Source organism: Micromonospora sp. CA-248260 (assembly GCF_050942205.1).
Lineage (GTDB): Bacteria > Actinomycetota > Actinomycetes > Mycobacteriales > Micromonosporaceae > Micromonospora > Micromonospora antibiotica.
Map to the genome: position 1 here is coordinate 2796616 of NZ_CP192021.1, position 55795 is coordinate 2852410.

The 55795-nt window shown below is 73.6% G+C and carries 55 protein-coding genes and 2 pseudogenes (1 of these 57 cut by a window edge); 40 read left to right on the forward strand and 17 right to left on the reverse strand.

Features of this window, described 5'->3' with window-relative positions; genetic code table 11:
• Positions 1–99 precede the first annotated feature (99 nt).
• Positions 100–1473 carry a PQQ-binding-like beta-propeller repeat protein gene (locus ACQP2H_RS12315; protein ID WP_357537204.1) on the forward strand — a complete coding sequence of 458 codons (1374 nt, stop codon included), beginning with the start codon at positions 100–102 and terminating at the stop codon, positions 1471–1473.
• Positions 1474–1593: 120 nt separating this feature from the next.
• Here ACQP2H_RS12315 and ACQP2H_RS12320 read toward each other — a convergent pair whose 3' ends face one another.
• A complete protein-coding gene (locus tag ACQP2H_RS12320) occupies positions 1594–2094 on the reverse strand; it encodes a PepSY domain-containing protein (RefSeq protein WP_357534012.1) in 501 nt (166 codons plus the stop codon).
• A 76-nt stretch (positions 2095–2170) separates the two neighbouring features.
• A complete protein-coding gene (locus tag ACQP2H_RS12325; protein WP_433232818.1) occupies positions 2171–3472 on the reverse strand; it encodes an ATP-binding protein in 1302 nt (433 codons plus the stop codon).
• A 196-nt stretch (positions 3473–3668) separates the two neighbouring features.
• Between ACQP2H_RS12325 and ACQP2H_RS12330 the strand changes: the two genes are divergently transcribed.
• The gene (locus ACQP2H_RS12330) at positions 3669–4139 is read left to right on the forward strand and encodes a septum formation initiator (RefSeq protein WP_219460588.1); all 471 of its coding nucleotides are present in this window, start codon (positions 3669–3671) and stop codon (positions 4137–4139) included.
• A 477-nt stretch (positions 4140–4616) separates the two neighbouring features.
• Entirely contained in the window at positions 4617–6158 is a 1542-nt protein-coding gene (locus ACQP2H_RS12335; RefSeq protein WP_308290682.1) for an RICIN domain-containing protein, read from the forward strand.
• A 36-nt stretch (positions 6159–6194) separates the two neighbouring features.
• Here ACQP2H_RS12335 and ACQP2H_RS12340 read toward each other — a convergent pair whose 3' ends face one another.
• The gene (locus ACQP2H_RS12340) at positions 6195–7310 is read right to left on the reverse strand and encodes a sensor histidine kinase (protein ID WP_219460593.1); all 1116 of its coding nucleotides are present in this window, start codon (positions 7308–7310) and stop codon (positions 6195–6197) included.
• Positions 7307–7966, reverse strand: a complete 660-nt coding sequence (locus tag ACQP2H_RS12345; RefSeq protein ID WP_219460596.1) for a response regulator transcription factor — start codon at positions 7964–7966, stop codon at positions 7307–7309. Before ACQP2H_RS12345 ends, ACQP2H_RS12340 begins: the two co-directional genes overlap by 4 nt.
• Before the next feature lie 185 nt (positions 7967–8151).
• On the opposite strand from ACQP2H_RS12345, the gene ACQP2H_RS12350 reads away from it, so the two are divergent.
• The 12 genes from ACQP2H_RS12350 (at position 8152) to ACQP2H_RS12405 (ending at position 20135) form a co-directional block, all read left to right on the forward strand.
• Entirely contained in the window at positions 8152–9036 is an 885-nt protein-coding gene (locus tag ACQP2H_RS12350; protein WP_433232823.1) for a S1 family peptidase, read from the forward strand.
• 187 nt (positions 9037–9223) lie between these two features.
• Complete coding sequence (locus tag ACQP2H_RS12355) at positions 9224–10216, forward strand: Gfo/Idh/MocA family protein (protein WP_433232826.1); 993 nt, start codon at positions 9224–9226, stop codon at positions 10214–10216.
• 9 nt (positions 10217–10225) lie between these two features.
• Complete coding sequence (locus tag ACQP2H_RS12360) at positions 10226–11149, forward strand: ABC transporter permease (protein ID WP_219460605.1); 924 nt, start codon at positions 10226–10228, stop codon at positions 11147–11149.
• Between the two features lie 3 nt (positions 11150–11152).
• Positions 11153–12100, forward strand: a complete 948-nt coding sequence (locus ACQP2H_RS12365) for an ABC transporter permease (RefSeq protein WP_363823630.1) — start codon at positions 11153–11155, stop codon at positions 12098–12100.
• 21 nt (positions 12101–12121) lie between these two features.
• Positions 12122–13639, forward strand: a complete 1518-nt coding sequence (locus tag ACQP2H_RS12370; RefSeq protein ID WP_433232830.1) for an ABC transporter substrate-binding protein — start codon at positions 12122–12124, stop codon at positions 13637–13639.
• Positions 13640–13665: 26 nt separating this feature from the next.
• Positions 13666–14688: an ABC transporter ATP-binding protein gene (locus ACQP2H_RS12375; RefSeq protein WP_208570568.1), complete on the forward strand. Its 1023-nt coding sequence runs from the start codon at positions 13666–13668 to the stop codon at positions 14686–14688.
• Positions 14663–15685: an ABC transporter ATP-binding protein gene (locus ACQP2H_RS12380; protein WP_219460613.1), complete on the forward strand. Its 1023-nt coding sequence runs from the start codon at positions 14663–14665 to the stop codon at positions 15683–15685. Before ACQP2H_RS12375 ends, ACQP2H_RS12380 begins: the two co-directional genes overlap by 26 nt.
• Positions 15682–16647 carry an N-acetylglucosamine kinase gene (locus ACQP2H_RS12385; RefSeq protein WP_433232834.1) on the forward strand — a complete coding sequence of 322 codons (966 nt, stop codon included), beginning with the start codon at positions 15682–15684 and terminating at the stop codon, positions 16645–16647. Before ACQP2H_RS12380 ends, ACQP2H_RS12385 begins: the two co-directional genes overlap by 4 nt.
• Complete coding sequence (locus ACQP2H_RS12390) at positions 16644–17327, forward strand: N-acetylmannosamine-6-phosphate 2-epimerase (RefSeq protein WP_208570571.1); 684 nt, start codon at positions 16644–16646, stop codon at positions 17325–17327. The genes ACQP2H_RS12385 and ACQP2H_RS12390 overlap by 4 nt, the downstream gene beginning before the upstream one ends.
• Positions 17327–18034, forward strand: coding sequence for a GntR family transcriptional regulator (locus ACQP2H_RS12395; RefSeq protein WP_141723122.1), 708 nt, complete (start codon positions 17327–17329; stop codon positions 18032–18034). Before ACQP2H_RS12390 ends, ACQP2H_RS12395 begins: the two co-directional genes overlap by 1 nt.
• Positions 18034–19668, forward strand: a complete 1635-nt coding sequence (locus ACQP2H_RS12400) for an FAD-dependent oxidoreductase (protein WP_433232838.1) — start codon at positions 18034–18036, stop codon at positions 19666–19668. Before ACQP2H_RS12395 ends, ACQP2H_RS12400 begins: the two co-directional genes overlap by 1 nt.
• A gap of 296 nt (positions 19669–19964) precedes the next feature.
• A complete protein-coding gene (locus ACQP2H_RS12405) occupies positions 19965–20135 on the forward strand; it encodes a hypothetical protein (RefSeq protein ID WP_433232841.1) in 171 nt (56 codons plus the stop codon).
• Between the two features lie 405 nt (positions 20136–20540).
• Here the strand turns inward: ACQP2H_RS12405 and ACQP2H_RS12410 are convergent, their stop codons facing one another.
• A complete protein-coding gene (locus ACQP2H_RS12410) occupies positions 20541–22031 on the reverse strand; it encodes an endo-1,4-beta-xylanase (RefSeq protein WP_433233524.1) in 1491 nt (496 codons plus the stop codon).
• A gap of 559 nt (positions 22032–22590) precedes the next feature.
• On the opposite strand from ACQP2H_RS12410, the pseudogene ACQP2H_RS12415 reads away from it, so the two are divergent.
• From ACQP2H_RS12415 to ACQP2H_RS12450, 8 genes and pseudogenes are all read left to right on the forward strand, one after another.
• Positions 22591–22860 (forward strand): annotated as a pseudogene (locus ACQP2H_RS12415) (monooxygenase); the annotation flags it as partial.
• Positions 22861–23026: 166 nt separating this feature from the next.
• Positions 23027–24607, forward strand: a complete 1581-nt coding sequence (locus tag ACQP2H_RS12420) for a phenylacetate--CoA ligase family protein (protein WP_433232843.1) — start codon at positions 23027–23029, stop codon at positions 24605–24607.
• 2 nt (positions 24608–24609) lie between these two features.
• Positions 24610–25050, forward strand: coding sequence for a DUF4188 domain-containing protein (locus ACQP2H_RS12425; protein ID WP_204926595.1), 441 nt, complete (start codon positions 24610–24612; stop codon positions 25048–25050).
• Positions 25047–26135 carry a GNAT family N-acetyltransferase gene (locus ACQP2H_RS12430; RefSeq protein WP_219460650.1) on the forward strand — a complete coding sequence of 363 codons (1089 nt, stop codon included), beginning with the start codon at positions 25047–25049 and terminating at the stop codon, positions 26133–26135. Before ACQP2H_RS12425 ends, ACQP2H_RS12430 begins: the two co-directional genes overlap by 4 nt.
• Positions 26136–27110 (forward strand): nitroreductase, encoded by a 975-nt coding sequence (locus ACQP2H_RS12435; protein ID WP_363823612.1) that lies wholly within the window; start codon positions 26136–26138, stop codon positions 27108–27110.
• Between the two features lie 115 nt (positions 27111–27225).
• Positions 27226–27792: a hypothetical protein gene (locus ACQP2H_RS12440; RefSeq protein WP_208570580.1), complete on the forward strand. Its 567-nt coding sequence runs from the start codon at positions 27226–27228 to the stop codon at positions 27790–27792.
• A 346-nt stretch (positions 27793–28138) separates the two neighbouring features.
• Positions 28139–28579, forward strand: a pseudogene (locus ACQP2H_RS12445) (hypothetical protein); the annotation flags it as partial.
• A 128-nt stretch (positions 28580–28707) separates the two neighbouring features.
• Complete coding sequence (locus ACQP2H_RS12450; RefSeq protein WP_433233790.1) at positions 28708–30519, forward strand: hypothetical protein; 1812 nt, start codon at positions 28708–28710, stop codon at positions 30517–30519.
• A gap of 72 nt (positions 30520–30591) precedes the next feature.
• On the opposite strand, the gene ACQP2H_RS12455 is transcribed toward ACQP2H_RS12450, so the two are convergent.
• Positions 30592–31386 carry a class I SAM-dependent methyltransferase gene (locus tag ACQP2H_RS12455; RefSeq protein WP_219460664.1) on the reverse strand — a complete coding sequence of 265 codons (795 nt, stop codon included), beginning with the start codon at positions 31384–31386 and terminating at the stop codon, positions 30592–30594.
• Positions 31387–31665: 279 nt separating this feature from the next.
• Here ACQP2H_RS12455 and ACQP2H_RS12460 point away from each other — a divergent pair, with 279 nt between their 5' ends.
• From ACQP2H_RS12460 to ACQP2H_RS12475, 4 genes are read left to right on the forward strand one after another with little or no spacing between them, the layout of a single operon-like run.
• Complete coding sequence (locus ACQP2H_RS12460; RefSeq protein WP_219460667.1) at positions 31666–32709, forward strand: aromatic ring-hydroxylating dioxygenase subunit alpha; 1044 nt, start codon at positions 31666–31668, stop codon at positions 32707–32709.
• Positions 32706–32912 (forward strand): hypothetical protein, encoded by a 207-nt coding sequence (locus ACQP2H_RS12465; RefSeq protein ID WP_219460673.1) that lies wholly within the window; start codon positions 32706–32708, stop codon positions 32910–32912. Before ACQP2H_RS12460 ends, ACQP2H_RS12465 begins: the two co-directional genes overlap by 4 nt.
• A complete protein-coding gene (locus ACQP2H_RS12470; RefSeq protein ID WP_363823605.1) occupies positions 32909–33907 on the forward strand; it encodes a PDR/VanB family oxidoreductase in 999 nt (332 codons plus the stop codon). Before ACQP2H_RS12465 ends, ACQP2H_RS12470 begins: the two co-directional genes overlap by 4 nt.
• A 54-nt stretch (positions 33908–33961) precedes the next feature.
• On the forward strand, positions 33962–34690 hold the full coding sequence (locus tag ACQP2H_RS12475; protein WP_308290685.1) for an IclR family transcriptional regulator: 729 nt from the start codon (positions 33962–33964) through the stop codon (positions 34688–34690).
• Positions 34691–34708: 18 nt separating this feature from the next.
• Here ACQP2H_RS12475 and ACQP2H_RS12480 read toward each other — a convergent pair whose 3' ends face one another.
• A complete protein-coding gene (locus tag ACQP2H_RS12480) occupies positions 34709–35176 on the reverse strand; it encodes a MarR family winged helix-turn-helix transcriptional regulator (RefSeq protein ID WP_208570586.1) in 468 nt (155 codons plus the stop codon).
• Positions 35177–35258: 82 nt separating this feature from the next.
• Here ACQP2H_RS12480 and ACQP2H_RS12485 point away from each other — a divergent pair, with 82 nt between their 5' ends.
• The 4 genes from ACQP2H_RS12485 to ACQP2H_RS12500 all read left to right on the forward strand — a co-directional run bounded on the left by ACQP2H_RS12485 (position 35259) and on the right by ACQP2H_RS12500 (position 39200).
• Positions 35259–36185: an SDR family oxidoreductase gene (locus tag ACQP2H_RS12485; protein ID WP_433232852.1), complete on the forward strand. Its 927-nt coding sequence runs from the start codon at positions 35259–35261 to the stop codon at positions 36183–36185.
• A 78-nt stretch (positions 36186–36263) separates the two neighbouring features.
• Positions 36264–37166 (forward strand): amidohydrolase family protein, encoded by a 903-nt coding sequence (locus tag ACQP2H_RS12490; RefSeq protein ID WP_433232855.1) that lies wholly within the window; start codon positions 36264–36266, stop codon positions 37164–37166.
• Positions 37163–37615, forward strand: coding sequence for a MaoC family dehydratase (locus tag ACQP2H_RS12495; protein WP_219460685.1), 453 nt, complete (start codon positions 37163–37165; stop codon positions 37613–37615). The genes ACQP2H_RS12490 and ACQP2H_RS12495 overlap by 4 nt, the downstream gene beginning before the upstream one ends.
• A 58-nt stretch (positions 37616–37673) precedes the next feature.
• Positions 37674–39200, forward strand: coding sequence for an acyl-CoA synthetase (locus ACQP2H_RS12500; protein ID WP_433232859.1), 1527 nt, complete (start codon positions 37674–37676; stop codon positions 39198–39200).
• Here ACQP2H_RS12500 and ACQP2H_RS12505 read toward each other — a convergent pair.
• The 6 genes from ACQP2H_RS12505 to ACQP2H_RS12530 all read right to left on the reverse strand — a co-directional run bounded on the left by ACQP2H_RS12505 (position 39124) and on the right by ACQP2H_RS12530 (position 44964).
• On the reverse strand, positions 39124–40017 hold the full coding sequence (locus tag ACQP2H_RS12505) for a PaaX family transcriptional regulator (RefSeq protein WP_244253535.1): 894 nt from the start codon (positions 40015–40017) through the stop codon (positions 39124–39126). The two genes, ACQP2H_RS12500 and ACQP2H_RS12505, sit on opposite strands and share 77 nt — an antisense overlap.
• A 28-nt stretch (positions 40018–40045) precedes the next feature.
• Positions 40046–40858: an ABC transporter ATP-binding protein gene (locus tag ACQP2H_RS12510; RefSeq protein WP_433232863.1), complete on the reverse strand. Its 813-nt coding sequence runs from the start codon at positions 40856–40858 to the stop codon at positions 40046–40048.
• Positions 40851–41675 (reverse strand): ABC transporter permease, encoded by an 825-nt coding sequence (locus ACQP2H_RS12515; RefSeq protein WP_433232865.1) that lies wholly within the window; start codon positions 41673–41675, stop codon positions 40851–40853. The genes ACQP2H_RS12510 and ACQP2H_RS12515 overlap by 8 nt, the downstream gene beginning before the upstream one ends.
• Complete coding sequence (locus tag ACQP2H_RS12520) at positions 41672–42472, reverse strand: ABC transporter permease (RefSeq protein WP_219460695.1); 801 nt, start codon at positions 42470–42472, stop codon at positions 41672–41674. The genes ACQP2H_RS12515 and ACQP2H_RS12520 overlap by 4 nt, the downstream gene beginning before the upstream one ends.
• Positions 42473–42547: 75 nt before the next feature.
• The gene (locus ACQP2H_RS12525) at positions 42548–43522 is read right to left on the reverse strand and encodes an ABC transporter substrate-binding protein (RefSeq protein WP_219460699.1); all 975 of its coding nucleotides are present in this window, start codon (positions 43520–43522) and stop codon (positions 42548–42550) included.
• A 269-nt stretch (positions 43523–43791) separates the two neighbouring features.
• Entirely contained in the window at positions 43792–44964 is a 1173-nt protein-coding gene (locus tag ACQP2H_RS12530) for a 4-hydroxybenzoate 3-monooxygenase (protein ID WP_219460702.1), read from the reverse strand.
• 258 nt (positions 44965–45222) lie between these two features.
• Here ACQP2H_RS12530 and ACQP2H_RS12535 point away from each other — a divergent pair, with 258 nt between their 5' ends.
• The 8 genes from ACQP2H_RS12535 to ACQP2H_RS12570 are packed head-to-tail and all read left to right on the forward strand — an operon-like array spanning position 45223 to position 51476.
• Complete coding sequence (locus ACQP2H_RS12535; protein ID WP_357533978.1) at positions 45223–46041, forward strand: CoA transferase subunit A; 819 nt, start codon at positions 45223–45225, stop codon at positions 46039–46041.
• Positions 46042–46087: 46 nt separating this feature from the next.
• Positions 46088–46900: a CoA-transferase subunit beta gene (locus ACQP2H_RS12540; protein ID WP_433232870.1), complete on the forward strand. Its 813-nt coding sequence runs from the start codon at positions 46088–46090 to the stop codon at positions 46898–46900.
• Between the two features lie 12 nt (positions 46901–46912).
• Positions 46913–47665 (forward strand): protocatechuate 3,4-dioxygenase subunit beta, encoded by a 753-nt coding sequence (gene pcaH / locus ACQP2H_RS12545; protein WP_219460705.1) that lies wholly within the window; start codon positions 46913–46915, stop codon positions 47663–47665.
• A complete protein-coding gene (gene pcaG, locus ACQP2H_RS12550; RefSeq protein ID WP_219460707.1) occupies positions 47658–48230 on the forward strand; it encodes a protocatechuate 3,4-dioxygenase subunit alpha in 573 nt (190 codons plus the stop codon). The genes pcaH and pcaG overlap by 8 nt, the downstream gene beginning before the upstream one ends.
• Entirely contained in the window at positions 48205–49545 is a 1341-nt protein-coding gene (gene pcaB, locus ACQP2H_RS12555; RefSeq protein WP_433232875.1) for a 3-carboxy-cis,cis-muconate cycloisomerase, read from the forward strand. Before pcaG ends, pcaB begins: the two co-directional genes overlap by 26 nt.
• Positions 49542–50315 carry a 3-oxoadipate enol-lactonase gene (pcaD, locus tag ACQP2H_RS12560; protein WP_357533973.1) on the forward strand — a complete coding sequence of 258 codons (774 nt, stop codon included), beginning with the start codon at positions 49542–49544 and terminating at the stop codon, positions 50313–50315. Before pcaB ends, pcaD begins: the two co-directional genes overlap by 4 nt.
• On the forward strand, positions 50312–50695 hold the full coding sequence (gene pcaC, locus ACQP2H_RS12565) for a 4-carboxymuconolactone decarboxylase (RefSeq protein ID WP_255597543.1): 384 nt from the start codon (positions 50312–50314) through the stop codon (positions 50693–50695). Before pcaD ends, pcaC begins: the two co-directional genes overlap by 4 nt.
• A gap of 1 nt (position 50696) precedes the next feature.
• On the forward strand, positions 50697–51476 hold the full coding sequence (locus ACQP2H_RS12570) for an IclR family transcriptional regulator (protein WP_433232879.1): 780 nt from the start codon (positions 50697–50699) through the stop codon (positions 51474–51476).
• A 45-nt stretch (positions 51477–51521) separates the two neighbouring features.
• Here the strand turns inward: ACQP2H_RS12570 and ACQP2H_RS12575 are convergent, their stop codons facing one another.
• The 4 genes from ACQP2H_RS12575 to ACQP2H_RS12590 all read right to left on the reverse strand — a co-directional run bounded on the left by ACQP2H_RS12575 (position 51522) and on the right by ACQP2H_RS12590 (position 54900).
• A complete protein-coding gene (locus ACQP2H_RS12575) occupies positions 51522–51704 on the reverse strand; it encodes a hypothetical protein (protein ID WP_433232882.1) in 183 nt (60 codons plus the stop codon).
• Positions 51705–51871: 167 nt separating this feature from the next.
• The gene (locus ACQP2H_RS12580) at positions 51872–53116 is read right to left on the reverse strand and encodes a cellulose binding domain-containing protein (RefSeq protein ID WP_357533967.1); all 1245 of its coding nucleotides are present in this window, start codon (positions 53114–53116) and stop codon (positions 51872–51874) included.
• 256 nt (positions 53117–53372) lie between these two features.
• Positions 53373–54344, reverse strand: a complete 972-nt coding sequence (locus ACQP2H_RS12585; RefSeq protein ID WP_219460721.1) for a PaaX family transcriptional regulator — start codon at positions 54342–54344, stop codon at positions 53373–53375.
• A gap of 118 nt (positions 54345–54462) precedes the next feature.
• Entirely contained in the window at positions 54463–54900 is a 438-nt protein-coding gene (locus ACQP2H_RS12590; RefSeq protein ID WP_357533964.1) for a DUF6223 family protein, read from the reverse strand.
• A 220-nt stretch (positions 54901–55120) separates the two neighbouring features.
• Between ACQP2H_RS12590 and ACQP2H_RS12595 the strand changes: the two genes are divergently transcribed.
• Positions 55121–55795 carry the 5' portion of a sensor histidine kinase gene (locus ACQP2H_RS12595; RefSeq protein ID WP_219460727.1) on the forward strand. The gene runs 444 nt beyond the window's last position, so the window shows 675 of its 1119 coding nt (coding positions 1–675); its start codon is at positions 55121–55123; its stop codon lies off the right edge, out of view.

A 55795-nucleotide genomic window follows, 5' to 3' on the forward strand; every position in this document is an offset into this window, starting at 1 on the left:
CTATCCGACGGCCGTGCCTGGTCACCGGCGATCGACGGGCGGGGTGTGCGTCGAGGCCCTAGGGTGGCGGCTCTGGCCGGCCGATCGAGGGAGAGACCGTTGTCGCCGTCGTACCACCCCGCCCGTCGGCGCAGCGCCGTCGTCGCCCTGAGTCTGGTCGTCGGGCTCGTCGGCTGCGCCGCGCCCCGGGCCGAACGGGCGCAGCCGCCACCCGTGCGGGTCGAGGAGACCCAGGAGAGCCTGCGCGACGGCAGCGCCTCGCCCGCCCCGGCCGGCCCCCGGCCGGCCTGGTCGGCACCGGTGCGGCGGCTGGACCAGGAGTTGGCCGAGGTCGGGCAGCTCATCGTCGTGCCCGACGAGCGGGAACTGCGCGCCGTGGACCGCGCCACCGGGCAGGACCGGTGGCGGCACCCGTTCACCACCGGCTACCGCTACGTGGTCGTCGGCGGGTCGATCGTGGCCGGCGACAACGACGACGGCGGTGTGGAGGTGCTCGACGCGGCCACCGGCGTCACCCGGTGGCGGGCGGCGGAGACCCAGGACGTCGTCGTCGACGACCGGGCCGTCTACGCCCGGGAATGTGCCGGCACCGGCAGGTCGGCGACCTGCGCGATCATCGGCCGGGACGTGCAGACCGGTCGCCAACTGTGGAAACTGCCCTCCGACCGGTTCGCTCGGGTGAGCGACGTGACCCTCGGCGCGCGCACGCCGTACGCGCCGGCTGCCGGCCGGTACGTGGCGGTACGGCTGAGCACGTCCGACCGCCCGGCCACCTACACCCCCGTCGCCCCGACCACCGGCCGGACCGGTGCCGGGCGGCTGCCGAACCGGGCCTGGTACGGGTTCGTCGCCGGTGACCTGCTGGTGAGCACCGACAACGATCCGCCCAAGGGTGACCAGCGTTGCACGGTCAGCATCACCAGCGTCCAGGCGGCCAGTGGAGGCCGGGGCTGGTCCGGGGTGGTCTACAGCGGGCGCCGGGAGAACGGCGAGTGCGCCAAGCGGTTGGTCCACGACCGCAGCGGGCAGACCCTGATCGGCAGCGGCACCCGGCTCGTCGCGGTCACCGCCGACGAGCGACCGCAACTGGTGGACCTGCGCACCGGCGCGACGGTCTGGAAGGGGGCCGCCGCCGGCGTACCGATCGATGGTGACGACCGGTCGGTGCTGGTGCGCGACAAGGCCGACACGGGCGGGTTGGCGTTGCTCGACCTGGCCACCGGCGCGTCCCGGTGGACCGTGCCGGATCCGGCGCTGCCCGGCACGTCGGCGAGCTGGCGGTCGGCGGTCACCGGGGGACTGGTGGCGGTCAGCGGGGCCGAGGACGGCCGACCGCAGGTGCTGGTGTACGACGTCGGCACCGGTCGTGAGCTCGGCCGCTACCCCGGCTGGCTCGCCGGGGCGGGGCGGGACTGGGTCGCGGTCAGCCATTCCGGCACCGGCGGTCTCGCGGTGGACCTGCACACCTTCTGAACCTGACGACCGGGCACCGGCGGCGACGTGCCCCGGCGGAATCCGCCGGGGCACTCAGCTCACCGCCGTCGGCGGCCAGGGTGGCGTCGGGGCAGTGCGGTCGGCGCGGTCGCCGACCGGTCAGTCGTCGTCACCGTCGTCCGAGTCGTCATCGTCGTCGTCGTCCTTGCCGGACCTGTCGTCGTCGTCCGCCTTCTCCTGCTCGGACTTGACGACGGCGCCGTTCTCCCGGTCGACCTCGACTTCGTGCTCGGTGTCGCCGTTGATGATCTCCACGCTCCACACCGGGCGGCCCTCCTCCTGCTCCCGCTCGATCTCGGTGATCTGACCAGCGCCCACCTTGGCCAGGGCGATCTCGCCGGCACGCTGCTGGCTGACCGCGTCGTCGGTGGTCGGGGCGGTGCTGCCACCGGGAGCCGGCGAACCGGTCGTCGGCGTGCCACCGGGCGTGCCGGGCGTGGAGGCGGTGGCACTCGGGTCGACCGGGGCGGGAGCGGTCGTCTCGGCGGTGGGCGTGGCGACCGGTGCCCGTTCCGCGGCGGACACGCCGAGCGCCGTGCCGGTGACGGCGAGGACGACGGCGCCGCCCGCGGCCGCCAGGAGCAGGGATGTGCGCTTCATGGTGCGTACCTCCGGGGTTTCTCGGTTGTTGCAGTGAGCGTGCCCCGGCGGTGGATAGCGGCGCGCTGTGCCGACCCTAAGCTCCGGTTAAGGACGACCCGGGCGGTCCGAGCCGGAGTGTCACGACCGCGCCGCCCGCCGCGCCACCACCCAGGTCGAGCTGTCCGCCGCTGGCCTGCGCGGCGCGGCGGGCGATGTCCAGCCCGAGACCGGTCGACCCGGCCCGGCTGGCACCCCGCTCGATCAAGCCGGCCGGGATCCCCGGTCCCGCGTCGGCGACGGTCAGGGCGGCGCCGGCGGCCTCCCGGGTCAACCGGACGGTGAACCCGTTGCCGTCCGGGGTGTGCGCGAAGACGTTGCCCAGCAGGGCGTCCACGGCTGCGGCCAGCTCGTCGGCGGGCACCCCGACCGGCAACGGTCCGGCCGCCAGGTCGAGGGTGACCGTGCGGCCGGTGTCCTCGGCGAGCACCGACCAGAAGGCGACCCGTTCGCCCACGATCGCGGCGGCGTCGGCGGTGACCGTGCCGGGGCCGGTGTCGTCGGGGACGCTGCGCCAGCGGGCCTGCCGGATCAGGCCGGTGACCGCCCGCTCCAACCCGTCCACGGCCGCCGCCACCCGGGCCGCGTCGTCCGGGTCGCGCAGCGACTCCGCCTCCAGCCGGAGCGCGGTCAGCGGCGTACGCAACCGGTGCGACAGGTCGGCCACCTGCTCGCGTTCCTCGCGCAGCAGCACCTGGATCCGGGCGGCCAGGTGGTTGAGCGCACCGGCGACCTCGCGCAGTTCCGGTGGGCCGGCCGGTTCGGCGCGGGCGGTCAGCTCGGCGTTGGCCAGCCGGTGCGAGACCGAGGAGAGTTCGGTGATCGGCCGGACCAGGGTGCGGGCCAGCCGGTCGGCGACGGCGAGGCCGAGCAGCACGAGCACGATGCCGAGCGCGGCCAGCACCAGCCAGGCGCGGGCCACCCCGGCAGTGACGTCGGCCCGGGGCACCACGGTGCGGATCACCCCGGTGCCGTCGGGTCGGCCCTGCACCGCGATCACGATCTCCCGACCGCCGTCCAGCTCCGCGGTGAGGCTCTGGCCCCGGGCGGCGAGGGCCACCGCGGGGGTACGCGGTTCCTGCGCGCCGAGCACCGTGCCGTCGGGCAGGTAGACGCTGACCGGTCGACCCGACTCGGCGGTGAGCTGCTCGACGGTCAACCGGATCGTCGCGGTGTCGGCGGTGCCGACCACCGGCACCAGCCCCTGCACGTCGGCGGTGGCCCGGACGGTGGCCCGGTCCTCGGCGACCGTGCGCACCAGCAGGGCCAGCGGCACCAGGAAGGCGACCAGGGTCAGACAGGTGGTCGCCGCGACCAGGAGCGCCAACCGCCGTCTCATCCGTCCTCCTGTCCGGCCGCACCCCGGCGGCCCCGCCGCAGGGGCGGGCGAGCCTGCTCACGGCCACCGCGCCGGGTGGGGCAGGTGCACCACAGCTTGGCAGGCTAGCCGGTCCGCCGGCGGCCGGGTCACCCGTTAACCCTCGTTTATCCTCGCGCCGTGCGGGGCTTGGCGGCCGATCCGGCATAGTCGGGGCATGGGTCGTCGCGCGTTCCTCGCCACCGCCGGCTGGCTGGCCGCCGCCGTGCTCGCCACCCTGATCGGGGTGGCCGCGATCCGGTTGGTCGGCGAGAGCATCACCGGCACGCCCGGTGGGGTGCGCAGCCAGGCCGAGGTCGAGCGGGCGTTGGCGGCGCCGGCCCCGGCGACGCCGGCCACCGCGTCGCCGGGCCCGGCGGGTCCCGGGCCGTCGTCGGCCGCGGCCTCCTCGACGCCCGGCCTGCGCCGCAGCTTCTCCACCCCGGGGGGTACGGCGGTCGCCGAGTGCGTGGGGGCCGACGTGCGGCTGGTCTCCTGGGCGCCGGCCCAGGACTACCGGGTCAAGGACGTGGACCGGGGGCCGGACGACGACGCGGAGGTGACCTTCGCCGGCCCGGCTGGGGAGTTCGAGGTGAAGGTCGGCTGCATCGGCGGCGAGCCGGTGGCCCGCCCGGGGGGCGGTGACTGACGGCCCTGCGGGCCGGGCAGGCGCACGGTCAGGTCGGTTCGACCCGTCGACACGGCGAGCATCGTCGATGCCTTGACACTCCTGATGCGATCGCTAACACTTGTCTGCAACGCGCACGTAACAACCAGGATGCTTCGGCGGCACTCCCGCGAAGTGCTCTGGAACTGCTCGTTCGGCACGTCACCCAGACCGGGGTCGGGAGTTCCCGGGACGGACCCGCCCGCCGCTATGTTAACGCTAACATGCGGGCGACTCGTAACGGCGGTGTCCGGCCCCGGCGGCAACCGTGGGCCCGGTCGACCACCGCGGGCGGCCCCGGTGTGGGGCGGCCCGGGGAGCGGGGGTGGTCGGTCGCACCGGTGTCGTGCCACGGGTGGGGGCGACCGTCGGCCCGACCGGAGGTCTCCCGTCGTTGTCCGTTGCCGAGGCCACCCGGACGACCCCGTCCGTGGTCCGACCCCAGAGAGGCCAGGTCACGTGATCGACCAATTCCTGCCCCGGACCCCGGCGCGTGCCGGCGACGTCCCGGCACCGTCCCGCCGTGTCCGGTCGCCACGTCGGCTGCTGGTCGCGCTGCTGGCCGCGGCGACCGCGCTGGTCGGCGGGGTGGTGGTCGCGTCGTCGCCGGCCACCGCCGCCACCAGTGCGTTCCGGGGCATGAACTGGGCCGTGCTGGGGGACAACTTCAGCACCGGCCCGCTCGTCGTGCAGGGTCTCAGCGCATCCGACAGCAACGCGACGGTACGCGCCAAGGCCAACGCCCTCTACGACGACATGGCCGCCACCATGGGGATCAACACCGTGCGGCTGCCCGTCAACACCCACACGGTGGGAACGGCGTGGTGGGAGGCGTACCGGGGGGCCATCGACGCGGCCACCGCCCGGGGGTTCAAGGTCATCCTGGCCTACTGGGAGGACGGCGCGGCCTCTGGCGGCCGGATCACCAACCTCGCCGCGTGGAACGCGATGTGGACCACGGTGACCAACACCTACGGCACCAACCCCAACGTCTACTTCGAGCCGATGAACGAACCGCACGGTTACAGCTCGGCGGACTGGCGCAACGTCGCGGCGAACTGGCTCAGCTCCCACCCCTCGGCACCGCCCGGCCGGGTGCTGATCGGTGGCACCGGCTTCAGCCAGGACCTGCGGGACATCTGCAACGACAGCCGCTTCAACGCCACGCTGCTCTCCTTCCACTACTACGCCTTCTTCTACGGCGCGATGACCTACGACGCCTTCCTCGGTCACATTCAGGCCCGCCTGGGCAACTGCGCCTCCCGCGCGGTCGCGACCGAGTACGGCGCGCCGATGAACGACGGCCGCAACTACGCCGACGCGAACAGCACCGACAACTTCGTGCGCTACATCCGGGCGATGGCCCAGGTGATGCGGGACAACCAGATGGGCGGCACCTACTGGCCCGCCCTCGGTGGCAAGCCCGGCACCATCGGCTACGACTGGTACTCGATGTACGCGCTCACCGGCACCGGCACCGACCTCAACCTGACCGTCCGCAACCCCTCCGGCGCCGACCGGGTCCGCTACGGGTGGGGTGACGCCGTCGGCGGTGGCCCCACGACGCCGCCCCCGAGCACCGGGACGTACTACCGGGTCACCGTGCGGCACAGCGGCAAGGCCATGGACGTGCAGCAGCCCAACACCGACAACGGCGCGCGGGTCGGCCAGTACACCTACGCCGGCAACGCCTGGCAGCAGTGGCAGTTCGTCGACGCGGGCAGCGGCTGGTGGCGGCTGGTCAGCCGGCACAGCGGAAAGTGCCTCGACGTGACCAGCGCCTCCACGGCCGACGGTGCCGAACTCATCCAGTACACCTGCGGCAGTGGCACCAACCAGCAGTTCCAGATGGTCACCAACGGCAGCTACTTCCAGCTCCGGGCCCGGCACAGCAACAAGTGCGTGGACGTGCCGGCCTCGTCGACCGCCGACGGCCAGGTGCTCAAGCAGTACACCTGCAACACCGGCGCCAACCAGCAGTGGTCCCGCACCACCGTCTGACGACGTGACGCCGGGGGTCGGAACCGGGCGGGCGGCTCAGCCGTCGGCCGGTCCGGCCCCCGGGCCGTCGTCCACCGTGGGGAACGAGACCTGCACCCGCAGCCCGTCCCCGCCACGGGCGGACGCGGTGATGATGCCCTCGTGGGCCCGGGTGATCGAGCGGGCGATCGACAGGCCGAGGCCCGCGCCGCCGCTGTGGTCGATGCGGACACCGGACCTGCGCCGGAACGGCTCGAACAGGGCGGCGACCTCGTCCGGTGGCACGTCGTCGCCGGTGTTCTCGACGACCAGCGCGGGCTCCGTGCCCACCCGGACCTCCAGGGTCCCGCCGGGCCGGTTGTACTTCACGCCGTTCTGCACCAGGTTGGCGACCAGCCGCTCCAGCAGCACCTGCTCGCCCACGACCAGCCGTGGGCTCAGTTGGCTGGTGATCGTGACGTCGGCCCCGTCGGCCCGGGCCCGGTGGGCGTCGAGCACCGTGGTGACGATCCGGTCGAGCCGCAACGGGGTACGGGTCAGCAGGCCACGGTCGCTCTCGCTGAGCACCAGCAGCCCCTCGATCAGGCGTTCGTTGCGTTCGTTGGTCTCCAGCAGTTGCGCGGTGAGCAGCGCGAGCTGGTCGTCGTTGAGGCTGCGGGCCATGCCGACCTCGATCAGGGTGCGCTGGACGGCGAGCGGGGTCCGCAACTCGTGTGACGCGTCGGCGGCGAACCGGCGCTGGGCCTCGTAACCCACCGCGATCCGGTCCATCATCTCGTCGATGGTGCGGCCCAGGACGGCCAGTTCGTCGCGGCCCGGGCCGGGCTTCAGCCGGTGCCCCAGATTCTGCGGGCCGACGTTGGCGATCACCGGGACCAGGTCCCGCAGCGGACGCAGGCACCAGCGGGCGGCCGGGTAGCAGGCCGCCAGCATGCTCAGCAGCACGACCGTCAGGGCGATCGCCTGGGGAATGCGGGGCCGCCGGAACACCTGCACGCAGGCGAACGAGGCGTCACCGTCCGGCGCCTGCCACGCGGGCCTGGCGCACCAGGACGGGCCGAACTCCCGCCACAGTGACAGCAGCAGGTCGGCGGCCGGCGTGACCAACGGGGCGGCGAGCAGGAGCACCCCGAAGGCCAGGAGCATCCGCCGGGCCGGGGAGGGGAACCTCATGCGCCGAGCCGGTAGCCGACGCGGGGGATGGTGTGGATCACCGGCGGGTCGCCGAGCTTGCGGCGCAGCGTCATCACGGTGGTCCGTACCGTGTTGGTGAACGGGTCGGTGTGCTCGTCCCAGGCCTGCTCCAGCAGGTCCTCGGCGCTGACCACCCGGCCAGCGGCGCGCATCAGCACGTGCAGCACGGCGTACTCCTTGGGGGACAGCGAGAGCGGCAGCCCGTCGCGGGAGGCGGTGTGCCGGGTGACGTCCAGCACGATGCCGTCCTGCTCCAGCACCGGGGGCAGCGCCGGCGTCGAGCGTCGCGACAGCGCCTGCAACCGGGCGGCGAGTTCGGCGAAGGCGAACGGTTTGGTCAGGTAGTCGTCCGCGCCCAGGCCGAGACCCTCGACCCGCTGGCGGATGCCGGCCGCGGCGGTCAGCAGCAGCACCCGGGTCCCGGTGCCGGAGCCGGCGATCCACCGGCACACGTCGTCACCGGTATGGCCGGGCATGTCCCGGTCGAGCACGGCCACGTCGTAGCGGTTGACCGCGAGCCGTTCCAGGGCGCTGTCGCCGTCGTAGACCACGTCGACGGCCATGGACAACCGGCGTAGCCCTTCGGCCACCATGTCGGCCAGCACCCGCTCGTCGTCAGCCATCAGCACCCGCACTACGTCTCCCGCCGCTCGTTCCAGGGTGTCCGGGACCGTCGGCAAGGCTGACACCCGCCGGATAAAGAACCGATAAGGGTGCCGCTGACGCGGCACCCACGGCTGGCCCCTCAGCATCGGAGCAGTTCCTGCTCCCGATCGCACAGGTTGGTGACACCTTGCTCCGACTCGCCACGAATTGTGTCATGGTCGCGCTGGCCGCCACCGCGCTCACCCTCGCCCCCGTCGGTGTCCGGCCGGCGGCGGCGATCGCCCACGGTGAGGACGCGGCCGACGGCGCGTACCGGTTCTCGGTGCGGCTGACCATGGTCGACCTGCCGGTTGCCGGTGGCGGCACCCGGGACAGTTGGTGCTCCGGCGCGTTGGTCGCGCCCCGCTGGGTGATCACCGCCGGGCACTGCTTCCGCAGCCCCGGCGGGCAACGCGTCAGCCGGGTCGTGGCCCGCCGGACCCTGGTCACGGTCGGCCGGACGACCCTCGACAGTCGGGCCGGCCACCAGGCCGAGGCCATCGCGGTCCGCCAGTCGGACGCCGCCGACGTGGCCCTCGTCGAGTTGGGCACCCCGATCACCGGCGTCGCGCCGCTGCGGATCGGTGACACGCCGCCGGTGCCGGGTGAGGTCGTCCGGCTGACCGGCTACGGCCTGACCACGGCAGACGGGCCGGCCCCGGCGGACCGGCTCCAGACCGGGCAGTTCACCGTCGGCCGGGTGGGTGCCGACGTCATCGAGACCTCCGGCCGGCGGCCCCGGGCGGACACCAGCCCGTGCCCGCACGATTCCGGTGGACCCTACTTCCGGGAGCGGGCGGACGGCACTGCCGTCCTGGTGGCGGTGGTCAGCACCGGCCCGGGATGCCCGCATCCGGGACCCGACTTCAGCGCCCGTACCGACACTCTCCGGGACTGGATCACCGACACGACCGACCCGGCCAACCGGCCTTCCCGCTGGGTGCCGGTGGGTGTCGGCGCGGTCCTGGCGCTCCTGCTGCTCCCGGTGGCGCTGGTGACGCGCCGCCGTCGCCGGACGGCACCGGTGCCGGCGCGGGCCGGGCGCGGCGTCGACGGGTAGGGCGGCGGCCCGGCCGGGTGCGGTAGTCGTCGACCTCGATGCGGTACGGGCGGATTCCGCAATCCCGCAGGTCGGAGCCGAGTGCAGGGGCGAATTCGAGCCTTGCGCGGCCTGCCCCGCAGGTGTACAACTATCGCAGCTAGGTACACACCTAGCTTTCGGTGGTATGTAACAGTGGGAGCCGGGTGTGGACCGCTTAAAGATCGGTGTCGTCGGGATCGGGGTCCAGGGGCAGTTGCACGCCCGCGCGTTGCGCGACGTGCCGCAGGCCGAACTGGTCGCGGTCGCCGACATCTCGCCGCGCAACCGGGACTGGGCCGAGACGCACCTCGGCGTCCGGGCCGTCCCCGAACTCGGCGACCTCCTCGACGCGGTCGACGCGGTCAGCATCTGCACGCCGGACCACCTGCACGAGGACGCGACCCTCGCCGCGCTCGCGGCGGGCAAGCGGGTGCTGCTGGAGAAGCCGATGGCGCTGTCCAGCGCCGGTTGTGACCGGATCATCGCCGGCCGGCCCGACCCCGACGCGCTGATGATCGGTCAGGTGCTGCGCTTCGACCCCCGGGTGCTGCGGCTGCGGGAGGTGGTGCGGTCCGGCGAACTCGGCGACATCTGGCACGTCAAGGTGTGGCGGTGCACCTCGCAGGCGGTCGGCGAGGGGATCTGGGACCGTACCTCGGTCGCCTGGTTCCTCGGCATCCACGACGCCGACCTGCTCTGCTTCGTGACCGGCCGGGAGGTCGAGGTCACCGGAGCCGTCGGCCGCAAGGTGCTGTCGCCCAGCCACGACGTCGTGCACGCCACGATCCGATTCGACGACGGCGCCATCGGCACGATGGAGAACAACTGGACGCTGCCGCACTCCCGGCCGTCGCGGGCCGACGCCGGCCTGCGGATCGTGGGCGAGCACGGCATCCTGGAGATGAACCTATCCCACAACGACCTGATGTACGCCCGCCGCGACGGTGTGGCCAGCTTCATGGACACGTACTTCTGGCCCAGTCGCGACGGCGGCGGCGCCTACAACCTGCGTACCGAGTTGGCGGCCTTCGTCGACGCCGCGCTGAGCGGCGGACCGACGCCGGTCAGCGGTGAGGAGGGCCGGGCCGCCGTCGCCGTCGTCGAGGACATCGAGGCGGCCCTGGCCGGCGGCCCGGTGTCGCCGCCGCCCGGCAGCTGAGAGGTCGGGATGCTGCATTACGCGCTACGTCGCCTCGCGATCTCGGTACTGGTGCTGTTCGGCGCGGCGACGGTGGTCTTCTTCGCGATGCGGGCGGTCTCCGGCGACCCGGCGACCGCGGTGCTCGGGCCGGACGCCGACCAGGCGGCCGTCGAGGCGCTGCGCCGGGAGTACGGACTGGACGCCCCACTACCCATCCAGTACGTCCAGTTCCTCCGCCGTGCCGTCACCCTCGACTTCGGTGAGTCGTTCCGGCTCCACGACGCCGCGACGAACCTGGTGCTCACCCACCTGTCGGCGACGGCCGCCCTGGCGCTGACCGCCTTCGCCATCGCCCTGGTCCTCGGGTTCGCGCTGGGCACCCTGGCGGCGACCCGGCCCAACGGTGTGCTGGACCGGGTGGTCTCGGTGCTGTCGATGCTCACCCAGTCCCTGCCGACGTTCTGGGTCGGCATCATGCTGATCCTGGTCTTCTCCCGGTTCCTGCACCTGCTGCCCAGCTCCGGTGCGGCCTCCCCGGCCGCGATGATCATGCCGGCGGTGACGCTGGCCCTGCCACTGCTCAGCGTGGTGCTCCGGTTGGTCCGGTCCGGACTGCTCGACGTGCTGCACGAGGACTACGTGGTCACCGCCCGGGCCAAGGGTCTGTCCGAGACCCGGGTCGTCGGCTGGCACGCGATGCGCAACATGCTGATCCCCGTCGTCACCGTGGCCGGCCTGGAGTTCGGCAGCCTGCTGGGTGGGGCGGTGATCGTCGAGACCGTCTTCGCCTGGCCCGGGGTGGGTCGGCTGATGACCGACGCCATCGCCGCCCGCGACTACTCGGTCGTGCAGGCGTGCGTGATCACGGTCGCGGTGATCTTCATCGTCATCAATCTCATAGTCGACCTGCTGTACGTCCGGCTGGACCCCCGGGTCCGCGAGAGCGTCTGAGAGGTGACCAAGGTGTCTGACGGCGTACCCGGCTCGGCCGTGCTCGGCACACCGGTCGTGCCCACCGGCGACGGCCGCCCCGACGGGTCTGACGCCCCACCGGTCGTCGTGCCCCGCCGCCGGCGTCGTCGGCTGCGACTGTGGATCCCCCTCGGGGTGATCGCCGGCTATCTGGTGGCCGGGGTGATCGGGCCGCTGATCGCCCGGTACGACCCGATCGCGACCTCCGTCGCCGACCGGCTGCTCCCGCCGGGCAGCCGGATGTCCGACGGCGGCCTGGCCCTGCTCGGCACCGACCAGGTCGGCCGCGACCTGCTGCCCCAGATCATGCAGGGCGCCCGGATCTCGTTGCTGGTCGGCGCGGCGACCCTGCTGCTGGCCGGCACGGTGGGCGCCGCCCTCGGCATCCTCTGCGGCTACCTCGGCGGGGTGGTGGACGCGACCGTCATGCGGCTGGCCGACATCCAACTGGCCTTCCCGTCGATCCTGCTCGCCGTCTTCGTCGCCGGCGTGCTCGGTTCCAGCGTCACCAACGTCGTGCTCACCCTGTCCATCACCACCTGGCCGATCTTCGCGCGGGTGGCCCGGGCGCAGACCCTGGCCACCAGGTCCCGGGACTTCGCCAACGCGGCGCGCACCCTCGGCGCGGGGCCGTGGCACGTCGTACGGCACTGCGTGCTGCCCGCGGTGGCCAGCCCGCTGCTGGTCATCGCCACCGTCCAGCTGGGCTTCGTCATCGTCGCCGAGGCGTCGCTGAGCTTCCTGTCCCTGGGCATCCCGGCCGGCACGCCGAGCTGGGGGACCACCATCGCCAACGGCCGCGACTACCTGGCCAGCGCCTGGTGGATCGCCACCCTGCCAGGCCTGGCCCTGGCCGTCTTCGTGGTCTGCGTCGGCGTGCTCGGCGACGAACTGCGGGACCGCTCCGATCCGAACCTCTCCACCCGTTAACCGTCAGCGAAATGGGAAGACATGAGATCTCCGACCACCCGAATCGGTGCGCTGGCCCTCGCCGGCGTACTCGGACTGACCGCCTGTTCCTTCGGCACCGACGACCGGGCCGGTAGCGGCGGCGACGGCGCCACCACCCTGCGGGTAGCCAACCCGACCCCGGTGGTCTCGCTGAACCCGTTCGCCGCGAACTCGGCCGACCAGCCCACCCTGACCGTCGTCCAGGAGGTCTTCGAGACCCTGGTGGTGCGCGCCGACGGGAAGATCGCCCCGAAGCTCGCCGAGAGCTGGACCAATCCCGACCCGCTGACCTGGCAGTTCGTGCTGCGAAGCGATGTGACGTTCGCCGACGGGACGCCGCTGACCAGCGCCGACGCCAAGGCGTCCCTCCAGGCGCTGATCGACGGCAAGGGGCCGCTGGCCGGGCTGTGGGCCACCGTCGACGACATCCGCACCCCCGACGAGCGCACCCTGACCATCCACACCAAGAGCCAGCTCGGCACCGTGCTGAGCAACCTCACCCTGCTCTGGATCGCCCCGGCCGCCAAGATCGCCGACAACGCGTTCTTCGACGCCCCCTACGGCACCGGCCCGTTCAAGGTCTCCTCGTTCACCGCCGGCCAGGCCGTCAGCCTGGTCCGCAACGAGAAGTACCGGGGGGAGCAGCCGAAGCTGGCCGGCATCTCGTACCGCTACATCCCGGAGGTGTCCGGCCGGGTGACGGCGTTGGCGAACAACGAGATCGACGCGACCTGGGGGTTGCCACCGGACCAGCTGACCGGGCTGCGGGGCAACGGCGACCTGACCGTCACGTCGTTCCCGACGTACGCCAACTACTACATCTGGTTCAACAGCTCCCGTAAGCCGTTCACCGACGCCCGGGTCCGGCAGGCCATGTGGCACGCGGTCGACTTCGCCAAGATCAATAAGTCGCTGTTCGACCAGGCCGGAGCCTCGGCCACCGGCCCGCTGCCGGCGGCCATCTTCGGCTCCGCCAGCCAGAACCCGTACGCCTACGACCCGGCCAAGGCCCGCCAACTGCTCACCGCGGCCGGCTACCCGAACGGGTTCAGCACCACCATGATGTGGAGCAGCGGCTGCTGCACCAACGGGAACTCCTTCGCCGACGCGATGATCAGCGACTGGGCCAAGGTCGGCATCGTGGTCAAGCCCCAGGAGCTGGAACGGGCCACCTGGCTGGACAAGCTGCTCAAGCTCGACTGGGACAGCACGATGACGACCGGCAGCACGGTCACCGGCGACGCCGACTTCACCCTGGCCCGGCTCTACCTGTCGACCGCCAAGCGCAACGGCTACGCCAACCCGGAACTGGACCGCATCCTGCTGGCCGCCCGGGCGGAACTCGACCAGGACAAGCGGGCCGCGCTGTACGCCCAGGCCGGAAAGATCGTCTGGGACGACGCGGTGGGCATCTTCCCGCTCGACCTCAACGGCAACGTCGTGCTGCGCAAGGGCGTCGAGGGATTCACCCCGACCCCGAACGACCTGCCGGACTTCGCCGGCGTCTCGCTGCGCTGACCCGAGAACCGGACCCGGAGGACCCGATGGTGGCACCACCGCACGCCCCGCACCCACTGCTGACGGTCGACGATCTCGTCGTCTCGTTCGACGGCCCGCTCGGCACCTACCGTGCGCTCAACGGTGTCTCGTTCTCCGTCGGCGCGGGCGAGACACTGGCCATCCTGGGGGAGTCCGGGTCCGGCAAGTCGGTCACCGTCCGCGCGGTGATGGCGCTGCTGCCCCGGCACAGCGCGACGATCGAACGCGGCACCATCCGGTACGACGGCGAGGAACTCTCCGCGCTGCCGGTACGGCGTACCCGCGAGTTGTCCGCCACCGAGATGGCGATGGTCTTCCAGGACTCGTTGACCGCGCTCAACCCGGTCGTGCGGGTCGGTCAGCAGATCGCCGAACTGTTCCGGGTCCGGCAGCGCACCTCGCGACGGGAGGCCTGGCGGCGCGCGGTGGCCGGCCTGGAGCGGGTCGGCATCCCGAATGCGGCCCGCCGGGCGCACGACTATCCCCACCAGTTCTCCGGCGGGATGCGGCAGCGGGTGGTGATCGCGATGGCCCTCGCCCTGCGACCCCGGCTGCTCATCGCCGACGAGCCGACCACCGCCCTGGACGTGACCGTCCAGGCGCAGATCATGGACCTGCTGCGCGAACTGCGCGAGGCCGACGGGATGGCGATGATCCTCATCACCCACGACCTCGGGGTGGTCGCCGACGTGGCCGACCGGGTCGCGGTCATGTACGCCGGCACGGTCGTCGAGTCGGGTCCGCTGCGCACCGTGTACGACGCCCCGGCCCACCCGTACACCCGGGGGTTGATGGCCTCGGTGCCCGCACCGGACCGCCCCGGCGAGCGGCTGACCCCGATCGAGGGGATGCCGCCCTCGCCGCTGGCGACGCCCGCCGGTTGCCCGTTCCACCCCCGGTGCCCCGTCGCCCGGGCGGACTGCCGCACCGACCGGCCGGCGCTGCGGGTCGTCGCCGCTGGCCACGAGGCGGCCTGCCACTACGCCGAGGAGGTGATGGCCGGTGTCGACGTCCGAGGCGCGGCTTGAGGTCAGACAGCTACGGGTCAGCTATCCGGCCCGGGGCGGCCTGCTGCGCCGGGCATCGGAGGTGCACGCCGTGGAACGGCTCAGCCTGACCGTCACCACCGGCCGCACCCTGGGGCTGGTCGGCGAGTCCGGCTGCGGCAAGTCGACCCTGGCCCGGGCCATCGTCGGCCTCCGCCGACCCACCGGCGGCGAGATCTGGTACGCCGGCGAACGGGTCGACGACGCCGACGCGGCCCGCCGACGCCGGTTGACCACCCAGATCCAGATGGTCTACCAGGACCCGTACTCGTCGCTGAACCCGCGCAAGAAGGTGTCCTTCATCGTCACCGAGGGCTGGCGGGTGCACCGTGGTCAGGTGCCGCGCGACCAGTGGACGGACCGGACGGCCGAGCTGCTGGCCCGGGTCGGGCTCGCCGCCGAACTGGCCGACCGCTATCCGCACCAGTTGTCCGGTGGCCAACGCCAACGGGTCGGCATCGCCCGCGCCCTGGCCATGTCGCCGCGGATCCTGGTCTGCGACGAGCCGGTGAGCGCGCTGGACGTGTCGGTCCAGGCGCAGACCCTCAACCTCCTCGCCGACCTGCGCGCGGACCTGGGTCTGGGCTACCTGTTCATCGCGCACGACCTGTCGGTCGTCCGGCACATCAGCGACGACCTCGCGGTGATGTACCTGGGCCGGATCGTGGAGACCGGACCGGCCGCGACGGTGTACGGGACCCCGGCCCACCCGTACACCCGGGCGCTGATCTCGGCGGCCCCGGTACCCCGTCCATGGGCGGCACCACCGGCGGAGCGGATCCTGCTCACCGGCGAGGTGCCGTCGCCGGCCTCGCCGCCGTCCGGTTGCCGGTTCCGGACCCGGTGCGGGCTCGCCCAGCCGCGTTGTGCCGAGGTCGAACCGGAACTCCGCCCGGTCGCCGGGCGTGAGGTCGCCTGCCACTACGCCGAGTCCAGCCTGGCCGGCGGCGGGCCACCGGTCGCGGCGGTGCCCCGATGAGCGGCACCGGCCCCGTGCGGGTCGGCGTCGACCTCGGCCAGGGCGGCTGCCGCGCGGTGGCCCGGTACGGCCGGTCCACCGGACACGCCGCGACCCCGGGGTTCTGGACCGGGGACACCGACGCCCGGATCGCCGACGCGGTGGCCGGCGCGCTGGCCGACCTGGGCCCTGTGCCCGACGCCCCGGTGCTGGTCGGAGTCGGCATGACCGGTCTCAACGGCCAGCCGCCGGCGGTCGCCGCACTGGCCGCCCGGCTGCGTGCCCTGGACCGGTACGGCCACCTACGGGTCACCGACGACAGCGTGACCGCATACCTGGGGGCGCTCGGTCCGGTCCCTGGCGCGGTCGTAGCTGCCGGCACCGGGGCGGTGGTCCTCGCCGCCGACGCCACGGGCCGTACCGCCCGCGCCGACGGCTGGGGTGCCGACCTCGGCGACCGGGGGTCGGGCCACTGGATCGGCCGTACCGCGATCCGGCTCGCCCTACGGGACCGGGACCGGACCGCACCCGGCCCGCTGGCCGACGCGGTGAACACCGCATGGGGGCCGGTGGAGACGCTGCCGGCCCGTTGGCGCGACGACCCACCCACCCCGGAACGGATAGCAGGCTTCGCCGGCACGGTCGCCGAACTGGCCCGCGCCGGTGACGACGGTGCCCGACGGATCTGGTGCCGGGCCGGTGAACTGCTCGCCGAGTCGGCGGTCGGGGCGCTGCACCGGATCGGGCTCGGCACGACCCCGGTGCCGGTCGCCGGGACCGGCGGAGTCTTCCGCGCCGAGGACCTGCTGTGGCCGTCGTTCACCGCGGCCCTACGCGCCGGGGCCCCCGCCGCCCGGCCGGTACCGGCCGCCGGGGACCCGCTCGCCGGCGCGCTGGCCCTGACCGACGGGCCGGGCGTCCCTTCCCCGTTTTCCGGACTCATCGTTCAGATCGACATCGAAGCAAAGGCAGAACACCGATGAACGTGGCCGACGCCATCCGTGGACGCCTGGTCGTCTCGTGCCAGGCCCAGGGCCCCAGCCCGTTCACGGACACCGGGCACATGATGGCGATGGCGGCTGCGGCCGTACTCGGCGGGGCCGCCGGTCTGCGTGGCCAGGGAGTGGCCCACGTGCGGGGCATGGTCGACCTCGGGGTGCCGGTGGTCGGACTGGTCAAGCGGAGCACCCCCGGCAGCCCGGTCTACATCACCCCGGGCGAGGCCGACGTGACCGCACTGACCCGGGCCGGGGCGCAGATCGTCGCGGCCGACGCCACCGGTCGACCCCGGCCCGGCGGGGAGAAACTGGCCGACCTCGTCGCGGCGGCCCACACCGGCGGAGCCCTGTTCATGGCCGACGTCGACAGCCTGGACGCCGCCCTGGCCGCCGTCGATGCCGGCGCCGACCTGGTCGGCACGACGCTGTCCGGCTACACCGCCGGCCCGGTGCCGGACGGGCCGGACATCGCCCTGGTGGGCGAGCTCAGTCGACATTGTCCCGTTCCGGTCATCGCGGAGGGGCGATACCGTACCCGTACCCAGGTCTCGGCGGCGTTCGACGAGGGTGCGTGGGCAGTCGTCGTCGGCACCGCCATCTCGGACCCGGTCAACACCACGCGCAGGTTCGCGCAGGCCTGCCCGCATCCCCGGTTGGATTCGTGATGACCACCAAACTGAGCCAGATCCGTACCGAACTCCGGCACCGCGTCGCCGGCCTGCCGGCGCACTCGGCGCTGCCCCGCGAGCGGGACCTCGCCGAGGAGTTGGGCGTGAGCCGGACGACACTGCGCCAGGCGCTGCGTGAACTGCTCGACGCCGGCCTGGTCTACACCATCCGTGGCCAGGGCACCTTCGTCTCCGACACCCGGATCGCCAAGGGCACCAGCCTCAGCGGGTTCACCGAGGACATGCTGGCCCGTGGCCTGCTCCCGAGCAGCAAGCTGATCGAGGCGGACGCGATGGTCGCCCGCGACGCGGCGGCCACCGACCTCGGCCTGCCCGAGGGGTCACTGCTCTACCGGGTGGAGCGGCTGCGGCTGGCCGACGGCTCGCCGATGTGCCTGGAAGAGGTGCACCTGCCGGCCGACCTGTTCCCCGGGCTGCTCGTGGAGAACCTCGACAACGGGCTCTACGAGACCATGAAGGACCGCTACCACATCCAGGTCACCGTGGCCCAGCAGATGATCGCCGCCGTCGTACCGTCCCGGCGGCAGTGCGAACTGCTGGAGATCCCGCCCTCGGCGGCCCTGCTGGAGGTGCGCCGGATCGGCTACGACGGACGGGGCCGGGCCGTCGAACGCGCGGTGTCGCTCTACCGGGGCGACCGCTACCACTTCTCCCTGACCGCACGACGAGGCGAGGCCGACTGATGTCCACCACCACGGCTGAGGAGCACACCGACATCCTGGTCGTCGGCGGGGGCGTGGGCGGGATCGCCGCCGCGCTGGCCGCCTGCGAGGGTGGCGCCCGGGTCACCGTCGTCGAGCCGTACGGGTGGATCGGCGGGCAGCTCACCTCGCAGGCGGTGCCGCCCGACGAGCACCCCTGGATCGAGACACACGGCTCGACGGCCAGCTACCGGCGGTTCCGGCAGGCGGTGCGCGAGCACTACCGGAGCTGGTATCCGCTGGCATCCGACGGGTCGGCCCGACCGGTCAACCCGGGTAACGGCTGGGTCAGCCCGCTGTGTCACGAACCCCGGGTGGCGCTGGCCGTGCTTCAGGCCATGATCGCCCCCTGGCGCGCGGCGGGGCGGCTCACCGTGCACACCCGGGCGCAGGTCGAGCGGGCCCACACGGACGGGGACACGGTGACCGCCCTGGCCGTCCGACTCGCCGACGGCACCGTCCGCCACATCGGTGCCAGCCTGGTCCTGGAGGCTAGCGAGACCGGTGAGCTGCTGGCCCTGGCCGGCATCGAGCACCGCACCGGCACCGAGTCGCAGGCGCAGACCGGCGAACCGAGCGCCCCGGACCGGCCCGCTCCGCTGAACATGCAGGCCGCCACGGTCTGCTTCGCCCTCGAACACGTCGACGGCGACCACACGGTGGACCGGCCGGCCGACTACGACCACTGGCGGACCCGCACGGCACCCGGCTGGCCGGGTCCGCTGTTCAGCTGGACCTACCCCGATCCGCGGACCGGCCGACCGGTCACTGGTCGCTTCACCCCGAACCCCCGGTCGACGGCGGCGTCGATGGAGGAGGGGCTGGTCGCGCCGGAGCTGTGGACGTACCGGCGGATCCTCGACCGGCAGGCGTTCCGGCCCGGCCTGTTCCGCAGCGACGTGACGCTGGTCAACTGGCCGATGAACGACTATCTCGACGGGCCGTTGTTCGACGTACCGGACGCCGCGCGGCACGTCCGGCGGGCCAGGGAAGCCAGCCGTGCCTTCCTGTACTGGTTGCAGACCGAGGCGCCCCGCCCGGACGGCGGCACCGGCTACCCCGGTCTGCGGCTACGCCCGGACGTGACGGGCACCGTCGACGGCTTCGCGCAGGCACCGTACATCCGGGAGGCCCGCCGCCTGGTGGCGCTGACCACGCCGACCGAGCAGGACCTGTCGGTCGCGGTACGCGGAGCCGCCGGTGCGGTCGGCTACCCCGACACGGTCGGCACCGGTCACTACCGCATCGACCTGCACCCGACGACCGGCGGCGACGGCTACCTCGACGTGGCGGCGCACCCGTTCGAGATTCCCCTCGGCGCGTTGCTGCCCACCCGCGTCACCAACGTGATCGCCGCCGGCAAGGCCGTCAGCACCACCCACATCACCAACGGCTGTTACCGGGTGCACCCGGCCGAGTGGTCGATCGGGGAGGCCGCCGGCGCGCTGGCCGCGTACTGCCTGGACCGGCAGACCTCACCGCACGGGGTCCGCGACAGTGCCAAGTCGCTTGAGGATTTCCAGGCCGAGCTGGTGCGGCGGGGGGTCGACCTGCACTGGCCGACGGCCACGGCGGCAGCCCTGGGACCGGCGGGCGGCGGACCGCTGCCGAGCTGACCCGGACGCCCGGGCCGGGAACCGGGGAGCGGGACCAGCCCCGACCGCCGCCCTGCCGGGGAGTGGCCCCGACCGGCTCGTCGCAGACCCAGCATCGCCGGCCGTCACGCCGCCTGACGTTCCACGACCGCCGTCAGTCGGCGGCCACGACCATACTTCGCGTATGGCCACCTACTCTCCGTTGATATATGGCTCGGCCTGAGCGGCCACTTCCCGCCGACGGAGGCCCGATCGTTGGGTTCGCACAGGATTTGCGACTCCTACGGGAGAAGGCAGGATCACCGAAGTACCTGTTGATGGCACGGCGGACGGGCCGGTCGCGTACCGCGTTGGCTGAAGCGGCCGGCGGTGACCATCTCCCCAGCTGGGACACCGTCCGGGCGTTCGTGGAAGCGTGTGGCGGTGATCCGATGGAGTGGTTGCCGAGATGGAACACGTGCGGGCGGTGGCGCGGGAAGATCGGGTGAATCCGACCTCTGCCACCACAGAAGCACCGCCACCGGGGGTGCCGTCGGTGTCTGCGGACGACGTCGCCATCCTGCTTCGCCTCTGGCAGGAGCAGCGTGATCAGGCCCGCCAGAGCGAGAACCACCGGGCGATCGTCAGTCCGTCAGGGCGCTGCACGGGCACGGCGTCGACGGCGGCAGCGGTGCCTTGGAGCCACTGTCGGCCGTTCACCCAGCACCGGGAGCCGCACCGACCCGCGGCGTACCGCTGGTCATCGGGGGAGACGCCTCGGCGCGAGGACGCGGCGGTCATCCGCCGGATCGTCCTCGCGCCGTCAGGACTGCTGCCACCGTCGCGTCAGGGCCGGTGGCGGTCCCTGACCTGTCCTGGACGGGCGGCCCGCGCCCGTCCAGGACAGGTGGTGTTCAGGAGGCGGTGCAGACCGGGGTCAGGCCGGTGGCGGACCCGGTGCCCTGGAAACCGAACTCCGTGTACTGGCCGGCGGCGACCGAGCCGTTGTAGTTGACGTTGCTGAACTGGACGCTGCCGCTGGTGCCGGTGCGCTCGGCGCTCCACACGTTGGTGATCGCGGCGCCCGACGGCAGGGTGAGCTGGACGTTCCAGCCCTGGATCGGCGCGCTGCCGGCGGTGACCCGGACGGTGGCGACGAAGCCGCCGGTCCAGGAGTTCAACGACACCGTGGCCGTGCAGCCGTTCGTCGGCGGCGGCGTGGTCGGCGGGGGAGTCGTCGGCGGCGGCGTGGTGGGCGGCGGGGTGGTGGGCGGCGGGGTGGTGGGCGGCGGCGTCGTCGGCGGCGGCGTGGTGGGGGGCGGGGTGGTCGGCGGCGGCGTGGTGGTCGGCGGGGTGGTGGTCCGGCCCTTGTTCAGTTCGTCGAGGACGGCGTAGTACGCCGCCTTCTTCTGGTAGTTGCCGTTGCCGCCGGTGAACAGCAGGCCCCGCTCGGAGGAACGCCACGACTCGCTGTCGGAGATGCCCCAGACGGTGATGCCGGTGCACTTCGCGACGTTCAGGCAGGCCCGGACGACCTTGCGGTAGTTGTCCGCCTGGCCGGCGCCGATGTCGTTGTTGCTCAGGTCGTCGTCGATGTCGACCTCGGACAGGTGCACCTCGACGCCGAGGTCGGCGAAGCGCTGGATGTTGGCCTGCAGGTCGTTGCTGATGATGCTGTTCGGGTTGTCGTTGAAGTGCGACTGGAACCCGACGCAGTCGATGTACTGCCGGTAGGTGCGGACGATGTCGTACAGCGCGTTGGCCTTGCGGTTCGGGCCACCGCCCTTGACGGTCAGCCCCTCGACGTCGTAGTCGTTGATGCAGAGCTTGGTGGAGTAGCCACCGGCCTGCACGACCTGCTTGGCCCGGATGAACGAGTCCCGGATGACGTCGGTGTCGCCGGCGTCGAAGAAGTCGCCGTCACCGTTGGCGTCCCGGTTCATGGTGTGCGGCCACTGGTTGCGGCGGCGACCGGTGTTGTTGTCCTCCAGCGACTCGTTGACCACGTCCCAGTAGGCGATCTTGCTGCCCCAGCGGTTGATGGCGTTGCCGATGAAGGTGTTCAGCGTGCTCTGGCTGGCCCCCTGCAGCGCGCCGGCCTGCGAGTGCCACACCAGCGTGTGCCCCCGGACCACCATGCCGTTGCTCTGCGCATGGTTGACCAGCTGGTCCGCGCCGCTGGTGTTCTGCAGCCCACCGCTCGACGTGGCGATCCGGTCGGGCTTCATGTCGTTCTCGGGGGTCAGCTGGCCGAATTCCTGACTGAGGATCGGGTATAGCCGGTTCGGTGAGGACGCGGTGCCGAAGAACAGCCCGGCCTTGGCCGCCGCGGCCCGCAGCGTGGTCTCGGCGGCGACGGCCGGGGTGCCGGACTGGACCGCCACCGCGCCGCCGACCAGCAACATCACCGCCGCCGGCAAGGCCGTTCTGCTCACTATCCTGCGTCGCCTCAGGCTGCTGCCCACGGACCCTCCTCGTTACATGACGTCAATAATTGATGCATGTGTATGCCCATCGAAGGGTCAGTATCGATAGCGGTCTACCATACTGTCAACAACTTTCGGAAATGTTCCGGAAACCTTGCCGGGTGGGCTGACCTGGCGGAAGTCGGATTCGCGCAGGTGGACGCGCCGGGACGCGGAGTGGCCGGCCGGAAGACACCCGGTTACGTCCGCCGTCCGGCGGACGGACGCCGAAACATTCGAAATTCGGGGCCGGACGGCCGAAAAGGCGCTGGACAGGCCGCCGGCCGGTGGATAGGTTGCCGCTGCCCGTGACGCAGCCCGAGGAGGTGAGACCCATGAACGCCGTACCCACGTGGGTGCTCCCCCTGCCCGTCGCGGTCGGGCGACCGACGTAACCGTCGCCCGGGAGCGCCCCACCCACCAGGCTCTCCCGGAAGGCGCTTCCCGTGCACCAGTCGCCGCTCGCCACCACCCCGCCCACCGCAGCGGTCGGGCCCGCCTGCTCGGCCGGCGGCTGCGTGACCTCGACCTGCGTCAGGGTCGCCGCTACGACCGGCTGCGTCACGGCCGGGGCCTGCTGCTGGACCGCACCGGCCGGCTCGGCGTCGCCGGCTGGACCGACCGGGTCGACCACCTCAACGACCCCACAGTGGACCTGGACGTCCGTTGCGTCCTGCTGCGCCCGGACGGTCACGTCGCATGGGCCGGCGACGACCGACAGGACCTGGACGGTCACCTGACCCGTTGGTTCGGCCGACCCGCCACCTGAGCACGACCGCCGACCGGGACCGCATCGCCGGTCGGCGGGTGTCGTGCCGGGAACCCACCCGGGGGCACGCCCGGACGGTCGGGGCGGTCGACCGAGTAGGAATACTCAGGTACCCACCGCATCCGGCCTCAAGACCCGACGCGGCGACCCGGACAGAGTGGTCGGCATGGCCGAGCTACCGCACCGACCCGTCGTCCTGCGTACCGTCGAATCGCCGTTGCCGGCCGTGGTGGCGCACGGCCGGCAGGTCGGCCTGGGGGCCCTCGGCCGCGCGGTGGCCGTGCTGGCCCGGCTCGCCGCCCGACACCCCGCCGGCTGGCGCTGGGTCGCGCGCCGGCACCACCCGGCGCTGGACGGGCTGGCCGCCGCGCACGCCCGGGCGGTGTGCGCGCGGGCCGCCCGGCAGGTCCCCGCCTACCGGGCCTTCCTGCAAGCCCGCCCGGCGGGCGTGCGCCGCCGGCTCGTCGACTTCCCGGAAACCGACAAGGCCAGCTACGTCGTCGCCCACCACGCCGCCGCGCGCTGCCGGCACGGGCGGCTGCCCACCCGGGGGGTGGTGGTCGACGAGTCGGCCGGTTCGGCCGGGCGGCCGTTCAACTGGCCCCGCAGCGACCGGGAACTGCGCGCCGTGCACCGCGACATCGCCGGCTACACCGGACTGGTCTTCCCGATGCGCCGACCGTTCGTCATCAACGCCTACTCGATGGGAGCCTGGGCGACCGGGACGACCACCGGCGCGGCGATGGCCCGGATCGCGGTGGTGAAGAACACCGGCCCCGACCTCGGCAAGATCATCGACACCCTGCGGGAGTTCGGCCCCGACTTCGACTACCTGGTGACCGCCTACCCGCCGTTCCTCAAGCACCTGCGGGACCGGCTCGACGCCGAGGACTTCCCCTGGTCGCGCTACCGGGTCGCGGCCAGCTGCGGCGGCGAGGGGATGACCGAGGCGCTGCGCGACTACCTGGAGCAACGCTTCACCCTCGTCCGGTCCGCGTACGGGGCGTCGGACCTGAGCATCGGCATCGGCGCGGAGACCCGGTTCACCGTGTGGCTGCGCAGGCGGTTGCAGACCGACCGGGGGCTGCGCGACGCCCTGCTCGGCACCGACGAGCAACGGCTGCCGATGGTGTTCCAGTACAACCCGTTCGCCACCTACCTGGAGACCAACGAGCGACGGGAACTGGTCTGCACCGTCACCGGCGGCGACGTGCTCCAACCCCGGCTGCGGTACAACGTCGGGGACGAGGCGCTGCTCGTGTCGTACCGGCGGGTCGTCGAGCTGGTGTGCGCCGACCCGGTACGCCGGGCCGAGCTGCGCACCGCGGTCTGCGCCGAGCGGATGACCCTGCCGCTGCTGCTGCTCTTCGGCCGCAGCGACTCCACCATCTCCTACCTCGGCGCGAACCTCTACCCGCAGGACGTCGAGTACGGCCTCTACGTCGGCAACCCGTACGCCGCCGAGATCAGCCGGTTCTGCCTCGCCCTGGTCGAGGACGCGACGCTGGAGACCCGGCCGGTCATCCACCTCGAACTGCGCCGACCGCTGGCCGACCCGCAACGCGCCGCGCTCGTCGACGCGTGCCGCCTCGGCGTACGCCGGCACCTGACCTCGGTCTCCCGCGACTTCGCCCAGTCCCTGGTGGAGGACGCCACCGCCGGGGACCTGCGGGTCGAGCTGCACGAACCCGGCACCGGCCCGTTCGCCGGCCAACAGAAGATCAAGAACAGCTACCTGGTGAGGTGACCATGCGTACCCGTGACTTCTCCCGTGCCCCCGCGCAGGCCCGCGCCGGCGCCATGTTCATCGGCGGCACCCGCTACACCAACCCGCTGGTGCTGCTGCGGCTCGCCCCCTCCTGGTTCCGGATGCTGCGCGACATGCGCCGGATGAACGGCTACTGCTGGCACACCGTCTACTGGCAGTTCCCGCTGACCCTCGGCACCATCGCGTTCTTCACCGACCGCGACGCGATGCTGCGCTTCGCCCGCACCCGGCACCACCGCCGGCTGATGGTCTGGCTGACCGACGGCACCCGCAACGCCACCGCCGGCTTCATCCGGCTCTACACCGCCAGCCCCGACGGCTACTCCAACGGCACCTGGCGGGCCGAGGGCCCCCAGATGGGGCACATCGACACCTTCACCCCGCTGGGCGCGGAGACGACCGGGCCGGCGGTCCGCCGATGAGCCCCGCCCGGCACCGGTTCACCCGGGTCACCGACCGGCGCGGCCTGCGGCAGTTCCTCGCCTTCGGCGACCGGCTCTACGCCGGCGAACCCCGCCACGTGCCCACCCCCCGCCAGCAGATCCGCCGCTGGTGGCGCGACGGCGTGCCGCTGTACCTGCTGCGCGACGCCGCCGGCACGATCGTCGGCCGCACCACCCTGCACACCGACGCGGACTTCGACGCCAAACTCGGCCGACGGTGCCAGCTGTTCGGGCTCACCGAGTTCACCGAGCGGGCCGGGAGACCACTGTTCGACGCGATCACCGCCCACGCCGACACCGACCGGGACCTGCTGTTCGGCCCGGTGGCGCTGCTGCCTAACCAGGCCGGCGGGGTGATCACCTCCGGGCACGCCGAGCGCGGCTTCGTCGACAGCGCCTGGAACCCGCCGTGGTACCCGACCGCCTACGAGGCGTACGGGTTCCGCCGCCGGTTCGAGGCCGACACCTGGATCTGCCCCGTACCGGCCCCACCGGAGCCCCTCCCGCCGGTGCACGTCGACCCGGACGGCACCCGCATCGTGCTGCACCGGGGCGACGTACGCCACCTCGACGACCAGCTCGACCTGCTGCGCGGGATGCTCAACGCCTCCTTCGCCCAGCTCGGCTACTACACGCCGATCTCCGCCGCGCAGCTACGGCGGCAGACCGACGGGCTGGCGTACCTGCTGGACGAGTCGCTGCTGCTCTACCTGACCCGCGACGGCGAGCCGGTGGCGTTCGTGCTCTGCGTACCCGACATCTCAGAGTTCCTGATCGCCGTCCGGGGCGACCTGCACCTGGTCAACCAGGCCCGGTTGCTGGCCGCCCGCCGCCGCTACCGTCGGGAGGCGGTGCTGATCGTCAAGGGGGTCCTTCCGCAGCACCAGGGGCGCGGCTACCAGCGGCTGCTCTCCACCCACCTGCACCGCAACCTGTACACCGGCGGCTACACCACGCTGCGCAGCACCTACGTCGAGCGGGACAACACCGCCTCGGCCGCCCAGTACCGCCGCCTCGGCGGTCGCCCGCTGCACGGCTACACCTTCTACGCCAAGGAGCGGTAGGTGGACCACGACGCGTTCCGGCGGCTCGAACGGTGGTGCTGGCGGGCCCCGAGCGCGCACAACACCCAACCGTGGCGACTGCGCTACGAACCCGACGCGATCCGGATCGGCTGGGACCCCGCCCACACCCTGCCCGCCGGCGACCCCACCGGCCGGGACCTGCGGCTGTCCCTCGGCGCGTTCGTCGAGACGTGCCTGATCGTCGCGGCCGACGCCGGCCTGCGGCTGGACTATCTCGCCGACCACGACGAACACCACAGGTGGGTGGGACTGCTGCGCCCCGCCCCGGACCGCTACCCGACCCCGTTCCGTACCACCGACGTGTGGGAACGCCGGACCGACCGGGGTCACCTCGCCGCCGGGGTGGACGGGGACACCCTCACGGCGGTGGACGCGGTCGCCCGGCCGGCCGGCGGCAGCGTACGGACCGTGCCGCAGGCCGGGCGGCTCGGTGCCCTGCTGCGCGCCGCCGACCGTCGGCTCTACGCGGACCCGGCGGTCGTCGCCGAACTGCGCCGCTGGCTGCGGCTGGACCCCACCCACCCGGGCTACCACGCCGACGGGCTCACCGACCGCTGCCTCGCCCTGTCGCGGCCCGCCGCCACCGGGCTGCGCGCGGCACTGGCCGGGTACCCGGTGCTGCGCCCGCTGGGCCTGCCGAGGCTGCTCGCCGCCGCCGCGGGCGACCCGCTCGCCCAGGGCGGCACCGTGCTCGTCCTGGTCGCCCCGGACCACCTCGACGAGCCCGGCCAGGTCGAGTTCGGCCGGGTGCTGCTGCGCACCTGGCTGACCCTGCACACGGCGGGGCTGGCGGCACACCCGCTGAGCCAGCTCATCGACGTCCCCACCACCCGGACGGCGCTCGGTGCGCTGCTCGACGTCGCGCCGCAGCGTCTGCTGCACGTCGCCCGGGTGGGCCGGCCCACCCGGCCCGCACCCCGCTCCGCCCGCCGGGTCGCCGCCGGTCGGGCCTGACCGTCGGCACCCCCCGACCGGCGTCCCGGGGACTGTCCGGTTGCCGACCGCGCGTGGGCGTCGACCGGCGTACGGTGGCCGCGCAGACCCGTCGACCCCGTCCGAGGCAGGCCCGATGACCCATGGCACGTCGATGTCGGCCGGCCGGGACGCGACCTTCGACGACCTGGTCCGGCTGGCCGTCCGGGCGGTCGCCCCCGACGAGGAACCGCTGCTGGGCCTGCTCGCCCCCGACTACCACCGCCGCCCCGGCCACTGGCGACGCGATCCGGGCGCGCTGACCCGGGTGGGTGGTGGCGAGGCGGGCGGCGGCGGTTTCGAGGCGGTGGTCGAACCGCTCCTGCCGTACCTGCTGGTGCTCACCGGGGTGGCGGTGGAGGCGCTGCGCGACGGCGTGCGCGACCAGGCCACCGAGGCGGTCCGCGGTGGCCTGCGCGGGCTCGGCCGGCGATGGCGCACCCGGGGCCGGCGGGCCGTCGACCCACCGCCGCCCGAGGTGCGGCTGCGGCCGGGTCAGCTGCTGCGGATCGAGGAGGCGGTCACCGCCGCCGCCCGCGATCCCCGTTGGACGCTCACCGAGGACCAGGTCGCGGTGTTGCGTGACGCCGTACGCGACGCGTTCGCCCAGCGCTTCGGTGTCGCCGGGCCCGACACTGCCGAGGGTGATGTCGACGGTCGCTGAGGGCGGGCGCGGCCCCGCCGGCCCGGCCGGCGCGACGACACCGCCGCCGCCCTCGGCGACTCCGCCACTGCCTTCGGCGACCCTCGGCCGGTTCGTCGCCGCGGTCACCGCCGTCGTGGGCACGAGCATGTTCGGATGGTCGACGGTCCTCGTCGACGGCGACGCGACCCGGGTGCGCGCCGAGTGCCTGGCGGACGTGCTGCGGACCCGACCGTTCCCGATCGACGCCCGGGCCGGCACGGTCGACGAGACGGGCCTGGCTGCCATCCGGCGCTGCACCGCCGGCCTCGGACCGGACGTGGCCGGGCAGCTGCTCGCCGGGCTCGCGGTGCTGCTGGCGGTGACCATGCTGGCCTACCTCGTCGCGCCCTGGTGCGAGTGCCGACTGCGGGGCCTGCGCCGCCTCGACCGGGTCCCCGGCACCCAGGCGCTGCGGGCCGACCTGGCCGAACTGGTCGGGGTGGCGGGGCTACGCCGGTCGCCGACGTTCGTGGTGTCCCGGTCCGCGCGGATCAGCGGCAACACCTTCGGCGCCGGGCCCCTGCGGTACGTCCGGTTGGACCTCGGCCTGGTGCACGCCCACCGGGTGGCCCCCCGGGTGTTCCGCGCGGTCGTGCTGCACGAGCTGGCCCACGTCCGCAACAGCGACATCCACCTCACCCGGCTGACCATCGCCCAGGCCTGGGCGTTCCCGCTCGGGGTGCTCGTGCCCGTCACCGTCACCTACCTGCGTGCCGACGCCGGCCGGCAGCTGCTCGCCGACTCCTGGCGGCTGGCCGCGTTCGCACTGGTCGTGCAGGTGTCGGCGTGGTCGGTGCTGCGGGCCCGGGAGTTCACCGCCGACGCCCGGCTCCCCGCCGCCGACGCCGACGCCGTCCGGGCGCTGCTCGCCGCCGACCACCGGCAGGTGGGGCGGTGGGCCCGCCTCGGTGCGTTGTTCCGGTTCCACCCCTGGCCCGGGCCCGCGCCGACGCGCTGGACCGTCCCGGCCGCCGGTTCGCCGCCCGCCCGGTCGAGGCGCTCGGCGCGGGCCTGGCCGCCGGGATCGCCGCCCCGTCGGTGCGGGACCTGGCGACCAGCCTGCCCCGGGTGCTGCCGGGCGCGGACCCGGTCACCGACAGCGCCTTCGTCACCGGCATCCTGCTCGGCGTGCCGCTGGCCCTGGTGGCCACCGGGGCGCTGTGGCGGGCGGCCTGGTGGGCACGGCACACCGGCCGTCCGGCGGCCTCCGGCGCGGCGTTCGGCGCGGCACTGGCCTGCGGCCTGCTCGTCGGCCGCCGCCTGGCCTGGCGGGTGGCGTACGCGACCGACCTGCGGGCCTGGTGGATCGAGGTGCTGCTGGCCGGGCTGTGGATCGCCGGTGGCGCGCTGCTCGGCCGGTGGGTGGCCGACGGCGCCCGGGCCCACCTGCGGCACCTCGCGGCGGCGGCGGTCACCCGGATCCGGTGGGCGTGGGCCGGCGCGGCCGTGGCCACGTCGGTGCTCACCGCCGGGTACGTGGCGACGTTGCTGGTGCTCGACGCCTGGTCCACCGACGACGGGTGGAGCATGCTGCACCTGGTCGCCGCCCGTGAGGGCACCGGGGCCGCGACCCCGCTGACCCTGCTGGACATGATCGGCTTCTACGTGCGGATCACCGCCGCCTCGGCCCCGTACCTGATCGCGCTGCCGTTGCTCGCGGCGTTGTTCCCGGTCCTGGCCGGCCGGGGTGCGACGCGGCGGGCGCTGCGGATGGGGGTGGCCGTCGGGGTGGCCGGGGCGCTGGTGCTGCCGCTGGTGCCCCTCGGCGTCGGAGCCGCGGTGCGTGACCCCGGCCTGGCGACGGCGACCGCGGCGACCCTGGTGACCAGCCACACCCTGTTGCCGGTCACGTTCGTCGAGGTGGGCGTGGCCGTGGCGGCGGTCGCCACCCGACGCCTGTCGCTGTCGCACGCGCTGCTCGCCGCCCTCACCGCGGGGGCGCTGATGACGCCCGCGGTGGTGGTCGCCGACGTGCTGGTGTCCTGTGTGGCCGGTGCCCCCGGGTGTGCCCCTGCCGTCGATCCGACGGTGGTCGTCCGCGCTCTCACCCACGCCCTGCTCGTCGCGCCGGTGGCGGCGGTGCTCGCCGCCGCCGTGGGGACGGCCGTGCCGGCCGCGCTCGCGGTGCTCGGCCGGCGTCGGTGGTGGCCGGCGGTGGTGGTGCCCGTGCTGCTGGTGGCCGCCGGGGCGGTCGCGGTCACCCCGCACCGCCCGACGCCGGTCGGTGACCGTGGCCGGGACCCCTGCCTGGTCGGGGTCTGGCGGCTCGTGGCGGGTCGGTTCCACGAGCCGGTGGCCCCCGACTCGCCACTGGGCGTGCTGACCGGCCTGCACACCGACGGTGCCCTGGACCTGTCCAGCGGGCCGGCCGGCGGCCACGCCACCGCCTACCGGGCGGACGGCACCGCGACCGACCTGTACGACCTGTTCGTCGCCGAGGGCACGCTCAACGGGCACACCGTGCGCAGTGTGCAGCGGGGCACGGTCACCTACCGTTGGTCGGCCGGGAACGGCCGGTACGCCCAGCGTGACCAGGTCGCCGCCAGCGACCGGGTGCTCCGGGTCGACGACCGTGAGCTGCCCCTGACCGGCCCGGCGGAGGACTTCGGCGGCTCGTACCGCTGCACCGCCGACCAGTTGGTGATCACAACGGCCGACGACGCCGGCTCGCACACCGAACAGACCTTCGTCCGCAGCCCGACCTGAGCGGCGGATCAGCCGTCGGGGGTGGGTCGGCGCGCGGGACCACCCCGCCTACCTCGGGCTGGGACGCCGTCGTCAGGCCGGGCCGGGCAGCCGGGGAACACGACCGCTGATCTGGACGAAGTGGAAGCCCTCGACGACCACCCGGGGGTCGGCGAACGCCTCGATCGTCGCCGTGAGGTCGGCGTCGGTCAACCCGTGGGCCAGCAGGCTGCCGCGCAGTTGCGGGATGCCGGCCCGCAGCAGCCGGCAACCCGGACCGCCGCCGCGCCACCGGCCCGTCGTGGTCCGGGAGTCGACCTCGACCAGGCCGGCCGCTGCGAAGGCCGCCGGGGCCCGCTGTGCCCAGGCGAGGTCGAGACCGCTGCCGACGAGAGCCGCCGTGTGGGCCGCCAGGTAGCGGGTCAGCAGATCGGCGGTCGCGTCGTCCGGCGCGGACGAGACGAAGTCGCCGGGCGGGAGCGCGAACTCACCGATGAGCAGTACACCGCCGGGTGCCAGGGCGGCCACCATCCGCCGCAGGGCCTCCTCGCGCCGGGGCAGGTGACCGAGGAGCAGCCGGGCGTGCACCAGGTCGAAGGTGCCCGGCGGCTGGTCGGTGACGACGTCCTGGCGGTGGACGACGAGCCGGGGGTGCGGCGGGACGTGCTGCGGGGCGACGTCCGTGGCGACCACCTCGGCCGCCCGTTCGGCCAGCCACAGCGCGACGCTGCCGGCACCGGCGGCCACCTCCAGGCACCGCCGGCCGGTCAGGTCACCCCACTGCCCGAGCGCGGCCCGGGTCGGTCCGTCCAGCAGGTCCGCCAGCGCGTCGTGGTGGGCGCCGGCCTGGTCACTCGCATTGTCGAACGCATAGCCCTTCGTGCTCACCCCACCATCCTGCCGGACGGCGAGCCGTTACGCCCCCGACCCACCGCCCCTGGCCCACCGTCCCGACCCACCGCCCCTGGCCCACTGCCCCTGGCTCACTGCCCCGGTCCATCGCCCGGTCCACCGCCGTGGGCCGGGGAGCCGACGTGCCCGGCCGGCACCGCCTCCGGCGGGTCCCCGACACTCCGCATTCCACTGAGTGCAAGCCCTGGTCCACGCCGGACCCCGGGACGGAATGATTCGACTCCATCGATGTTCGCCCGGCGGGAGGTCGTTCGGATGGAGTTCGCCCGGGACCAGTGGTACGTGGCGGCCCACGGCGGGGAGGTCGGCCGGGACCTGCTCGCCCGTACGGTGCTCGGTGAACCGTTGGTGCTGTACCGCACCGGTGCCGGGGAGGCCGTGGCGCTCGCCGACCGGTGTGTGCACCGGCGCTTCCCCTTGTCGCAGAGCCGCCTCGACGGCGACACGATCGTCTGCGGCTACCACGGCTTCACCTACGACCCCACCGGCAGTTGCGTCTTCGTACCCGGTCAGCAGCGGATTCCGCGTACCGCGCGGGTCGCGGCCTACCCGGTGGTGGAACAGGACTCCTTCGTCTGGGTGTGGATCGGGGACCGGGAGCGGGCCGACCCGGCCACCATCCCCCGCGCGCCCTGGCTGGCCGACCCCCGGTACGCGGTGGTCCGGGGCATGGCCCCGCTGGACGCGCGGTACGGCCTGCTGGTGGACAACCTGATGGACCTGTCCCACGAGACCTACCTGCACGGCGGTTACATCGGCACCCCCGAGGTGGCGGACACCCCGATCACCACCGAGGTCGACGAGGAACGGGGTGTCGTGCACGTCAGCCGGCACATGGACGACGCCGAGTGCCCGCCGTTCTACGCCCGCTCGACCGGCATCCAGGGCCGGATCACCCGCTGGCAGGACATCGAGTACCACCCGCCGTGCCTCTACCTGCTGCACAGCCGGATCGCCCCGCAGGGCGTCTACCCGCCCGCGCAGGGGGAGGACAGCGACGCCTTCCACGCCGAGATCGTCTACGCCATCACCCCGTCGACCGCGCACACCACGTACGACTTCTGGGCGGTGGCGCGCGACTTCGCGGTCGACGACGAGTCGGTCAGCGCGTACCTGCACCAGAGCAACCACACCGTGGTGATGCAGGACGTGGCGGCGCTGAACACCCTGGAGCGGGTGATCGCAGCCGAACCGGAGCGATACCAGGAGCTGAGCATCAACATCGACACCGGTGGGCTGGCCGCCCGACGGCTGCTGGCCCGGCTGGTCGGCTCCGGGACGGTGGGAGCGCCCCGGTGACCGCACCCGCCGGGCAGCGGGTCTACCGGGTCCACTGGGTGCCGGGCACCGACGTGCTGCGCGGGACCTGCCACTGTGGCGCCGAGCGCCTCGCCGACGAGCCGGTGGCCTTGTGGGAGTGGCTGCTCGGCCACCCGCGGGGCCACGCGACGACGACCGTGCCGGCATCCGGCCCGCCCGCCCGGCTGGCGGTGCCGGCATGACCGGGGACAGGCCGACGAGGGACGGGCCGGTCGGGGACGGGTCGGTCGGGGACGGGCTGGTCGGGGTGGAACTGACGGTGGTGGCCCGGGAGCGGGTGGCGGCGGAGGTCGTCGAGATCGGGCTGGCCCGCCCGGACGGTGGTGACCTGCCCCGGTGGACCCCGGGCGCGCACGTCGACCTGGCGCTGGGCCCGGAACTGGTGCGGCAGTACTCCCTCTGCGGTGATCCGGCCGACCGGTCCGTCCTACGGATCGCCGTGCAGCGGGAGCCGGACGGTCGCGGTGGCTCCCGGCTGGCGCACGCCCGGCTCACTGTCGGCGGCACCGTCCGGGTGCACGGGCCCCGCAACACCTTCCCGCTGGTCGCGGCGCGGCGCTACCTCTTCGTGGCCGGTGGCATCGGGATCACCCCGATCCGCCCGATGGTCGACGCGGCCGACGCCGCCGGTGCCGACTGGCGGCTGGCGTACGGCGGACGCAGCCGCGCCACCATGGCCTTCGCCACGACCCTGCGGGAGCGGTACGGCGACCGGGTGTGCCTCTGTCCGCAGGACGAGACCGGGCTGCTCGACCTGACCGGGCTGCTGGGCCGAACGGGCGACGGCCTCGTCTACTGCTGCGGCCCGGAATCCCTGGTCCGGGCAGTGGAGGAACACTGCGCCGACTGGCTGCCCGGCCGACTGCACGTCGAGCGGTTCACCCCCCGGGGCGACGCCGACGGGCCGGAGACGGCGATCGAGGTCGAACTCGCCCTCTCCGGGCGCACGGTACGCGTGCCCCCGGGGGTGCCGATCCTGCGGGCGGTGGAGGAGGCCGGGGTGCCGGTCCTGTCGTCCTGTCGGGAGGGCACCTGCGGCACCTGTGAGACCCCGGTGCTCGCCGGGGTGCCGGAGCACCGCGACAGCCTGCTCACCGCGCAGGAGCGGGCCGCCGGGGACACCATGATGATCTGTGTCTCCCGGGCCCGTACGCCCCGGCTCGTCCTGGAGCTGTGACCGGCCGGCGCGGGCGGGGAGGATGGTGGGATGCGCGGCCAACCGGGACGGTCGGTGACCAGCAGGGTGCTGGCGCTGCTGGACGCGTTCACCCCGGCGAACCCGGCCCTGACGCTGAGCGAGCTGGCCCGGCGCACCGGGTTGCCACTGTCCACCGTGCACCGCCGGGCGGCCGAGCTGCTCGCCTGGGGGGCGTTGGAACGCGGCGTCGACGGGCGGTACCGGATCGGCCTGCGGTTGTGGGAGGTGGGTTCGCTGGCGCCCCGGGGGCTGGGGTTGCGGGAGGTGGCCCTGCCGGTGATGGAGGACCTGTACGAGGTGACCCACGAGAACGTGCAGCTCGCCGTCCGGCAGGATCTCGAACTCGTCTTCATCGAGCGGATCGCCGGCCGGCACGCGGTGCCGGTGCTCACCCGGGTGGGTGGCCGCTTCGCCCTGCACGCCACCGGCGTCGGTCTGGTCCTGCTCGCCTACGCGCCGGTCGGGGTGCAGGAGCGGGTGCTGGCCGCGCCGTTGGAGCGGTACACCGAGCTGACCGTCACCGATCCGGGGCGGCTGCGCCGCTGTCTGGCCGAGGTGCGCCGGGTCGGGTACGCGGTCAGCGACCGGCAGGTGACCATGGACGCCCTGTCGGTGGCCGCGCCGATCCGCGCCCCGGAGGGGGTGGTGGCGGCGCTGTCGTTGGTGGTGGACCGGTCCCGGGCGGACCCGCTGGCGCTGGCCCCGCTGGTGCAGGCCGCGGGCCGGGTGCTGTCCCGGGCGCTGGGCGGCGCGCACCGGTGACCACCGGCCGGACCGGCGTCAGTCGGGGAAGGCGAGCAGTCGCAGCAGGTGGGCCAGCCGTTCGTGGTCGCGGGGCGTCATGCTGGCCAGCGAGTCGAGCCCCACGGCGCGGACGGCGTCCTGGGCGCGGGCGAACAGGGCCCGTCCGGCGTCGGTGGCGGTGAGGACGTTGGCCCGGCGGTCGGCGGGGTCGGCGTGCCGCTCGACCAGTTGGCGCTGCTCCAGCCCGTCGATCAGGGCGACCACCTGGCTGGGGTCGAGGTGCAGGAATTCGGCGAGTTCCCGCTGGGTCGGGCGGACGTCGTCGGCGGCCAGGGCGAGCACCGAGTAGGAGCGGGCCTTCAGTCCGTGTGCGGCGAGGGCGGTGTTGGCCGCCGCGAGCGCGCGCGCGTTGGCGCGGGCCAGCAGGAAGCTCAGGTCACCGGCGAGCGTGCTGTCCCGCAGCCGGTCGCGTCCGGTCGGCCGGGTCCGTTCGGCGGGGGACATGGCGACGATGGTAGCAAGGTTCCCAAATAATTGACATTCTCAACGGTTCGTGCTCAGATCGCATCGACGAAAGGGAGTGCCCATGTCACTGGACGGCAAAGTCGCCATCGTCACCGGGTCCGGGCGTGGCCTCGGTCTGGCCTACGCCCAGGAGCTGGCGCGGCGGGGGGCCTCCGTCGTGGTCAACGACGTCGACGCGCGCGTCACGGCCGACGCGGTGGCGGCGATCGAGGCGTCCGGCGGGCGGGCCGTCGCGGTGACCGCGCCCGTCGGCCCGACCGAGACCGCGCAGGAACTCGTCAGCACGGCGGTCGCGCACTTCGGCCGACTGGACATCCTCGTCACCAACGCCGGCGTGCTGCGCGACACCGTGCTGTGGAAGATGACCGACGACGACTTCGACACCGTCGTCACCGTGCACCTGCGCGGCACGTTCACCACGGTGCGCGAGGCGGTGCGGCACATGCGGCAGGCCGACGCGGGCGGACGGATCATCTGCATCGGGTCACCCACCGGTCAACGCGGCACCTTCGGTCAGACCAACTACGCGGCGGCCAAGGCGGGCATCGTCGGCATGGTCCGCACCTGGGCGCTGGAGCTGAAGCGGGCCGGCATCACCGCCAACACCGTCGTCCCGGTCGCCGCCACCGCGATGACCGCCACCGTCCCCTACTTCGCCGCTGCGGTGCGGGCCGAGGCGGCCGGTGAGCCGATGCCCGCGTTCTTCCGGCACGACCTCGGTTTCGGCACGGCCGCCGACGTGGCCGGTCTGGTCGCGTTCCTCGCGTCCGACGCGGCCGCCCAGGTGACCGGGCAGGTGATCGGGGTGGGTGGTGACCGCCTCCAGATCTGGACCCACCCGGAGGCGGCGGTGACCGCCTACCGCGAGGGCGGCTGGACCTACGACGCGCTGGTGGAGGCCTGGCCGACCACGTTCGACGGGGCCGCGCAGAGCGTCGGCGAACGCTTCCCCGAGCTGCCCGTCCAGTTCCAGCCGGCCAATCCCTGACCCGGCCCACCGTCACCTGACCGACGAGACCGTCCGCCCGCCCGCCGGACCGGACCCGCCCGACGGAGGTTGCCGCCCATGTACCAGCCCGCGATCGACCTCGACGCCGTCACCGCGATCGACATGCACGTGCACATCGAGGTCGACGACCACGGTCACGCCTCGCTGCCCGCACCGCTGGTGGCGGCCGTGTCGAAGTACTTCCGCACGGACGGGCCCCGGCCGGCGGTCGACGCGGTGGCGCGCTACTACCGCGAGCGCGGCATGGCCGCCGTCGTGTTCACCGTGGACGCGGGCACCCAACTGCGGCATCCGCCGCTGTCCAGCATCGACATCGCCCGCGCCGCCGCCGAGCACGCCGACGTGCTGATCCCCTTCGGTTCGGTCGACCCGCGCACCGGCGGGGCGGCCCTCGACCTCGCCGCCCGGCTGATCGAGCAGGAGGGGGTACGCGGCTTCAAGTTCCACCCCACGGTGCAGGGCTTCGACCCCGGCGACGACGCGTACGCGCCGCTGTGGGCCCTGATCGAGCGGGCCGGGCTCCCGGCGATCTTCCACACCGGGCAGACCGGCATCGGCGCGGGCCTGCCGGGCGGCTACGGGCTGCGGCTCGGCCTGTCCAACCCGATGCTGCTCGACCCGGTCGCCGCCGACTTCCCCGACCTGCAGATCGTCATGGCCCACCCGTCGGTGCCCTGGCAGGACGAGGCGCTGTCGGTGGCCACCCACAAGCCCAACACCTGGATCGACCTGTCCGGCTGGAGCCCGAAGTACTTCCCGGCGGAGCTGGTACGCCACGCCAACTCGGTGCTCAGCCGCCGGGTGCTCTTCGGCACCGACTACCCGCTGCTCACCCCCGAGCGGTGGCTGCGTGACGTGGCGGCCACCGACCTCAAGCCGGACGTGCTCCCGGGCATCCTCAAGGACAACGCGGCCCGGCTGCTGGGCCTCGCCCGGGAACGACGAGAGGAAGCGCCATGACCACGACCATCACCTACGACCAGCTCGCCGACCTCGCCGGCACCGACCTGGGGCACACCGGCTACCGCACGGTCACCCAGGACCAGGTGAACCTGTTCGCCGACGCCACCGACGACCACCAGTGGATCCACGTCGACCCGGAACGGGCCAAGGCCGGCCCGTTCGGCGCACCGGTCGCGCACGGCTTCCTCACCCTGTCCCTGGCGGTGCCGTTCTGGACCGAGCTGCTGGAGGTCAAGGGGGTGACCACCAAGGTGAACTACGGCCTCGACCGGGTGCGCTTCCCCGCGCCGGTCGTGGTCGGGGCGCGGGTGCGGATGCGGGCCACCGTCGTCGAGGTGGTCGAGGTCCGGGGTGGCTACCAGCTCACCGTCGACCAGAGCATCGAGATCGAGGGCGGCGTCAAGCCGGCGGTGGTCGCCCGGGGGTTGTACCGCTTCCACGGCTGAGCCCGGCGGCGTCCGCGCCGGGTGACCCACCACCACCTCCACCACCAGGAGACTGCTGATGCACCAGCACGGAATCGGTGCCTGGGTGGCCAGGCGTCGGCTCAGGTCCCCGGACAAGGTCGCCCTCGTCCACGGCGCGGACGCGACCGTCACCTACGCCCAGTTCGCCGACGCGGTGGACCGGGTCTCGGCGGTGCTGCGGGGGCGTGGTGTCGGCGTCGGTGACGCCGTCGCCTACCTGGGGGAGAACAGTCCGGAGTTCCTCCAGGTGATGTTCGGGGTGGCGCAGGTCGGCGCCGTCTTCGTGCCGGTGAACACCCGGCTGGCACCTCCCGAGGTGGGTCACCTACTGACCGACAGCGCGGCCCGGGTGCTGATCCACGACCCGGAGTTCGCCGCACCGGTGGCCGCCGCCCTGCCTGCCGCGCGGCCTCCGCAGACCGTCGTCACCGGCGAGGGCACCCCGCAGCGGCCGGGCCTGACCCGGCTGACCCGGGCGGTCGACGCCGGGCACCCCGGTCCTGCCCCCACCGGCCCGGACGATCCGGCGGCGATCGTCTACACCTCGGGCACGACCGGGCGGGCCAAGGGTGCGGTGCTGACCCACGGCAACCTCACCTGGGTCGCCCTCAACTGTGTGGTCGACTACGACGTCGTCTCGACCGACGTGGCGCTGATGATCTCGCCGCTGTTCCACGTCGCCTCGCTGGGGATGGGCGCGTTGCCCGTCATCCTCAAGGGCGCCACGATGGTCGTCGAGCGGGGCTTCGAGCCGGGCCGGGCGCTCGCGCAGATCGCCAGGCACCGGGTCACCATGCTCAGCGGGGTGCCGACCACCTACCAGCTGCTGGCCGACCACCCGGACTGGGCCACGACCGACCTGTCGACGCTGGCGAAGCTCACCTGCGGTGGCTCCGCGGTGCCGACCCGCATCCTCGACGCCTACGAGGCGCGCGGCCTGTCGTTCTCCCAGGGGTACGGGATGACCGAGGCGTCGCCGGGCGTGACCGCGCTGCCACCGGCGATGACCCGGGCCAAGCAGGGCAGCGTCGGTCTGCCGCACTTCTTCACCGACGTGCGGATCACCGACCCGGGCGGGGCGGTGCTGCCCGCCGGTGAGGTGGGTCAGATCGAGGTGGCCGGGCCCAACGTCTTTCCCGGCTATCACGGGCTGCCGACGGCGACCGCCGAGGCGTTCACCGCCGACGGCTGGTTCCGCTCGGGTGACCTGGGCCGCCTCGACGACGACGGCTGCCTCCACGTCTCCGGCCGGCTCAAGGACATGATCATTTCGGGTGGTGAGAACATCTACCCGGCCGAGATCGAGCTGCTGCTCGGCGAGATCGACGGGGTGGTCTCGGCGGCGGTCATCGGGGTGCCCGACGACCGCTGGGGTGAGGTGCCGTGGGCGGTGGTGACCGTACGGGAGGGGGCGCGCGTGGACACCGCCGTCGTGCGGGCGCACCTGGACGGTCGGATCGCCCGCTACAAGCTGCCCAGGAACGTGGTCATCGTGGACGAGTTGCCGCGGACCGCGTCGGGGAAGGTGCGGAAGACGCAGCTGCGGGCGCGGTTCGCCGGCTGACCGTGGGCCGGTGGGTGACGAGGGCGGCGAACTCCGCCGTGGACGCCTCGGCCAGCGCCCGGTGCGCCCGACGGTAGGTCTGCACCGACCGGGCCGCCGGCCACTGCGCGTCCATGAACTCGGCCGGTAGCCTCGGGTCGGCCCGCAGCAGCGCCAGCCAGTCCGCCACCAGCATCGTGCGCAGGGTCAGCGCGCCCGCCGCCGCCGTGGTCGCGGCCGGGTCGGCCCACCGGTCGATGAACGCGAGGTGCTCGCGCCGGATCGCCTCGATGTCCCAGGCGGCGCGTACGCTCTCGCCGATCGGGAAGCCGGCGAGTTCGCGGGCGTGGAAGGCGACCACGGCGTGCGGGGCGAGGTCCTGGCGCAGCGGTTCCAGCGACCCGGCGAGGTCGACCTCGCCGGGGGCCAGCCACAGCCCGTCGCGGATCGGCGCGAAGCCCTCCCAGGTGAGGGTGGAGCGCAGCCGGTGCCGCAGCGTGCGCTGCCCCTCCGGAATGGAGAAGGTGACCAGGGTCCAGCCGCTGCCCTGCGGGTCGAACGGCCTCGGCCCGCGCACCCGGTACGTCGCCTCACGCAGCACCGCCGCGCCGTGCTCGGTCAGCGAGAACAACGTCTCCCGGCCGCTGCGGCCCCGGGCGAGGATGCCGCTGCGCACCAGCCGGTCGAGGGTGGCCCGGGTCGCCGGTGCGGCGACCCCGGCCCCCTCCAGCACGGTGATCAGGACACTCGCCCGGATCGGCCCGGTGTCGGCGTCGACGACGTGTTCGCCGAAGAAGGCGAGCACCAGTTGCTTCGGCTGACGCCTACCCACAGTCATCCCCTCCGACGGGTGTCGCCCGGCGCGCTCACGGCGCGGGTCGCGGGGCCACATTGTGCCCGCGTTTGGCCCGCTGGATCTCGCCGTAGACGTGTGTGCGCAGTTCGGTGAACCGGGGCAGGGCGCGGGTGGTGATCTGGTCGCGCTCGACCGGCAGGTCGACCGCGACGTCCTCGCGGACCCGGGTCGGCGCGTGGGACAACACGAGCACCCGTTGCCCGAGGTAGACCGACTCGTCGATGTCGTGGGTGACGAACAGCACCGAGATCCCGCGCCGGGCGTGCAGCTCACGCACCAGGTCCTCCAGGTCGGCCCGGGTCTGCGCGTCCACCGCGGCGAACGGTTCGTCCATGATCAGGACCTCGGGCTGGTACGCCACCGCCCGCGCGATCGCCACCCGCTGCTGCATCCCGCCGGAGAGCTGCCACGGGTGGCTGCGGGCGGCGTGCGCCAGACCCACCGCGTCGAGCGCGTCGGCGACCAGGGTGTCCCGCTGCGCGCGGGAGAGCTTCTTGTGCCGCAGCGGCAGCTCGACGTTGCCGCGCACCGTCAGCCACGGGTAGAGGCTGCGGCCGTACTCCTGGAACACCACGGCCATGGCGGGGCTGGGGCCGGTCACCGGCGTCCCGTGCATCTCGACCACACCGCCGGTGGGGCGCAGCAGGCCGGCGAGGCACTTCAGCAGGGTGGTCTTGCCGCACCCGGACGGTCCGACGATGCAGACGAGTTCGCCGGCGTCCATCGTGAAGCTGAGGTCCCCGATCGCCTCGACGTCGCCGGTGGGGGACTCGTAGACCTTGCGTAGCTGCTCCACCCGCAGCAGGGTGCCCCGGTCAGGCACGGTTGACCTCCCTGATTCCGTGGTACCAGCGCAGCACGCGCCGTTCGACGAGCCCGAAGACGACGGCGAGGAGCACGCCGACCCCGCCGAGCAGCAGGATGCCGCTCCACATCTCGGCGATGAGGTAGTTGCGTTGGAAGTAGGCGATCCGGTAACCCAGCCCGGCCGACGAGGCGAACATTTCGGAGATGACCATCAGGATGAGCGCGACCGAGAGGCCCTGCCGCACACCGGCCATGATCCGGGGGCTGGCGGCGGGGAGGACCAGGAACCACAGCCGCTCCCACCAGGTGACCCGGAACGACCGCGCGGTCTGCGTCAGCACGCTGTCGATGCCCCGGACCCCCTCGATCGTGTTCAGCAGGATCGGCCAGACCGCGCCGGAGACGATCACCACGACCTTCATGGTGTCGGTGATCCCGAGCAGGATCATCATCACCGGGATCAGCACCGGCGGCGGGATCGCCCGGAGGAACTCCAGCAGCGGTTCGAGCAGTTCCCGCAGCCACGGGGTCAGGCCGATGACGGTGCCGGCGGCGACGCCGAGCACGATCGACGCGGCGACGCCGAGGCCGAGGCGGGCGAGGCTGGGCAGCACGTCCTCGACGAACGCCGGCCCGATCCAGGTGTCGACGAAGGCGTCGGCGATCGTCACCGGGTCGGGGAAGAACCGGCTCGTCGTCCTGGTCGCCACTAGGCCCCACAGCACCAGCAGCAGCATCGGCAGCCCGAGCGCGTGCAGCACACCCGCCGCGGTGCGGTGACCGACCGCGCGGCGGCGCGGCGGGGCCACCGTCCTCCCCGGGTACGCGGTCACAGCGCCCGCTCCCCACGGACGGACTCGTGCCAGGACAACGTCCGCTGCTCGACGAACCGGAACACGAGGTTCACCGCCAGCCCGAGCAGTCCGGTGACCACGACGAGGGCGTACAGGCCGACGGCGTCGCCGGCGGAGCGGGACAGCTCGATCATGCGGCCGAGGCCCGGGTTGCCGATCACCATCTCCGCGGTGACGGCCAGGATGAGCGCCACCGCCGCCGCCAGCCGCAGGCCGGTCAGCAGGTACGGCAGGGTGGTCGGCAGGACGAGGTGCGTCCACCGTTCCCAGCGGCGCAGGCCGAAGCTGAGCGCGGTGTCCCGGGCGACCGTGTCGACGTCGGCGACCCCGTAGATCACCTGCACGAACACCTGCCAGAACGACGCGTAGACGATGATGACCAGGGCGGCCTGCCGTTGGATGCCGAACATCAGCACGGCGAGCGGGATGAGGGCGACCGACGGGATGGGGCGCAGGAACTCGACCATCGTGTGGGTGGCCCGCCGTAGGAACGGCACCAGGCCGACGACCGTACCGAGACCGACGGCGGCGATCGTCGCCACCGTCAGGCCGATCGCCCAGGAGGTCATGGTGCTGCCCAGCCGCCGCCAGAACGCGAGGTCGACGAGTTGTTCGGACAGCCGGGCGAGCACGTCCGTCACGTAGGGCAGGTACTGCGGGTCGATCAGGCCGAGTGCCGGGACGCTCTGCCAGACGGCGAGGAACCCGGCCAGGCCGGCGACGCCCAGCAGCGCCCTGCGTGGCGCGCGGGGGCGTCGGGTGGGGGGCAGGCGCATGTCACCTCCGTGGTCGCGGGGGGCGCGGCCGGCCCGTCCCGGTGCGTCGGCCGGGACGGGCGGTGCCGCCCCGGGTCACTGCTGACGGATGAGCCGGTCGAGGTCGGGCTGCCGGTCGAGTACCCGGTACTTCTGCGCGAGTTCGGCGAGCTTCTGCAGGCTCGCCCGGTCGACGTCCCAGCCGAACGCCGGGAGCCGGACCGACTCCGCCACCGGCGGCGGCAGCTGGAGGTTGTCCTTGATGGCCTGTCGTACGGCCGGCTGGTTGGCGGGGTCCTGCGCCCACTCCAGGGTCTTCCTCATCGCCGCGGAGAAGTCCTCGACCAGCTTGGCGTCCTTGTCGGTGCGGGCGGTCGTGGTGATCGTGGTGAGGGTGGCCAGGCCGGGGACGACCGCCTGGTAGGGGGCGACGACCAGGGTGTCGCCCCGGCTCTTGAGCTGGGTGACGAAGGGTTCGGGCACCCAGGCGGCGTCGATGTTGCCCGCTGCCAGTTGGGCCGGGGCGTCGGGGAAGGCTACCTCGACGAACTTGATCTTTTTGGGGTCGCCGCCGTCCTGCTCCACCGCCGCCATGATGGTGACGTCGCCGGCCGCGCCCAGGCTGTTGACCGCGACCCGTTTGCCGGCGAGGTCGGCCGGTCGCCTGATGCCGGACTTCGCCGAGGCGACCACGGCGTTGATGTCGTCGCCGTCGGCGTACGAGGAGGCGTAGTTGCCGATGATGACGACGCCGAGGTTCTGCAGGTCGGCGCGGAACGGGCCGAAGGGCTGGCCGATCGCGAAGTCGATGTCGCCGTTCATCAACGCCGGGATGGCCTGCGCGCCGCCCTGGGCGGGGACCACCTCGACCTGGAGCCCCCGCTCGGCGAAGATGCCCGCCTTGATGCCGCCCCACAGCGCGGCGGTCTCGGTGATCGGCAGCGCCGCGACCCGGACCTTGCGCAGGTCGCCGGAGGTCGGCGCGGACGGGGTGGACGCGTCGGAGTCGGTACATCCGGTGAGGGCGATCGCGGTGACGGCGATCAACCCGAGAGCCATGACCTTCTTCATTGACGAGGCCCTTCCTGGGCGGGGGTGGTGGGGTGCGTCGGAAGCCGGCGGGATGCCTCGGATCTGCGGGGGACGACCGCTGCGTGAGGGGCGTACGCCGCTGTGTTGGCCATGGTCAGCCACCCCGGCATCGAAAGTCAAGAATTTCTGACGCCCGTCATGGATAGGTTGAACGACGGTGCGTCATGGTGGCGTCGCCCCCGTCGCACCTGACGGCAGGGGCATCGCGGGGTGCCCACCACCCCGGGCTGAGCTGCGGTCCGGGCCGGTCAGACCTCGGGCAGGCCCACGTAGTTCTCGGCCAGGCTCGTCGCGTAGGCGCGGGAGGTGGCGGCGTACCGCAGCGTCGCGGTCTGCAACTTCGCCTCGTACGGGTCGTCGTGCGCCAACCGGTGCAGCATCGAGGTCATCCACCAGGAGAAGTGCTGCGCCCGCCACACCCGGCGCAGCGCGGTGGTCGAGTAGCCGGTCAGCAGGTCGGTGCGGCCCTGGTCGTACCACGCGGCGAACGCGTCGCCGAGCAGCGCCACGTCGGCCAGCGCCAGGTTCATGCCCTTCGCCCCGGTCGGCGGGACGATGTGCACGGCGTCCCCGGCCAGGTACAGCCGCTCCCACTGCATCGGCTCCACCACGAAGCTGCGCATCGGGGTGATGGACTTCTCCAGCACCGGCCCCTCGGTGAGCGACCAGCCCGGCACCGTCTCCAGCCGGACCCGCAGCTCCGCCCAGATCCGCTCGTCCGGCCACGCGGCGAGGTCCTCGTCGGGGGCGACCTGGAGGTAGAGCCGGGAGACCTGCGGTGAGCGCATGCTGTAAAGGGCGAAACCCCGCTCGTGGTGGGCGTAGACGAGTTCCTCCACGGCCGGCGCGGCGGCGGCGAGCACCCCCAGCCAGGCGAACGGGTACGCCCGTTCGTAGCTGGTCAGCACCCCGTCGGGCACCGCGCCCCGGCTCACCCCGTGGAACCCGTCGCAGCCGGCCACGAAGTCGCAGCGCAGCTCCTCCTCGCGGCCGTCGCGTCGGTAGTGGACCACCGGGTCGGGGGAGTCGAGCCCGTCGAGCCGGGTCACCTCGGCGTCGAACAGGATCGTGCCGCCGGCCGCGAGGCGGGCGGCGATCAGGTCCTTGACCACCTCCTGCTGCCCGTAGACGGTGATCGCCCGCCCGGTCAGCTCGGTCATCGGCACCCGGTGCGACTCCCCGGCGAAGCGCAGCTCGATGCCCTCGTGCCGCAGCCCCTCGCGGAGCAGCCGCTCGCCGAGGCCGGTGCGACAGAGCAGGTCGACCGAGCCCTGTTCGAGCACCCCGGCGCGCAGCCGCTGCTCGACGTGCTCGCGGCTGCGGCTCTCCAGCACCACCGAGGCGATGCCCTGCCGGTGCAGCAAGTGCGACAGCATGAGTCCCGCCGGCCCGGCGCCGACGATGCCGACCTGGGTACGCATCCCGGTCCGTCCTTCCTGGACGCCTGACCGCCACCTGGCTCCGGCCACGGGCCGCCGACGGTGTTCGCTGACCGAACGGGTGTTCTCTTCTAGAACGTTGGCACGTGCCCCGGCTCCCGTCAACGCCCTGCCCGGACGCCTGTCGACCGGCGTCGGGGGCGAGGCAGGACATTGACGGATGTCGCCGCCGGCCGTACGTTCGACATGAGCACGAAAGTCCGCATGGCGAACACCAGTCCGAGGCGAGGTGGCAGGCCCATGGCGAAGCTCGTCCCGCTGGCCGACGCCGTGGCGGAGTTGGTGCACGACGGCGACGTGGTGGCCCTGGAAGGGTTCACCCACCTCATCCCGTTCGCCGCCGGTCACGAGATCATCCGCCAGCGACGCCGGGAGCTGACCCTGGCGCGGATGACCCCCGACGTCATCTACGACCAGCTCATCGGGGCGGGATGTGCCCGCCGCCTGGTCTTCTCCTGGGGCGGCAACCCGGGAGTCGGTTCGCTGCACCGGTTCCGCGACGCCGTGCAGCACGCCTGGCCGGGTCCGCTGGAGCTGGAGGAGCACAGCCACGCCGGGATGGCCAACCGCTACGTGGCCGGCGCGTCCGGGCTGCCGTTCGCCGTGCTGCGCGGCTACACCGGCACCGACCTGCCCCGGCACACGGCCAACATCCGGCCGGTCGACTGCCCCTTCACCGGCGAGACCCTGACCGCCGTGGCGGCCCTGCGCCCCGACGTGACGGTGGTGCACGCCCAGCGCGCCGACCGGGCCGGCAACGTGCAGCTGTGGGGCATCACCGGCGTGCAGAAGGAGGCGGTGCTGGCCGCCCACCGTTCGCTGGTCACCGTCGAGGAGATCGTGGGCGAGCTGACGCCGGTGCCCGGCCAGGTGATGCTGCCCGGCTGGGCGGTCACCGCCGTCGCCGAGGTACCCGGCGGCGCGCACCCCTCCTACGCCCAGGGCTACTCGGTGCGGGACAACGACTTCTACCGGGCCTGGGACGCGGTCAGCCGGGACCGCGACACCTTCCGGGCCTGGCTCGACCGGCACGTGCACCGGGCCGGGGCGGCGGCGTGAACGCGCGGCCCGCCACCGGGCACCGACCGCGCCCCGGGGTGTCGAGGTGAGCGGCCCGCGTCCGGGCACCGACTGGACCGCCGACGAGATGATGACCGTCGCCGCCGCCCGGCAACTGCGCGACGGCACGGCCTGCTTCGTCGGGATCGGGTTGCCGAGCACCGCGGCGAACCTCGCCCGGGTCACCCACGCCCCCAACCTGGTGCTCATCTACGAGTCCGGCTGCCTCGGCGCGAAACCCGACCGGCTCCCGCTGTCCATCGGCGACGGCGTCCTCGCCGACACCGCCGACGCGGTGGTGTCGGTGCCCGAGGTGTTCAACTACTGGCTCCAACCCGGCCGGATCGACGTGGGTTTCCTCGGTGCGGCGCAACTCGACCGGTACGGCAACCTCAACACCACCGTCGTCGGCGACTACGCCACCCCGGCGGTCCGGCTGCCCGGTGCCGGCGGGGCGCCGGAGATCGCCGCCTCCTGCGGCGAGGTCGTGGTGATCGTGCGGCAGAACCGCCGTACGTTCACCGAACGGGTCGACTTCGTCACCTCCGTCGGGTACGGGACAGGGCCGGGGGGCCGGGAACGGCTCGGCCTGCGCGGCGGCGGCCCCCGACTGGTGATCACCGACCTCGGGGTCCTCGAACCCGACCCGGTCAGCTGCGAGCTGACCCTGACCCGGCTGCACCCCGGCGTGACCCGGGAGCAGGCGCGGGCGGCGACCGGCTGGGACCTCGCCGTCGCCGACCCGCTGACCACCAACGACCCGCCGACGGCCCACGAGTTGGCGGTGCTGCGCGCGCTGGAGGCGACCAGGCGCGGCACCCCTGCCGACCGGCCACCGGCCCCAGGCCCGACCGTCTGACGGGAGACGACGATGACCGAGGACACCGCCCATCGGGCCGGCAGGGCGCCCGTGCTGCCGGCGTACCGGCGTGACGACGTCGACGTCCACCCGCCCCTGCTCAGCCCCGACTACCGGTCGACGGTGGCGCGGGCACCACGGCGACCCCTGGCCCACCTGCCGCAGCGGCTGACCGAGGTCACCGGGCCGCTGCTGGGCCACGACCGGGTCGGTGACCTCGACCACGACCTGACCCGCCAGCACGACGGGCCACCGCAGGGGCAGCGGATCATCGTGCACGGCCGGGTCCGCGACGGCGACGGCCGCCCGGTGCCCCACACACTGGTGGAGATCTGGCAGGCCAACGCCGCCGGACGCTACCGCCACACCAGCGACACCTGGCCGGCCCCGCTCGACCCGCACTTCGACGGCGTGGGACGCACGCTCACCGACGACCAGGGACGGTACCGGTTCGTCACCGTGCAGCCCGGGGCCTACCCCTGGCGCAACCACGACAACGCCTGGCGGCCGGCGCACATCCACTTCTCCCTCTTCGGCCGGGCGTTCACCCAACGCCTGGTCACCCAGATGTACTTCCCCGGCGACCCGCTCTTCTTCCAGGACCCGGTGCTGCACTCCGTCCGTGACCCCGCCGCCCGGCAACGGCTGATCGCCCGGTACGACCACGCCGGCACCGAGCCGGAGTGGGCGCTGGCCTACGCGTTCGACATCGTGCTGCGGGGCCGGGAGGACACCCCCTTCGAGGACGGCGACGACGATGCGTGACCGGCTGGGCGTCACCCCCGCGCAGACCGTCGGGCCGTACCTGAGCATCGGGCTGCGCTGGCCCGACGGCCCGTACGTCGTCCCCGACGGCACCCCCGGCGCATTCTGGATCCGGGGCCGGATCGTCGACGGCACCGGAGCGCCGGTGGTCGACGCGCTGGTGGAGAGTTGGCAGGCCGACCCGGACGGCCGGTTCGACCATCCGGACGACCCGCGTGGGGCCCGGCCACCGGCGCTCGCCGGGTTCCGGGGATTCGGGCGCAGCGAGACCGACGACCAGGGGTGCTACCGGCTGCTCACCGTCCGACCGGGGGCGTTGCCCGACCCGGACGGCGGCGTCGAGGCACCGCACCTGACCCTGTCGGTCCTCGGCCGGGGGCTGCTGCACCGCCTGGTCACCCGGCTCTACTTCCCCGACGAGCCGGCGGCGAACGCCACCGACCCGGTGCTGACCGGCATCGACCCCGACCGCCGCGACACCCTGCTGGCCGCTGCCGCGCCGGACGGGTTCCGCTTCGACATCCACCTGCAGGGTGACCGTGAGACCGTCTTCTTCGCCCTCTGACGGCCTGCTCTCCGGCCTGTCCGGCAACCCGGACGTGGACGGCGAACTCGACGATCCGGCCCTGCTGCGGGCGCTGCTCGACGCGGAGGCCGCACTCGCCCGGGCCGGTGCGGACGCCGGGGTGCTGCCGGCACGGGCGGCCGACGCGATCGTCGCCCGCTGCCACGCCGAGCGGTACGACCCGGCGGCACTCGGCCGGGCCGCCGACGCCGCCGGAAACCCGGTCGTCCCGCTCGTGCGGGAGTTGACCGCCGCCGTGCCCGGGCCCGCCCGGGGGTGGGTGCACCACGGAGCGACCAGCCAGGACATCATGGACACCGCGCTGAGCCTGGTCGTCGTCCGGGCACTCGGACCGGTGCTGCGCCACCTCGACGAGGCCGTCGCCGCCGCCGCCCGGCTCGCCGACACCCACCGCGACACCGTGCTGGTCGGCCGGACCCTCGGACAGCAGGCGGCACCCACCACGTTCGGGCTCACCGCCGCCGGCTGGCTGACCGGCCTCACGCAGGCCCGTGACCGGCTCCGACAGGCCGGCGACGGGCAGCCCGCCCAACTCGGCGGTGCGGTCGGCACCCTGGCCGCACTCGGCCCGGCCGGCCCCGAGATCGCCGCCCGGTTCGCCGTCCGGCTGGGGCTGCCCGCGCCCGCGCTGCCCTGGCACACCCGCCGACAGCCCCGCCTCGACCTGGCCGCCGCCCTCGGTGGGCTGCTCACGGCCACCGGCAAGGTGGCGCTCGACGTCGGGCTGCTCGCCCGAACCGAGGTCGGTGAGGTCGCCGAGGGCGGCACCGGCCGGGGCGGCTCCTCGGCCATGCCGCACAAACGCAACCCGGTGGACTCGATCCTGATCGGTGCCGCCGCGCGCCGTGGTCCGGGCCTCGTCGCCACGTTGTACGCCGCAGCGGTGCAGGAGCACGAGCGGGCCGCCGGTGGCTGGCACGCCGAATGGGAGCCGCTGCGCGACCTGCTGCACCTGGCCGGCGGCGCCAGCGGCCGGTGCGCCCGGCTGCTGGCCGGGCTGCGGGTCGATCCCGGGCGGATGCGGGCGAACCTCGACGCGACCGGTGGGCGGGTGCTCGCCGAGGCCGTCGCCGCCCGGCTGGCCCCCGCCGTCGGCCGCGACGTCGCGCACGACCTGGTCGCCCGCGCCGCCGCCGCACCCGCGTTCCGCGCCGCGCTGCTCGCCGACCCCGAGATCCGCGCCCACCTGTCCGGGACGGAGATCGACGAGGCGCTCGACCCGTACCGCTGGCTCGGGTCGGCCGGCGTGTTCGTCGACCGGGCGTTGGCCGCCGCCCGGGCAGCGCAGGCATGACCGCCCGGCTGCACCTCACCGTCGACGGTCCGGCCACCGCGCCGGTGCTGCTGCTCGGCGGCTCCCTCGGCACCACCGCCGCGATGTGGGAACCCCAGGTCCCGGCGTTGGCCGAGCGGTTTCGGGTCATCCGGTACGACCACCTGGGCCACGGTCGGTCGGCGGTGCCGGCCGGGCCGTACACCTTGGATCTGCTGGGCCGGGAACTGCTGCGGACGCTGGACCGTCTCGACGTGCCGTGGGTCCACTACGCGGGGTTGTCCCTCGGCGGCATGGTCGGCATGTGGCTCGCCGCCCACGCGCCCGACCGGGTGCGGCGGCTGGCCCTGCTGTGCACCTCGGCGTGGCTCGGCCCGGCCGGGCCGTGGCGGGAACGGGCGGCGACGGTGCGCGCCGGTGGCCTGCCGGCGATCGCCGACGCGGTGGTGGCCCGCTGGTTCACCCCGGCGTTCGCCACCGCCCGGCCGGACGTGGTGGCCGCGCACCGCACCATGCTGACCGCGACCTCCCCGGCCGGATACGCGGCCTGCTGCGAGGCGATCGCCGCGATGGACCTGCGCCCCGAACTGGGCCGGATCGTCACACCGACCCTGGTCGTCGCGGGCGCGGACGACCCGGCCACCCCGGTGGCGTGCGCCCGGGAGATCGTCGGACGCGTCCCCGGTGCGCGGTTGGTCGTCCTCGACGCCGCGGCGCACCTGGCCAACGTCGAGCAACCCGCGCGGGTGGGCCGACTGCTGCGGGAACACTTCGAGGAACCGGGTGGATGATGGACGACCACGAGCGGCACGAGGCCGGCATGACGGTACGCCGGCAGGTGCTCGGCGACGCGCACGTCGACCGCGCGGTCGCCGGCACCGACGGGTTCACCGCCGACTTCCAGGACTTCATCACCCGCTACGCCTGGGGGGAGGTGTGGACCCGGCCCGGCCTCGACCGGCGTACCCGCAGCTGCATCACCCTCGCCGTGCTCGCCGCCCTGCGCCACGAGGAGGAGTTGGCGATGCACGTACGGGCCGCGCTGGGCAACGGGCTGACCGAACAGGAGGTGGCGGAGGTCCTGCTCCAGGTGGGCGTCTACGCTGGCGTACCGGCGGCGAACCGGGCGTTCACGGTGGCCCGGGAGGCCCTGCGGCGGGAGGCTGGGTGAGGTGGGCGGTCAGGCGGCACGGTCACCGGAGTTCGTGCAGTCGTTGGAGCGTGGGCTCGCGGTGATCCGGGCGTTCGACGCCGAGCATCCGCAGCTCACCCTGAGCGACGTGGCCCGCCGCACCGGGCTGACCCGGGCCGCGGCCCGCCGGTTCCTGCTCACCCTGGTCGAGCTGGGGTACGTGCACACCGACGGCCGGCTGTTCTCGCTGCGGGCGCGGATCCTCGCCCTCGGCTACGCCTACCTGTCCGGCCTGGGCCTGCCCGAGATCGCCCAACCGCACATGGAAGCGCTGGTCGCGCAGGTGCACGAGTCCTGCTCGGTGTCGGTGCTCGACGGCGAGGAGGTGGTCTACGTCGCCCGGGTGCCCACCAAACGGATCATGACGGTGGGGATCAGCGTCGGCACCCGGTTCCCCGCGTACGCCACATCGATGGGTCGGGTGCTGCTCGCCGCGCAACCTTCGGACCGGCTGGACGACTACCTCGCCACCGCGCAGCTGCAACAGTTGACCCGGCGCACCGTCACCGACCCGGCGAAGCTACGGGCGATCCTGACGAAGATCGCCGCCCAGGGGTACGCGATCGTGGACCAGGAGTTGGAGGAGGGGTTGCGGTCGCTGGCCGCGCCGATCCACGGTGCGCACGGCGCGGTGGTCGCGGCGGTGAACCTGTCCGCCCACGCCAGCCGTGGGTCGTTCGAGCTGATCCGGCGGGAACTGCTCCCACCGCTGCTGGCCACGGCCCGGCGGATCGAGGAGGACCTGCGCGGATCGTCCTGAACCGGCCGCCACCGCCCCGGGCCCGTCGGCACCGGTGCCCTGTCGTCACTGGACCCGGTAGAGCCGGCTCGCCGGGTCCACGACGGCGGTCAACTGCCGGCCGGGCACGAGTCCCGGATCGACGGGCCGGACCGTGTCCGCCTCTAAGGGGGCGAAGCCGGGCCGGCTGATCCGCAGGCGCAGGGCGAGCCCCGGGTCCTCTCTGCCCAGGTGGTGCGCGACGGTCATTCCGGCACCCTGGAACACCGCTCGTCGTCCGGGCACCCCGCAGCGCCGTCCGTCGTCCGGGCACCCCCGTAGCGCCGTCCGTCGTCCGGGCACCCGGGGGTCGTGCGGGTGGGTCGGCACCAGGCCCCGGCCCACCCGCACGGACTGCTTCCCCGGCTGCGCGACGGTCAGCTGCCGGTGCAGGTGGCGGTGGCGCCGGCGCCGGTCCCGGTGCCCTGGAACCCGAAGCTGGTGCCCTGCCCGGCGCCCAGCCGTCCGTTGTAGCTCTGGTTGGTGACGGTGATGGTGCCGCTCGTGCCGGTGGCGACGCCGTTCCACACCGAGCTGACCGCTGCGCCGCCCGGCAGGGTCAGGGTGACCCGCCAGCCGGTGAGCGCGGCGGACCCGGCGGTGACGCTGACGTTGGCGACGAACCCGCCGTTCCACTGGTCCTGTATGGCGTAGACGGCGGTGCAGCCGGCCCCACCGGGCGGGGGAGTGGTGGGCGGGGGAGTCGTCGGCGGCGGGGTGGTCGGCGGGGGAGTGGTGGGTGGTGGGGTCGTGGGCGGCGGGGTGGTCGGCGGCGGGCCGTCGAGCGTCAGGTTCTTCTGCTGGACGGTCCACTGGGTGCGGCACAGCCCGCAGTTCGCGCCGACGAAGTTGCTGCCGGCGGTGGTGTCGCCCTTGAGCCGCCACTTGAGGTAGAGCACCGCCACCCGGCCGAACTCGCCCCCGTTGGGCTGGTCGTAGGTGCCGCCGTGCCCGACGTTGAGGTTGCCCATGAAGGCGGGCAGTCCGGCGGGCAACTTGCCCCAGTCGTCGATGGCGTTGGGGTAGGCGATGTCGCTGGGCCCGCCGACGAAGTAGGCGATCGGTTTGGTGAGCCGCCGGAGCTGGTAGTCGTCGGCGTCGTTGAGCAGGCCGCTGCTGAAGATGCCGGTGGTGGTGACGCGCGGGTCGTTGGAGACGGCGTACGCCTCCAGACCACCGCAGGAGAAGCCGGCGACGGCGACCTTGCCGGTGTCGATCCGGTTGTAGTACTTGCTGCCCTGGCGGGAGTTCTCCGCCACCGCCCAGTCGATGGACTGGGTGAGCATCTGCGAGTTGGTGGAGCCGGAGGCGTTCGGGCCGCCGTTGGCGATGGCCAGGAAGCCGTGCGAGGCGATCTCGCGCAGGAAGTTGCCCTGCGAGAGACCGTTGGCCGAGCAGCCGCCGTTGCCCCACACGAGGATCGGCAGGCGTTCGGTCGGCAGTGTCTGGGGTCGGAAGATGGTGTGGTTGGGCAGGCTGGTCGCGGTTTCGTAGTCGGCGGGATAGGGCCCCGATCCGCCGACTGCGGCGTCGGCCGGCGTCGCGCCGAGGGCCATCAGCACGGCTGCTGCCGGCACCAGCGCGGCGGTCAGGCCCGCGTACAGCTTCGATCTCCTTGGCATGCACCCTCCTGCGGGTGTCGGCGGTGGCACCCCCTGCGGTGGCGGGTCTGCCGCCGGGCCCGACCAGGGTGGTCAGCGCCGGCAACGGGCGGGCCGACGTGGACGCGTCGACCGGCCGGCCGCAGTCCCCACAGGCGGTCGCGGTATGCAGTTACTATCACTGCGGTAACGAAAAGTGTCAATGTCTTGCCCGTCTGGCGGACCGGTCCGACGCCGTCCGTGCGTTGCCGGCCGGGGCACAGCCGCACCCCCGGCGTCAGCCGGTGCGGCGGAGGGCTCCGCACGAGCCGCCGGTCGGCTCCGGGCGGGCGGCGTCGCGGGCGGCGTGGAAGTGGGTGATCCACCCGGCGGCGTCCGGCCAGTGCGGGGTGGTCACCTCGACCAGGCGGGCCTGGGCGAGTGCGCCGAGCCCCGCGTGGATGTCCAGGAAGGTCTCCCGGGCCTGCTGGCGGGGCCAGGGCGTCGGCAGCAGGTGCGTGGGCAGGTCCGGGTCGGTGTCGGCGAACCTGCGCCACGAGTCCATCGCGGAGGTCCGCGCCACCAGCGCCGTGGCCGGGTCGACCGTGCCCCGGCGGGCGGCCACCCGCAACGGCGCGAACCGCGCGACGAAGGCCGCGTAGCCGGCGGCCAGCCCGGTCAGGTCGTACGCCGCAGCCGGGCCGTGCGGGCCGGCCTCCTCGTCGAAGCGGACGTGCAGCACCGACCAGCGGGCCCCCTCGACGGGGTGCAGCAGCGCCTCCAGCTCCGCCCTGACCGGTGCGGCGTGACTGCCCGGCGTGATCCACACGCTGTCGTAGAGCCGCACGAAACCGTGCGCGGTCAACGCCCGGCGCACCGTGTGCCGGGCCGCCTGGCCGCAGCTGGGGAGGGAGAAGGAGACCTGCACCCAGTCCCCGGTCCAGGGTGGCGGCTGCGCGCCGAAGTCCAGGAAGTGCCGCATCCGGGAGCGGTGTCGGGCGATCGCCGCAGGTGTGAGGTGGTAGACCGGCGGCCGGGTGTCGCCCCGGATCGCGATCAGGCCCCGCTTGACCAGCCGGGACAGGGCGGCCCGGGCGCTGGGCTCGGTGACCCCGAACTCCCGCAGCATCGCGATGACCGCCCCCGACGGCAGGTCGGCCACCGCGGAGTCGAGGTATTCGCCGAGCAGGGTGGCCAGCAGGTGCTGCGGGCTCGACCCGTGCTGGGCCCGGGGGGTGCGGACGTCGTCGACGGGCTGTTCGGCGTTCACCCCGTCAGATTGCCGCACCGCCGGACGTTCGACGCCGCTGGCCGGCCCGGCGGCTCACCCGGTCGCCGGGCCGCCCTGCCCCGCCGGGAGGCCCGGGGCCGCCGCGCCGGTGGCCGGCTCACCCGGTCCGGCGGCTGCGGGTCAGCGCCAGCCCGCCCAGCCCGACGGCGAGTAACCCCAGCACCAGGGCCAGGTAACCGCCGCCGCGCCCGTTGCCGGTGCCGATGCCGCTGTCCGAAGTGGCCACCACCAGAGCGCCCAGGGCCATGCCGACCACCCCTGCCGTCAGGGCCAGGACGGCGCCGCGCCGTCCGCCGCCGGGCCGGACGGTGGGCCGGCCCAGCGCCAGCCCGCCGATGACCAGCCCGGCCAGACCCAGCAGCGCGGCGAGCGTCGCCCCGAGTCGCCCGGCGCTCATGGTGGTGACGCCGACGGCGGCCTGCCGCGCCGAGGGGTGCGCCGATGCCGGGGCGGCGAACCAGGTCCCGCCCAGAACGGCGGCGGTGACGGTCGTCGACACCAGTCGGGACGCCCGGGAATTGCCTGCTGCACGCATGATGATGCTCCTCTGTCCACGACGCGTGGTCCCACGCGCCGGTCTCCCCGATCATGTCGCCGGGCCCGGCCGTCGTCGTCCGGCGAACGTGGACGGTTCGCACTGCCGCCGGGGCGTACCCGGGCACCGCCGACGCGGTAGGGGTACCGCGTCCGTGGTAGCCCCCGGGTCGTCCGCCAGCAGGACCCGCCGGGCGGCGGCACCCGGTTAGGGTGCGCGGATGAGCACAGCACGCCGCGGTGTCCGGGACTGGGCGATCGCCGGCGCGGTGGCGGTCACGCTGGTGGTCGCCGGGCTGGCCGGTCATTCCGGCGACCCGGGTCGCTCCCCGGTCGGCTACGCGTTGCTGGCGGCCGGTGGCCTGACCCTCGCCGCCCGCCGCCGCGCCCCGGTCGCCGTGCTGGTCGGCACCGGGGCGTGCGCGGTGGGGTGCCAGGCGGCCGGCTTCGACGTGCCCGCCGTCGCCTTCCTGTTCGCCGTGTACGCCGCCGTCCGGGCGGGGCACCGCACGGCCACGGTGGTGGCGGCGGTGACGATGCTGGTGGCGCTGCCGCTGGTGGTTCTCGGCCCGCCGCAGCAACTGGCCCTGGGCGCGGCTCTCGCCCGGTCCCGGGGGGTGCTCGAACTGGCCTGGCTGGTCGCCGCCGGTGCGGCGGGGGAGGCGTTGCGGCAGGCCGAGCGGCGGGCGGACGAGGCCGAGCGTACCCGGGAGGAGACCGCACGGCGTCGGGCCGACGAGGAGCGACTGCACATCGCGCGGGAGCTGCACGACTCGCTCACCCACCAGATATCGGTCATCAAGGTGCAGTCCGAGGTGGCCGTGCACCTGGCCCGCAAGCGCGGCGAGGAGGTGCCGGAGGCCCTGCTGGCGATCCGGGCGGCCGGTCGGGAGGCG

What these genes read in the sequence shown, in the direction of transcription:
- ACQP2H_RS12320 (WP_357534012.1), bottom strand. Translation starts at nt 2,094, where the DNA reads ATGAAGCGCACATCCCTGCTCCTGGCGGCCGCGGGCGGCGCCGTCGTC.
- ACQP2H_RS12325 (WP_433232818.1), bottom strand. Translation starts at nt 3,472, where the DNA reads ATGAGACGGCGGTTGGCGCTCCTGGTCGCGGCGACCACCTGTCTGACC.
- ACQP2H_RS12330 (WP_219460588.1), top strand. Translation starts at nt 3,669, where the DNA reads ATGGGTCGTCGCGCGTTCCTCGCCACCGCCGGCTGGCTGGCCGCCGCC.
- ACQP2H_RS12340 (WP_219460593.1), bottom strand. Translation starts at nt 7,310, where the DNA reads ATGAGGTTCCCCTCCCCGGCCCGGCGGATGCTCCTGGCCTTCGGGGTG.
- ACQP2H_RS12350 (WP_433232823.1), top strand. Translation starts at nt 8,152, where the DNA reads ATGGTCGCGCTGGCCGCCACCGCGCTCACCCTCGCCCCCGTCGGTGTC.
- ACQP2H_RS12360 (WP_219460605.1), top strand. Translation starts at nt 10,226, where the DNA reads ATGCTGCATTACGCGCTACGTCGCCTCGCGATCTCGGTACTGGTGCTG.
- ACQP2H_RS12370 (WP_433232830.1), top strand. Translation starts at nt 12,122, where the DNA reads ATGAGATCTCCGACCACCCGAATCGGTGCGCTGGCCCTCGCCGGCGTA.
- ACQP2H_RS12375 (WP_208570568.1), top strand. Translation starts at nt 13,666, where the DNA reads ATGGTGGCACCACCGCACGCCCCGCACCCACTGCTGACGGTCGACGAT.
- ACQP2H_RS12385 (WP_433232834.1), top strand. Translation starts at nt 15,682, where the DNA reads ATGAGCGGCACCGGCCCCGTGCGGGTCGGCGTCGACCTCGGCCAGGGC.
- ACQP2H_RS12390 (WP_208570571.1), top strand. Translation starts at nt 16,644, where the DNA reads ATGAACGTGGCCGACGCCATCCGTGGACGCCTGGTCGTCTCGTGCCAG.
- ACQP2H_RS12395 (WP_141723122.1), top strand. Translation starts at nt 17,327, where the DNA reads ATGACCACCAAACTGAGCCAGATCCGTACCGAACTCCGGCACCGCGTC.
- ACQP2H_RS12400 (WP_433232838.1), top strand. Translation starts at nt 18,034, where the DNA reads ATGTCCACCACCACGGCTGAGGAGCACACCGACATCCTGGTCGTCGGC.
- ACQP2H_RS12405 (WP_433232841.1), top strand. Translation starts at nt 19,965, where the DNA reads ATGGCACGGCGGACGGGCCGGTCGCGTACCGCGTTGGCTGAAGCGGCC.
- ACQP2H_RS12410 (WP_433233524.1), bottom strand. Translation starts at nt 22,031, where the DNA reads ATGTTGCTGGTCGGCGGCGCGGTGGCGGTCCAGTCCGGCACCCCGGCC.
- ACQP2H_RS12420 (WP_433232843.1), top strand. Translation starts at nt 23,027, where the DNA reads ATGGCCGAGCTACCGCACCGACCCGTCGTCCTGCGTACCGTCGAATCG.
- ACQP2H_RS12425 (WP_204926595.1), top strand. Translation starts at nt 24,610, where the DNA reads ATGCGTACCCGTGACTTCTCCCGTGCCCCCGCGCAGGCCCGCGCCGGC.
- ACQP2H_RS12430 (WP_219460650.1), top strand. Translation starts at nt 25,047, where the DNA reads ATGAGCCCCGCCCGGCACCGGTTCACCCGGGTCACCGACCGGCGCGGC.
- ACQP2H_RS12440 (WP_208570580.1), top strand. Translation starts at nt 27,226, where the DNA reads ATGACCCATGGCACGTCGATGTCGGCCGGCCGGGACGCGACCTTCGAC.
- ACQP2H_RS12460 (WP_219460667.1), top strand. Translation starts at nt 31,666, where the DNA reads ATGGAGTTCGCCCGGGACCAGTGGTACGTGGCGGCCCACGGCGGGGAG.
- ACQP2H_RS12470 (WP_363823605.1), top strand. Translation starts at nt 32,909, where the DNA reads ATGACCGGGGACAGGCCGACGAGGGACGGGCCGGTCGGGGACGGGTCG.
- ACQP2H_RS12480 (WP_208570586.1), bottom strand. Translation starts at nt 35,176, where the DNA reads ATGTCCCCCGCCGAACGGACCCGGCCGACCGGACGCGACCGGCTGCGG.
- ACQP2H_RS12485 (WP_433232852.1), top strand. Translation starts at nt 35,259, where the DNA reads ATGTCACTGGACGGCAAAGTCGCCATCGTCACCGGGTCCGGGCGTGGC.
- ACQP2H_RS12490 (WP_433232855.1), top strand. Translation starts at nt 36,264, where the DNA reads ATGTACCAGCCCGCGATCGACCTCGACGCCGTCACCGCGATCGACATG.
- ACQP2H_RS12495 (WP_219460685.1), top strand. Translation starts at nt 37,163, where the DNA reads ATGACCACGACCATCACCTACGACCAGCTCGCCGACCTCGCCGGCACC.
- ACQP2H_RS12500 (WP_433232859.1), top strand. Translation starts at nt 37,674, where the DNA reads ATGCACCAGCACGGAATCGGTGCCTGGGTGGCCAGGCGTCGGCTCAGG.
- ACQP2H_RS12505 (WP_244253535.1), bottom strand. Translation starts at nt 40,017, where the DNA reads ATGACTGTGGGTAGGCGTCAGCCGAAGCAACTGGTGCTCGCCTTCTTC.
- ACQP2H_RS12520 (WP_219460695.1), bottom strand. Translation starts at nt 42,472, where the DNA reads ATGCGCCTGCCCCCCACCCGACGCCCCCGCGCGCCACGCAGGGCGCTG.
- ACQP2H_RS12525 (WP_219460699.1), bottom strand. Translation starts at nt 43,522, where the DNA reads ATGAAGAAGGTCATGGCTCTCGGGTTGATCGCCGTCACCGCGATCGCC.
- ACQP2H_RS12530 (WP_219460702.1), bottom strand. Translation starts at nt 44,964, where the DNA reads ATGCGTACCCAGGTCGGCATCGTCGGCGCCGGGCCGGCGGGACTCATG.
- ACQP2H_RS12535 (WP_357533978.1), top strand. Translation starts at nt 45,223, where the DNA reads ATGGCGAAGCTCGTCCCGCTGGCCGACGCCGTGGCGGAGTTGGTGCAC.
- pcaH (WP_219460705.1), top strand. Translation starts at nt 46,913, where the DNA reads ATGACCGAGGACACCGCCCATCGGGCCGGCAGGGCGCCCGTGCTGCCG.
- pcaG (WP_219460707.1), top strand. Translation starts at nt 47,658, where the DNA reads ATGCGTGACCGGCTGGGCGTCACCCCCGCGCAGACCGTCGGGCCGTAC.
- pcaD (WP_357533973.1), top strand. Translation starts at nt 49,542, where the DNA reads ATGACCGCCCGGCTGCACCTCACCGTCGACGGTCCGGCCACCGCGCCG.
- pcaC (WP_255597543.1), top strand. Translation starts at nt 50,312, where the DNA reads ATGATGGACGACCACGAGCGGCACGAGGCCGGCATGACGGTACGCCGG.
- ACQP2H_RS12575 (WP_433232882.1), bottom strand. Translation starts at nt 51,704, where the DNA reads ATGACCGTCGCGCACCACCTGGGCAGAGAGGACCCGGGGCTCGCCCTG.
- ACQP2H_RS12580 (WP_357533967.1), bottom strand. Translation starts at nt 53,116, where the DNA reads ATGCCAAGGAGATCGAAGCTGTACGCGGGCCTGACCGCCGCGCTGGTG.
- ACQP2H_RS12590 (WP_357533964.1), bottom strand. Translation starts at nt 54,900, where the DNA reads ATGCGTGCAGCAGGCAATTCCCGGGCGTCCCGACTGGTGTCGACGACC.